The sequence below is a fragment of the Pseudomonas brassicacearum genome, assembly GCF_918698105.1.
Lineage (GTDB): Bacteria > Pseudomonadota > Gammaproteobacteria > Pseudomonadales > Pseudomonadaceae > Aquipseudomonas > Aquipseudomonas brassicacearum_F.
In genome coordinates this window covers 1-57345 of sequence record NZ_CAKKMI010000034.1, presented here as the reverse complement: position 1 = coordinate 57345, position 57345 = coordinate 1, and the positions used below count along the sequence as shown (strand labels likewise).

54 protein-coding genes and 1 pseudogene (1 of these 55 only partly in view) are annotated in these 57345 nt (G+C 61.5%); 20 read left to right on the top strand and 35 right to left on the bottom strand.

Annotated features, from left to right (window positions below; genetic code table 11):
* The 5 genes from LQ215_RS15465 to aqpZ form a co-directional block, all read left to right on the top strand.
* On the top strand, positions 1 to 75 hold the final stretch of the coding sequence (locus tag LQ215_RS15465; protein WP_014337088.1) for a LysR family transcriptional regulator. The gene continues 849 nt to the left of window position 1, outside the view; only the last 75 of its 924 coding nucleotides appear in the window; its start codon lies beyond the left edge, outside the window; its stop codon occupies positions 73 to 75.
* Positions 76 to 89: 14 nt separating this feature from the next.
* The gene (locus LQ215_RS15460; protein ID WP_230151117.1) at positions 90 to 893 is read left to right on the top strand and encodes an alpha/beta fold hydrolase; all 804 of its coding nucleotides are present in this window, start codon (positions 90 to 92) and stop codon (positions 891 to 893) included.
* A gap of 4 nt (positions 894 to 897) precedes the next feature.
* Positions 898 to 1461, top strand: a complete 564-nt coding sequence (locus tag LQ215_RS15455) for a peptidylprolyl isomerase (RefSeq protein ID WP_230151115.1) — start codon at positions 898 to 900, stop codon at positions 1459 to 1461.
* A gap of 85 nt (positions 1462 to 1546) precedes the next feature.
* A complete protein-coding gene (locus tag LQ215_RS15450) occupies positions 1547 to 3379 on the top strand; it encodes an ABC transporter ATP-binding protein (protein WP_230151113.1) in 1833 nt (610 codons plus the stop codon).
* 398 nt (positions 3380 to 3777) lie between these two features.
* The gene (gene aqpZ / locus LQ215_RS15445) at positions 3778 to 4467 is read left to right on the top strand and encodes an aquaporin Z (RefSeq protein WP_230151110.1); all 690 of its coding nucleotides are present in this window, start codon (positions 3778 to 3780) and stop codon (positions 4465 to 4467) included.
* A gap of 16 nt (positions 4468 to 4483) precedes the next feature.
* On the opposite strand, the gene LQ215_RS15440 is transcribed toward aqpZ, so the two are convergent.
* The 7 genes from LQ215_RS15440 to aceK all read right to left on the bottom strand — a co-directional run bounded on the left by LQ215_RS15440 (position 4484) and on the right by aceK (position 15776).
* A complete protein-coding gene (locus LQ215_RS15440) occupies positions 4484 to 5608 on the bottom strand; it encodes a GNAT family N-acetyltransferase (RefSeq protein WP_230151109.1) in 1125 nt (374 codons plus the stop codon).
* Between the two features lie 142 nt (positions 5609 to 5750).
* Positions 5751 to 7061 carry an OprO/OprP family phosphate-selective porin gene (locus LQ215_RS15435; RefSeq protein WP_230151107.1) on the bottom strand — a complete coding sequence of 437 codons (1311 nt, stop codon included), beginning with the start codon at positions 7059 to 7061 and terminating at the stop codon, positions 5751 to 5753.
* A 290-nt stretch (positions 7062 to 7351) separates the two neighbouring features.
* Entirely contained in the window at positions 7352 to 7588 is a 237-nt protein-coding gene (locus LQ215_RS15430; protein WP_230151106.1) for an anti-sigma factor family protein, read from the bottom strand.
* The gene (locus LQ215_RS15425; RefSeq protein WP_230151104.1) at positions 7582 to 8193 is read right to left on the bottom strand and encodes an RNA polymerase sigma factor; all 612 of its coding nucleotides are present in this window, start codon (positions 8191 to 8193) and stop codon (positions 7582 to 7584) included. Before LQ215_RS15425 ends, LQ215_RS15430 begins: the two co-directional genes overlap by 7 nt.
* A gap of 184 nt (positions 8194 to 8377) precedes the next feature.
* Entirely contained in the window at positions 8378 to 9499 is a 1122-nt protein-coding gene (locus tag LQ215_RS15420) for a beta-ketoacyl-ACP synthase III (protein WP_230151103.1), read from the bottom strand.
* Between the two features lie 337 nt (positions 9500 to 9836).
* Positions 9837 to 13748 (bottom strand): ATP-dependent RNA helicase HrpA, encoded by a 3912-nt coding sequence (gene hrpA, locus LQ215_RS15415; RefSeq protein WP_230151101.1) that lies wholly within the window; start codon positions 13746 to 13748, stop codon positions 9837 to 9839.
* Positions 13749 to 14054: 306 nt separating this feature from the next.
* On the bottom strand, positions 14055 to 15776 hold the full coding sequence (gene aceK / locus LQ215_RS15410) for a bifunctional isocitrate dehydrogenase kinase/phosphatase (protein ID WP_230151099.1): 1722 nt from the start codon (positions 15774 to 15776) through the stop codon (positions 14055 to 14057).
* A gap of 130 nt (positions 15777 to 15906) precedes the next feature.
* On the opposite strand from aceK, the gene LQ215_RS15405 reads away from it, so the two are divergent.
* Positions 15907 to 16815, top strand: a complete 909-nt coding sequence (locus LQ215_RS15405) for a DMT family transporter (RefSeq protein ID WP_230151096.1) — start codon at positions 15907 to 15909, stop codon at positions 16813 to 16815.
* 119 nt (positions 16816 to 16934) lie between these two features.
* Here LQ215_RS15405 and LQ215_RS15400 read toward each other — a convergent pair whose 3' ends face one another.
* From LQ215_RS15400 to cysK, 3 genes are all read right to left on the bottom strand, one after another.
* Positions 16935 to 17798, bottom strand: coding sequence for a DMT family transporter (locus LQ215_RS15400; RefSeq protein WP_230151093.1), 864 nt, complete (start codon positions 17796 to 17798; stop codon positions 16935 to 16937).
* A 340-nt stretch (positions 17799 to 18138) separates the two neighbouring features.
* Positions 18139 to 19077, bottom strand: coding sequence for an aspartyl/asparaginyl beta-hydroxylase domain-containing protein (locus LQ215_RS15395; protein ID WP_230151090.1), 939 nt, complete (start codon positions 19075 to 19077; stop codon positions 18139 to 18141).
* A 374-nt stretch (positions 19078 to 19451) separates the two neighbouring features.
* Complete coding sequence (cysK, locus tag LQ215_RS15390) at positions 19452 to 20426, bottom strand: cysteine synthase A (protein WP_230151088.1); 975 nt, start codon at positions 20424 to 20426, stop codon at positions 19452 to 19454.
* A 147-nt stretch (positions 20427 to 20573) separates the two neighbouring features.
* Between cysK and LQ215_RS15385 the strand changes: the two genes are divergently transcribed.
* From LQ215_RS15385 to LQ215_RS15375, 3 genes are all read left to right on the top strand, one after another.
* On the top strand, positions 20574 to 21650 hold the full coding sequence (locus LQ215_RS15385) for a DUF748 domain-containing protein (RefSeq protein WP_230151086.1): 1077 nt from the start codon (positions 20574 to 20576) through the stop codon (positions 21648 to 21650).
* A 291-nt stretch (positions 21651 to 21941) separates the two neighbouring features.
* On the top strand, positions 21942 to 22787 hold the full coding sequence (locus tag LQ215_RS15380; RefSeq protein WP_003184225.1) for an AAA family ATPase: 846 nt from the start codon (positions 21942 to 21944) through the stop codon (positions 22785 to 22787).
* A 34-nt stretch (positions 22788 to 22821) separates the two neighbouring features.
* Complete coding sequence (locus LQ215_RS15375) at positions 22822 to 24000, top strand: vWA domain-containing protein (protein WP_003198888.1); 1179 nt, start codon at positions 22822 to 22824, stop codon at positions 23998 to 24000.
* Positions 24001 to 24101: 101 nt separating this feature from the next.
* On the opposite strand, the gene LQ215_RS15370 is transcribed toward LQ215_RS15375, so the two are convergent.
* The 7 genes from LQ215_RS15370 to LQ215_RS15340 all read right to left on the bottom strand — a co-directional run bounded on the left by LQ215_RS15370 (position 24102) and on the right by LQ215_RS15340 (position 29997).
* Complete coding sequence (locus LQ215_RS15370; RefSeq protein WP_230151083.1) at positions 24102 to 25022, bottom strand: biotin-dependent carboxyltransferase family protein; 921 nt, start codon at positions 25020 to 25022, stop codon at positions 24102 to 24104.
* Positions 25019 to 25723: a 5-oxoprolinase subunit PxpB gene (gene pxpB, locus LQ215_RS15365; protein WP_230151080.1), complete on the bottom strand. Its 705-nt coding sequence runs from the start codon at positions 25721 to 25723 to the stop codon at positions 25019 to 25021. Before pxpB ends, LQ215_RS15370 begins: the two co-directional genes overlap by 4 nt.
* The gene (locus tag LQ215_RS15360; protein ID WP_230151079.1) at positions 25720 to 26472 is read right to left on the bottom strand and encodes a 5-oxoprolinase subunit PxpA; all 753 of its coding nucleotides are present in this window, start codon (positions 26470 to 26472) and stop codon (positions 25720 to 25722) included. The genes pxpB and LQ215_RS15360 overlap by 4 nt, the downstream gene beginning before the upstream one ends.
* 63 nt (positions 26473 to 26535) lie before the next feature.
* On the bottom strand, positions 26536 to 27822 hold the full coding sequence (locus LQ215_RS15355) for an MFS transporter (RefSeq protein WP_230151077.1): 1287 nt from the start codon (positions 27820 to 27822) through the stop codon (positions 26536 to 26538).
* A gap of 313 nt (positions 27823 to 28135) precedes the next feature.
* Positions 28136 to 28678, bottom strand: a complete 543-nt coding sequence (locus LQ215_RS15350) for a DUF2937 family protein (RefSeq protein ID WP_057449800.1) — start codon at positions 28676 to 28678, stop codon at positions 28136 to 28138.
* A gap of 12 nt (positions 28679 to 28690) precedes the next feature.
* Complete coding sequence (locus LQ215_RS15345; protein WP_230151075.1) at positions 28691 to 29467, bottom strand: class II glutamine amidotransferase; 777 nt, start codon at positions 29465 to 29467, stop codon at positions 28691 to 28693.
* Positions 29468 to 29499: 32 nt separating this feature from the next.
* The gene (locus LQ215_RS15340; protein ID WP_230151073.1) at positions 29500 to 29997 is read right to left on the bottom strand and encodes an MFS transporter; all 498 of its coding nucleotides are present in this window, start codon (positions 29995 to 29997) and stop codon (positions 29500 to 29502) included.
* A gap of 135 nt (positions 29998 to 30132) precedes the next feature.
* Between LQ215_RS15340 and LQ215_RS15335 the strand changes: the two genes are divergently transcribed.
* Both LQ215_RS15335 and LQ215_RS15330 read left to right on the top strand, forming a co-directional pair.
* Complete coding sequence (locus LQ215_RS15335) at positions 30133 to 32187, top strand: S9 family peptidase (protein ID WP_230151070.1); 2055 nt, start codon at positions 30133 to 30135, stop codon at positions 32185 to 32187.
* A gap of 242 nt (positions 32188 to 32429) precedes the next feature.
* Complete coding sequence (locus tag LQ215_RS15330) at positions 32430 to 32903, top strand: cyclic nucleotide-binding domain-containing protein (protein WP_003184242.1); 474 nt, start codon at positions 32430 to 32432, stop codon at positions 32901 to 32903.
* Between the two features lie 118 nt (positions 32904 to 33021).
* On the opposite strand, the gene LQ215_RS15325 is transcribed toward LQ215_RS15330, so the two are convergent.
* Entirely contained in the window at positions 33022 to 33309 is a 288-nt protein-coding gene (locus LQ215_RS15325; protein ID WP_230151068.1) for a hypothetical protein, read from the bottom strand.
* Positions 33310 to 33381: 72 nt separating this feature from the next.
* Here LQ215_RS15325 and LQ215_RS15320 point away from each other — a divergent pair, with 72 nt between their 5' ends.
* The 4 genes from LQ215_RS15320 (at position 33382) to LQ215_RS15305 (ending at position 35614) form a co-directional block, all read left to right on the top strand.
* On the top strand, positions 33382 to 34068 hold the full coding sequence (locus LQ215_RS15320) for a spermidine synthase (RefSeq protein ID WP_003184244.1): 687 nt from the start codon (positions 33382 to 33384) through the stop codon (positions 34066 to 34068).
* A 48-nt stretch (positions 34069 to 34116) separates the two neighbouring features.
* Positions 34117 to 34491: a YajD family HNH nuclease gene (locus LQ215_RS15315; protein ID WP_003184246.1), complete on the top strand. Its 375-nt coding sequence runs from the start codon at positions 34117 to 34119 to the stop codon at positions 34489 to 34491.
* 197 nt (positions 34492 to 34688) lie between these two features.
* Positions 34689 to 35159: an RNA methyltransferase gene (locus tag LQ215_RS15310; RefSeq protein ID WP_003198862.1), complete on the top strand. Its 471-nt coding sequence runs from the start codon at positions 34689 to 34691 to the stop codon at positions 35157 to 35159.
* 77 nt (positions 35160 to 35236) lie between these two features.
* The gene (locus LQ215_RS15305) at positions 35237 to 35614 is read left to right on the top strand and encodes a YgaP family membrane protein (protein ID WP_230151066.1); all 378 of its coding nucleotides are present in this window, start codon (positions 35237 to 35239) and stop codon (positions 35612 to 35614) included.
* A gap of 124 nt (positions 35615 to 35738) precedes the next feature.
* Here the strand turns inward: LQ215_RS15305 and LQ215_RS15300 are convergent, their stop codons facing one another.
* Both LQ215_RS15300 and LQ215_RS15295 read right to left on the bottom strand, forming a co-directional pair.
* On the bottom strand, positions 35739 to 36968 hold the full coding sequence (locus tag LQ215_RS15300; RefSeq protein ID WP_230151064.1) for a hypothetical protein: 1230 nt from the start codon (positions 36966 to 36968) through the stop codon (positions 35739 to 35741).
* A gap of 31 nt (positions 36969 to 36999) precedes the next feature.
* Complete coding sequence (locus LQ215_RS15295) at positions 37000 to 37449, bottom strand: YcgN family cysteine cluster protein (RefSeq protein ID WP_230151062.1); 450 nt, start codon at positions 37447 to 37449, stop codon at positions 37000 to 37002.
* 160 nt (positions 37450 to 37609) lie between these two features.
* Between LQ215_RS15295 and LQ215_RS15290 the strand changes: the two genes are divergently transcribed.
* Positions 37610 to 38203, top strand: a complete 594-nt coding sequence (locus LQ215_RS15290; RefSeq protein ID WP_230151059.1) for a nitroreductase family protein — start codon at positions 37610 to 37612, stop codon at positions 38201 to 38203.
* An 812-nt stretch (positions 38204 to 39015) separates the two neighbouring features.
* Here LQ215_RS15290 and LQ215_RS15285 read toward each other — a convergent pair.
* From LQ215_RS15285 to LQ215_RS15260, 6 genes are all read right to left on the bottom strand, one after another.
* Positions 39016 to 39948 carry a D-2-hydroxyacid dehydrogenase gene (locus LQ215_RS15285; RefSeq protein ID WP_230151056.1) on the bottom strand — a complete coding sequence of 311 codons (933 nt, stop codon included), beginning with the start codon at positions 39946 to 39948 and terminating at the stop codon, positions 39016 to 39018.
* 126 nt (positions 39949 to 40074) lie between these two features.
* Positions 40075 to 40368 (bottom strand): YcgL domain-containing protein, encoded by a 294-nt coding sequence (locus LQ215_RS15280; protein WP_003198853.1) that lies wholly within the window; start codon positions 40366 to 40368, stop codon positions 40075 to 40077.
* On the bottom strand, positions 40365 to 41498 hold the full coding sequence (rnd, locus tag LQ215_RS15275; RefSeq protein ID WP_003198851.1) for a ribonuclease D: 1134 nt from the start codon (positions 41496 to 41498) through the stop codon (positions 40365 to 40367). The genes LQ215_RS15280 and rnd overlap by 4 nt, the downstream gene beginning before the upstream one ends.
* A gap of 121 nt (positions 41499 to 41619) precedes the next feature.
* Positions 41620 to 42261, bottom strand: coding sequence for a class I SAM-dependent methyltransferase (locus LQ215_RS15270; RefSeq protein ID WP_230151054.1), 642 nt, complete (start codon positions 42259 to 42261; stop codon positions 41620 to 41622).
* A gap of 68 nt (positions 42262 to 42329) precedes the next feature.
* Positions 42330 to 43979: a phosphoethanolamine transferase gene (locus LQ215_RS15265; protein WP_230151053.1), complete on the bottom strand. Its 1650-nt coding sequence runs from the start codon at positions 43977 to 43979 to the stop codon at positions 42330 to 42332.
* A 166-nt stretch (positions 43980 to 44145) separates the two neighbouring features.
* Complete coding sequence (locus LQ215_RS15260; protein ID WP_230151129.1) at positions 44146 to 45513, bottom strand: glutamine synthetase family protein; 1368 nt, start codon at positions 45511 to 45513, stop codon at positions 44146 to 44148.
* A gap of 536 nt (positions 45514 to 46049) precedes the next feature.
* Here LQ215_RS15260 and LQ215_RS15255 point away from each other — a divergent pair.
* On the top strand, positions 46050 to 46982 hold the full coding sequence (locus LQ215_RS15255; RefSeq protein ID WP_230151051.1) for a LysR family transcriptional regulator: 933 nt from the start codon (positions 46050 to 46052) through the stop codon (positions 46980 to 46982).
* Positions 46983 to 46988: 6 nt separating this feature from the next.
* Here LQ215_RS15255 and LQ215_RS15250 read toward each other — a convergent pair whose 3' ends face one another.
* From LQ215_RS15250 to LQ215_RS15225, 6 genes are all read right to left on the bottom strand, one after another.
* Positions 46989 to 47351 (bottom strand): 5-carboxymethyl-2-hydroxymuconate Delta-isomerase, encoded by a 363-nt coding sequence (locus LQ215_RS15250; RefSeq protein WP_230151050.1) that lies wholly within the window; start codon positions 47349 to 47351, stop codon positions 46989 to 46991.
* Positions 47352 to 47453: 102 nt separating this feature from the next.
* Entirely contained in the window at positions 47454 to 48377 is a 924-nt protein-coding gene (locus tag LQ215_RS15245; RefSeq protein ID WP_230151047.1) for a LysR family transcriptional regulator, read from the bottom strand.
* 268 nt (positions 48378 to 48645) lie between these two features.
* Positions 48646 to 50730: a DUF6311 domain-containing protein gene (locus LQ215_RS15240; RefSeq protein WP_230151045.1), complete on the bottom strand. Its 2085-nt coding sequence runs from the start codon at positions 50728 to 50730 to the stop codon at positions 48646 to 48648.
* Complete coding sequence (locus LQ215_RS15235) at positions 50727 to 51110, bottom strand: GtrA family protein (protein ID WP_230151041.1); 384 nt, start codon at positions 51108 to 51110, stop codon at positions 50727 to 50729. The genes LQ215_RS15240 and LQ215_RS15235 overlap by 4 nt, the downstream gene beginning before the upstream one ends.
* Complete coding sequence (locus tag LQ215_RS15230) at positions 51107 to 51817, bottom strand: class I SAM-dependent methyltransferase (RefSeq protein ID WP_230151039.1); 711 nt, start codon at positions 51815 to 51817, stop codon at positions 51107 to 51109. The genes LQ215_RS15235 and LQ215_RS15230 overlap by 4 nt, the downstream gene beginning before the upstream one ends.
* Positions 51818 to 51819: 2 nt before the next feature.
* Entirely contained in the window at positions 51820 to 52788 is a 969-nt protein-coding gene (locus LQ215_RS15225) for a glycosyltransferase family 2 protein (RefSeq protein WP_230151036.1), read from the bottom strand.
* A gap of 303 nt (positions 52789 to 53091) precedes the next feature.
* On the opposite strand from LQ215_RS15225, the gene LQ215_RS15220 reads away from it, so the two are divergent.
* The 3 genes from LQ215_RS15220 to LQ215_RS15210 all read left to right on the top strand — a co-directional run bounded on the left by LQ215_RS15220 (position 53092) and on the right by LQ215_RS15210 (position 54814).
* A complete protein-coding gene (locus LQ215_RS15220) occupies positions 53092 to 53283 on the top strand; it encodes a YegP family protein (protein WP_230151033.1) in 192 nt (63 codons plus the stop codon).
* A gap of 252 nt (positions 53284 to 53535) precedes the next feature.
* Entirely contained in the window at positions 53536 to 54342 is an 807-nt protein-coding gene (locus LQ215_RS15215; protein ID WP_230151030.1) for an AraC family transcriptional regulator, read from the top strand.
* A 103-nt stretch (positions 54343 to 54445) separates the two neighbouring features.
* Positions 54446 to 54814, top strand: coding sequence for a cupin domain-containing protein (locus LQ215_RS15210; protein WP_230151027.1), 369 nt, complete (start codon positions 54446 to 54448; stop codon positions 54812 to 54814).
* Between the two features lie 11 nt (positions 54815 to 54825).
* Here the strand turns inward: LQ215_RS15210 and LQ215_RS15205 are convergent, their stop codons facing one another.
* The 3 genes and pseudogenes from LQ215_RS15205 to LQ215_RS29775 form a co-directional block, all read right to left on the bottom strand.
* Positions 54826 to 55572: a phytanoyl-CoA dioxygenase family protein gene (locus tag LQ215_RS15205; RefSeq protein WP_230151024.1), complete on the bottom strand. Its 747-nt coding sequence runs from the start codon at positions 55570 to 55572 to the stop codon at positions 54826 to 54828.
* A gap of 13 nt (positions 55573 to 55585) precedes the next feature.
* Complete coding sequence (locus LQ215_RS29780; RefSeq protein ID WP_436839581.1) at positions 55586 to 56365, bottom strand: methyl-accepting chemotaxis protein; 780 nt, start codon at positions 56363 to 56365, stop codon at positions 55586 to 55588.
* Between the two features lie 78 nt (positions 56366 to 56443).
* Positions 56444 to 57220 (bottom strand): annotated as a pseudogene (locus tag LQ215_RS29775) (MCP four helix bundle domain-containing protein); the annotation flags it as partial.
* Between the last annotated feature and the right edge of the window lie 125 nt (positions 57221 to 57345).

Here is a 57345-nt window from a genome sequence, read left to right as displayed (position 1 = left end):
ATCCTGGTCGAGTTGCTGCGCACCTTCGACACCGCGCCACTGGATGCGCCGTTCGCCGCCCCTGAACAAGCCTGACAAGGACTTCGCCGATGGCCTATTTCGAACACGAAGGTTGCAACCTGCACTACGAGGAATATGGCCGCGGTGCGCCCTTGCTGCTGGTCCACGGGCTGGGCTCCAGCACCCGGGACTGGGAAAAGCAGATCCCGGTGCTCTGCGCCCATTACCACCTGATCGTGGTGGATGTGCGCGGCCACGGTCGCTCCGACAAGCCGCGGGAGCGCTACAGCATCGAAGGTTTCAGCGCCGACCTGATCGCCTTGATCGAGCATCTGGGCCTGGGCCCGGTGCATCTGGTAGGTTGGTCCATGGGAGGCATGATCGCTTTTCAGCTAGCGGTGGATGAGCCCCACCGGGTCAGGAGCTTGTGCATCGTCAACAGTGCCCCGGAGGTCAAGGTCCGCACGCCTGACGATTGCTGGCAATGGTTCAAGCGCTGGAGCCTGATGCGCCTGCTCAGCCTGGAGACCATCGGCAAAGCCCTCGGCGCCAAGTTATTCCCCAGGCCCGAACAAACCGAGTTACGCCTGGAAATGGCCCGGCGCTGGGCAAAGAACGATAAACGTGCTTATCTCGCCAGCTTCGATGCGATCGTAGGCTGGGGCGTTCAGGAACGACTTTCGCAGGTTGCCTGTCCAACCCTCGTCATCTGCGCCGACCACGACTACACCCCCGTGGCGCTGAAACAAGCCTATGTCAAACTGCTGCCCGACGCACGGCTGGTGGTCATCGCCGACTCACGGCACGCGACCCCGCTGGATCAACCCGAACGCTTCAACCAAACCCTGCTCGACTTTTTGACCGCAACCGATTCCACCACTCAGGATCATTGACCCCATGCTGAAAAAAATCGCCCTTGCCGCCGGTACCGTACTGTTTGCCGCCAACCTGATGGCCGCGACACCCGCCAAGGCACCTCATGTATTGCTGGACACCACCAACGGCCAGATCGAAATCGAACTGGACCCGGTCAAGGCCCCTATCAGTACCAAGAACTTCCTTGAGTACGTGGACAGCGGCTTCTACAACAACACGATTTTTCACCGTGTGATCCCAGGCTTCATGGCCCAGGGCGGCGGCTTTACCCAGCAGATGGTGCAGAAAGACACCAAGGCGCCGATCAAGAACGAAGCCAGCAATGGCCTGCACAACGTTCGCGGCACCTTGTCGATGGCGCGTACCTCCAACCCGGACTCGGCCACCAGCCAGTTCTTCATCAACGTGGCCGACAACGCCTTCCTCGACCCGGGCCGTGACGCCGGTTACGCGGTGTTCGCCAAAGTGGTCAAGGGCATGGACGTAGTGGACGTCATCGTCAACTCCCAGACCGCCACCAAACAAGGCATGCAAAACGTGCCGATCGACCCTGTGATCATCAAGTCGGCCAAGCGCATCGACTGAAAGGGCACATGGCAAGCCTGAGCGACGTCGGTGATCCCGCGCCGCTCACAGCAAAAAGGAGAGCCCCTGCCAGGGCATTTACCCAATGGTTTTTCGCCGCTTCGAAACACTGATCGATATCTTCCGCGACGCCCCGAGCTCGGCCCCGCCGAACCGCGTCCTGCCCTTCTACACCTATTACCTGAAACAGGTCTGGCCCAGCTTCGCCGTGCTGCTGGTGGTCGGCCTGATCGGCGCGCTGATCGAAGTGGCGCTGTTCAGCTACCTGAGCCGCATCATCGACCTGACCCAGGGCACACCCAACGTGGACTTCTTCAAGGTCCATGGCCTGGAATTGGCCTGGATGGCCGTGGTGGCGCTGGTTTTCCGGCCGATCTTCGTGGCCCTGCATGACCTGCTGGTGCACCAGACCCTGAGTCCCAGCATGACCAGCTTGATTCGCTGGCAGAACCACAGCTACGTGCTCAAGCAGAGCCTGAATTTCTTCCAGAACGACTTCGCCGGGCGCATCGCCCAGCGCATCATGCAAACCGGCAATTCCTTGCGCGACTCGGCGGTCCAGGCGGTGGATGCCCTGTGGCATGTGCTGATCTATGCCGTCAGCTCGCTGGTGCTGTTCGCCGAAGCCGATTGGCGCCTGATGATCCCGCTGCTGATGTGGATTGCCGCCTACATCGGCGCACTCTGCTATTTCGTGCCACGGGTCAAGGAGCGCTCGGTGGTGTCATCCGATGCCCGCTCCAAACTCATGGGGCGGATCGTCGACGGCTACACGAACATCACCACCCTGAAGCTGTTCGCCCATACCAATTTCGAACAGCAATACGCCCGCGAAGCCATCCAGGAGCAGACCGAAAAAGCCCAGTTGGCTGGCCGCGTGGTGACCAGCATGGACCTGGTCATCACCAGCATGAACGGGCTGCTGATCGTCGGCACCACCGCGCTGGCGCTGTGGCTGTGGACCCAGTCGCTGATCAGCGTCGGCGCCATCGCATTGGCGACCGGGCTGGTGATCCGCATCGTCAACATGTCCGGCTGGATCATGTGGGTCGTCACCGGCATCTTCGAAAATATCGGCATGGTCCAGGATGGTTTGCAGACCATCTCCCAACCGGTCAGCGTCACCGACCGCGACCAGGCCAAGCCCTTGGCGGTGGCCCGGGGCGAGGTGCGCTTCGAGCATGTGGATTTCCACTACGGCAAGAAAAGCGGAGTGATCGGCGACCTCAACCTGACCATCAAGCCCGGCGAGAAAATCGGCCTGATCGGCCCGTCCGGCGCCGGTAAATCCACCTTGGTCAACCTGCTGCTGCGCCTCTATGACGTGCAGGGCGGGCGTATCCTCATCGACGGCCAGGACATTGCCCAAGTCGGCCAGGAAAGCCTGCGCGAGCGCATCGGCATGATCACCCAGGACACCTCGCTGCTGCATCGCTCGATTCGCGACAACTTGCTCTACGGCAAGCCCGACGCCACCGATGCGCAACTCTGGGAAGCCGTGCGCAAGGCCCGGGCCGATGAGTTCATCCCTCTGCTGTCGGACGCCGAAGGCCGCACCGGTTTCGATGCCCATGTGGGCGAGCGCGGGGTGAAACTGTCCGGCGGCCAGCGCCAGCGCATCGCTATCGCGCGGGTGCTGCTCAAGGACGCGCCGATCCTGATCATGGACGAAGCGACGTCAGCGCTGGACTCGGAAGTCGAGGCGGCGATCCAGGAAAGCCTCGAGACCTTGATGCAAGGCAAGACCGTGATCGCCATCGCCCACCGCCTCTCCACCATCGCCCGGATGGACCGGTTGGTGGTGCTGGAAAATGGCCGCATCGCCGAAACCGGCAGCCATGCCGAACTGCTGGCCCATGGCGGGTTGTATGCGCGGCTGTGGCAGCATCAGACGGGTGGGTTCGTGGGGATCGATTGATCTCTATCAGACACCGCCGACCCTGTGGCGAGGGAGCTTGCTCCCGCTGGGGTGCGAAGCGCCCCTAAAATCTGAGCGTCAATGCAATCAATAGATTGGACGCTCAGTCTTATTGGGCTGCTGCGCAGCCCAGCGGGAGCACGCTCCCTCGCCACAGGGATCCGGTTTGAATCAGCAATACTGAAAAAATCTTTCCAGGATCCACTTAGCCCACACCGCAACCACATACTCCACACCGTCCACGGCCAAAACCGCCACCGTCCAAGACGCTGGCGGTTTTTTTGTCGCTGGATTTGTCGCCGCACTCTGCTGTACTCAGCCCAGGTTCTGGAGATGAACCTGTCGTAATACTGCTGGATGCATAACCGATTATCACGACTGTTTCATCAAGGATACTTATGTCTCTACTCAAACGTTCAACGACTGAGTTGTTGGGTACGTTCTGGCTGGTTTTGGGCGGCTGCGGCAGCGCGGTATTGGCCGCCTCGGGGATTGGCGTGCTGGGGGTTGCCCTGGCGTTCGGCCTGACGGTGTTGACGATGGCGTTCGCCATTGGGCATATCTCGGGTTGCCATTTGAATCCCGCCGTTTCGTTGGGCTTGTACGTGGGCGGACGGTTTCCGGCCAGGGAGTTGCCTGCCTACATCATTGCCCAAGTCATAGGGGGCGTGTTGGCCGCCGCATTGATCTACTTCATCGCCAGCGGCAAGGAAGGCTTTGACCTGGCCGCGTCCGGCCTGGCAGCGAACGGTTATGGCGAGCATTCGCCTGGTGGGTATTCGATGGCGACCGGTTTTGTCACCGAGCTGGTCATGACGGCGATGTTCATCCTGATCATCCTCGGCGCCACCGATAAACGTGCGCCCGCCGGGCTGGCACCGATTGCCATCGGCCTGGCCCTGACGCTCATTCACCTGATCTCGATTCCGGTCACCAACACGTCCGTCAACCCGGCCCGCAGTACCGGTCCGGCGCTGATTGTCGGTGGCTGGGCCATCGAGCAACTGTGGCTGTTCTGGGTGGCGCCGCTGCTGGGCGCCGTCATCGGCGGTGTTTCGTACCGCTGGCTGGGCCAGGAAAACCGCTGAGTCACACCCGCGAAGATCAGCACTGCCGATAAGGCAGTGCTGTCTTCGCCTCTTCGGCATACGCCAGCACACCCTCCTGTTCCCGGGCGAGAAAATCTTCGACCGCCGCTTTCAAACCGGGGTGGCGCAGGTAATGCCATGAGCGGGTAATCACCGGCTCGAACCCGCGAATCAATTTGTGCTCACCCTGGGCGCCGGCGTCAAAGCGCTGCAAGCCATGGGCAATCGCGTAGTCCATGCCTTGGTAGAAACAGGTCTCGAAGTGCAGGCGGTCGAACTCCGCCAGGCAGCCCCAATAACGTCCGTAGAAACTGTCGCCGCCCACCAGGCTGAACGCCATCGCCACCGGCCGCGAACCTTGCTTGGCCAGCACCACGCGAATGGCTTCGGGCATGCGTTCGGCCAGCAGGCTGAAAAACGCTCGGGTCAGGTACGGCGCCTGCCGCCGCACGGCGTAGGTGTTGGCGTAACAGGCGTAGACAAAATCCCACTGCGCCTCGTCCAACTGATGACCTTCGAGCCATTCGAACGCGATGCCCTGCCCCGCCACTTGTTCGCGCTCCTTGCGCATCTGCTTGCGCTTGCGGGAACTGAGCGCGTCGAGAAAATCCTGGAAGTCGCGATAACCGCGATTTTGCCAGTGATACTGGCAGCCGATCCGCTGCAGCCAGCCTTCTTGCCCGGCAAGCGCCGCGTCGGTGAAGGCATCGGTGAAGTTGATGTGGGCACTGGAGAGCCCTTCGATTTCCAGGTATCCGGGTACGCTGCCCAGCAGCTCCAGGCCGTCCTCCACTCGCGCCGCCAACAGCCGAGGGCCACTGACCGGGCTGAACGGCACCGCCGTCAACAGCTTGGGGTAATAGTCGATGCCGGCGCGGGCGCAAGCGTCGGCCCAGCCGTGGTCGAACACGTATTCACCGTAGGAATGCCACTTGCGGTAACTGGGCAAGGCCGCCAGCAGTTGACCGTCTTCAATGTGCAGCAAATGCTCGGCTTGCCAACCGGAACTCGGTCCCAGGCTGGCGCTGTCTTCCAGGGTGCTCAGGAAGGCGTGGCGCAGGAACGGTTGATTGGCGGGCACCAGCGCGTCCCACTCGTGCGGCGCGATGGCGGACAGGCTGTCCAAGACGTGAAGCGGCATGCGGTTCCTCGATATCCAAACGATGGATGGGGCGAGTATCGCCGATCCTGACCGTGCGCACATAAAAAAACCCCGCCAGAGGCGGGGTTGAAAAAGGAGCTTTAACGGATGAAGAAAGAGCTCTGTATCAGGTCAGCGTGATTTAGAACACGTATTGGGCACGGACTACGAAACCGTCGCCATCGTCGTCGCCATTGGCGTTGGTGACTTTGTCGGTCTTGGCCTTGATGTAGGCACCGGTGATTTTCACCGCTTCGTTGGCGTACCAGTTCACGCCCAGGTTGTGCACCTTGGCTTCGGCATCGCCCACTTCACGAGTCGCCGAGGCCGTGGTGATGTTGTCGTCTTCAACGGTCATGCTGTCGAAGCGGTAGAACACTTCCCAAGCACCGATGGATTTGTTCTGAGGCTTGATCGCATCAAACTTGCCGACCTTATAACCGCGGGACTCACCGGTGAGGGTGTAGGCACCCTGAACGTAGAAGCCGTGGCCTTTGATATCTTCAAAGGCGTCGCTGTCAGCCTTGGTCTTGCGGGAGATGTATTCACCCTGGATCGACGCAGGACCCATGGCGAAAGCGGCTTCCAAGCCGAAGGCGGTGTCAGTGTCGTACGAGCCGGCCGGCGAGTTGTTGGCGCCGCCCAGGACCGGACGGTTGCCGTTAGGGCCGGCGTCGTTGCCGCCCAGGGTTTCAACGCCACGCATGCCCAGGCGGGAGCGGTAACGTGCGTCGAACGCGGTGTCGGAAACATCACGCGAGGCCACGTTCAAACCGAAGTGCAGCACGTTGCCGGAATCGTGCATCGGCGCGAATACGAAGCGACCGTTGACTTGTTTGACGCTGTCGCCGTCGGTGTCGTTGTTGTCCTTGGCGAATACGCCTGCGGAGGCATAGAACGAATCGGCGAAGGTGCTGGAAGCTTGCAGACCCAGACCGTTCTGGTGGCTGTTGGCCCAATCGATCAACTCGTAGGCGGCGTTACGCTCCGGAGCGGTAACCCACTTGGAGCTGGTGGCTTTTTCCAGGCCGAAATCCGGGTCGAAACGACCGAACTTGATCGAAACCGGCTTGAAGCCGTTGTAGGCCATGGACGCTTCGTCGAAGTAACCGTCGTCCGAGCTGCCGGCGTTGTGAGAGAAGTCGTAGTTGATGGTGTAGGCCCAATCCGTGTACAGCACGCCGGACAATTCCAGGAAGGCGCGACGGAAGTAAGCGGCATCGGCCGAATTACCGTTATCGGTGTAGATACCGTCGAACTGGCTGTAGTCAGCCTGCAAACGACCACCGAGCTTGAAGCTGAACTCTTTGTCAGTGGTAGCGACCTCAAGGCCGCCCTTGGTTTTGACCACGATATCGGCGCCGTCGGTGGTGACGGTGCCGGCGAAAGCCTGGGCGGTTACTGCCATTGCCAGTGCGCTGGCGGCAACACCTGCGAAGTGCTTGCGGATCATCGAAGAATTCCCCTGTTGGTAGTCTGTGCCGTTAGAAAACACGCGGAACTGGGCCCGCTGGTGTTGGGAGGGGATCTTGGCGATGGGTTGTGTCAGGCGAGTTGCTATCACATAAAGATTTTATGACAGCGGAACTTTTTACTTCGAATAGGAATAACAAATACAGACATGGAGAACCTGTGGGAGCGGGCTTGCTCGCGATAGCGGTGGTTCAGTCTGCATTGATGTCGACTGATACACCGCTATCGCGAGCAAGCTCGCTCCCACAGGGGTGGGTGGTGTTTTGAGGTTCAGCGGATATTTTTGTGGCGTTCGGCGGCGAGTTTTTCGGCGAGGTGATCCAGGTCAGGGACCGGCGGTTGCGGCAGTTTCCTGAGGGTCGCCTGCATCAGGCGCATCTGGCGGATAAAACGCCGGCAGTTGGGGCAGAACATCAGGTGATGACGCACCATCAGGCGTTCACGAAAACTTAACTGGCCGTCGAGATAATCGCTGGAGCGCGCCACTTGTTCCTTACAGGTCAGCATTCGCCGGTTTCCTCGAAATGTTCAACGGTCGCGAAGACTTTCAGCCGGGCGCGATGCAACAGCACTCGCACATTGGAGAGCGAAATATCCAGAAGATTACAGATTTCTTCCAGCTCCAGCCCCTGGCGTTCCCGCAGGTTCAGCACGCTGCCTTGCAGTTGCGACAGGCTGAGCAACGTGTGCTCCAGGCAATCGCGTAATTCGTCCATTGTGAGCAGCGCCTCAGGCGTGTCCTGGTGCCAGGCGAACGGCGCCAGCAGCCAATGACCATCGGCGGCGAAACGTTCATCGCCGAGGGTGCCATGGGGTGACGGCAGATCGTCGAGCAACACCTCCCGACGGTTCTGTTTGTAGCGCCCCTTGGCGGCGTTGGCGGTGATGGTCAGCAGCCAGGTCTTGAGGCTGGAACGCCCCTGGAAACCACTGAGATTGCGCACCACCGACAGCCATGCGTCCTGCACCACTTCATCGACATGGCGGCTGCCGACGATGGCATAGGCCACGGCGCGCATCGGGCTCTGGTAGGCGCTGACCAGTTCCCTGTAGGCCTGCTGCTCACCGGCCAGGAGACGTTGGAGCAGGAGGCTGTCATCGGTGACCGTCATTCAACGCCCCAAGATCAGGAAGACCGCGATGCTTTTTGTGGCGAGGGAGCTTGCTCCCGCTGGGCCGGTCCGACGCTTCGGGCGCAGCGGCCCCAAGATCTTGCGGTTGCTGCGCAACCGAGCGGGAGCAAGCTCCCTCGCCACAAAAGCACCCTTGTCCAAAAAAAATCTGGACCAGGCCAGATCAACGCTTGCGCAAAATCACGCTGCCAATCGAATAACCGGCGCCGAACGAACTGAGCACGGCAACCGAGCCGCTGGGCAGGTCATCCTGGTATTTGTGGAATGCAATCACCGAACCGGCCGAACTGGTGTTGGCGTAGCGGTCGAGGATCACCGGAGCTTCTTCTTCGGTGGCTTCGCGTCCCAGCAGTTTGCGCACGATCAGGTGGTTCATGCTCAGGTTGGCCTGGTGCAGCCAGAAGCGCTTCACCTCGCCTACGTTCAGCTGATTTTCTTCCAGGTGAGCACCGATCAGCTCGGCCACCATCGGGCAGACGTCGCGGAACACCTTGCGGCCTTCCTGGACGAATAGCTTGTCACGGCTGCCGACGCCCTCTTGCGCGGCGCGGTTGAGGAAGCCGAAGTTGTTGCGAATGTTGTTGGAAAACTTGGTCAGCAACTTGGTGCTGACCACGTCGAACTGGTACGGCGAGGTCGCCAGGTCCGCGCGCTCGATGATCACGGCGGTGGCCGCGTCGCCGAAGATGAAGTGGCTGTCGCGGTCGCGGAAGTTCAGGTGACCGGTGCACACTTCCGGGTTGACCATCAGGATCGCCCGGGCCTGGCCCAGTTGCACGCTGTTGGCCGCGGCCTGGATACCGAAAGTGGCCGAGGAACAAGCCACGTTCATGTCGAAACCGAAACCTTCGATGCCCAGGGCTTCCTGGACTTCGATGGCGATGGCCGGGTACGGACGCTGCAGGTTGGAACAGGCGACGATCACCCCGTCGATATCGGCGACGGTGCGGCCGGCGCGTTCCAGGGCCTGCTTGGCGGCACCAATGGCCATTTCGCACAACACCGACCACTCGTCGTTGGAACGCTCGGGCAGGCGTGGGGTCATGCGTTGTGGATCGAGAATGCCCTCCTTGTCCATGACAAAGCGGCTCTTGATGCCGGAGGCCTTTTCGATGAACGCGGCGTTGGATTCGGTCAAGGCCTCGACTTCGCCGCGCGCGATGGCGTCGGCGTTGTCGGCGTTGAATTGCGCGACATAGGTATTGAAAGATTGCACCAGCTCTTCGTTGGAGATGCTGTTGGCCGGGGTGTACAGGCCGGTGCCGCTGATGACGACGTTATGCATGGTCGTGTCTCTGATCTGTTCAGGCAGAAAGCATTGGCACCGACGTACCAATACACAAAGGGACTTTTCCCATCCGGGGGAAGCAGCCCTGGCATCGCTTTATTCCGATCCGCCCGGGGCATTGAAGCTCGAAACCACGGGACCGGCATTTATAGCCGCGAAGTTTGCCATAAACGCTGGGGTTTGGCCCATGCTCCCTTACATATGACTAGAACCCTGTGGGAGCGAGCCTGCTCGCGAAAGCGGTAGATCGGTCAGCATCTATGTCGACTGCCATAACGCTATCGCGAGCAGGCTCGCTCCCACAGGGGGTGTGGTGTTCATCTGGTCTGTGCCATCAACCCTCCACCACCCCCCACTGCTTGCCCAGGCGCTTGTCCGAGATCGGCACCTTGGTTCCCAGTTGCTGGGCGAACAGCGAGACCCGGTATTCCTCCAGCCACCAGCGGTACAGCTCCAGTTGCGGATCGCGCTTGCCTTCCTGGGCGTGTTTGCTGGCGCGGGCCTGGTACTGGGCCCAGAGGTTCGACAGCTCGCCGCTCCAGACCCGGTCTTTCTGCACCTGGCTACCGAGCTTCTCGAAACGTTGCTCGATGGCCTTGAGGTAGCGCGGCAGTTCCTTGAGCCATTGATGCGGGGTTTCGCGGACGAAGCCCGGGTACACCAAGTGGCTGAGTTGCTGCTTGATGTCGTTCAGCGCCACGGCCTGGGCCAGGTCGATCTTGCCCTTGAAGCGTTTTTGCAGGCCGTGCCAGAGCTTGAGGATGTCCAGGGTCAGCTTCGCCAGGCGTTCGGCGTGCTCGGTCCAGGCGCCGCGCTTGCGCTCGGCCAGGGAGGCCAGCGCGGCGCCGTCACGGGGCAGGCTCGCCTCGCCTTCGAGCACACAGCTGTCGAGGCTGGCCAGCAGGATGTCCTCCACCAGGCTATCGATGCGGCCCAGGTCGCGGTACAGCAGGCCCAGTTCCGTCAGCCCCGGCAGCTTGCCGCGCAGGAACTTGGCCGACTCGGCCAATTGCTGCATCAGCAAGCGCTGCAAGGCACGGCGATGCTGGAACTCGGCTTCGGCCGGCGTCGGGAAACGGCCTTCCTTGACCACGCCGCCCTCTTCCACCAACGCCGGGTAGACCGTCATCGACAGCCCGGCGATCTTCTGTTGGGTTTTCTCGGCCACCGGCGCGAAGACCTTCGCCTCCACCGGTGCCTGGCTTTTCGCCGTTTGCGGCACGGCCAGGGCGGCCTGGCTGGCTTCGGCAAAACGCGCCGTCAACTCGGCCAGGTCGCGGCCCTCGCCGAGGAACTTGCCTTGGCCGTCGACGATTTCCAGGTTCATGCGCAGGTGGCTTTCCACCTGCTGGGCCGCTTCGGCCCAGGCTTCGTCGCTGACCCGCGCCCCGGTCATGCGCAGCAGCTCACGGCCCAGGGACTGCGGCAACGAGCCCTCGGCGAAGGTAATGCGTTGCAATGCCGCCTTGACGAAATCCGGCACCGGCACGAAGTTCTTGCGCAAGGCCTTCGGCAAGTTGCGCACCAGGGCGATGCACTTGGCTTCGATCACCCCTGGTACCAGCCACTCCAGGCGTTCTGGCGGCAGCATCGGCAGCAGTGGCGCCGGCACTCGCAGGGTCACGCCATCGCGGGGATGGTTGGGCTCGAAGTGATAGCTCAGCGGCAAGGTCAGGTCACCGACGCGCAAGGTGTCCGGGTAGTGCGCGGCGGTGACTTCACTGGCTTCGCGGGCCAGCACGTCTTCTTCGCGCATGATCAGCAGTTGCGGGTCTTTCTGGCTGTTGATCCGGTACCAGCTGTCGAACGTCGCGGTCTGGTGGATCTCCGCCGGCAAGCGCGCATCGTAGAAGGCAAACAGGGTTTCCTCGTCCGCCAGGATGTCGCGGCGACGGGCCTTGGCTTCCAGCTCGTCGAGTTGTTCCAGCAGTTTGGTATTGGCGTCCAGGCACTTGGCCCTGGACTGGATCTCGCCGCGCACCAGCGCCTCGCGGATGAACAGTTCCCGCGACACCACCGGGTCCACCGGCCCGTAATGCACTGGCCGGCGACCGACGACGATGAGCCCGAACAGGGTGATTTGCTCATAGGCCACCACTTGCCCGCGCTTCTTCTCCCAATGGGGTTCGAAGTGGTTTTTCTTGATCAGGTGCCCGGCCAGCGGTTCGATCCAGTCCGGCTCGATCTTGGCCACCATGCGCGCGTACAACTTGGTGGTTTCCACCAGTTCGGCGGTCATCAGCCACTGCGGACGCTTCTTGCCCAGGCCCGACGAGGGGTGGACCCAGAACCGCCGCTGGCGAGCGCCCAGGTAGTCGCCGTCTTCGGTTTTCTGACCGATCTGGCTCAACAGGCCCGAAAGCACCGCCTTGTGCAATTTCGGGTAGTCGGCCGGGTCTTTGTTGAGGCTCAGCTGCATGTCGCGGCAGATCAGGCTCAACTGGCGATGGGAATCACGCCACTCGCGCAGGCGCAGGTAATTGAGGAAGTTCTTGCGGCACCAGTTGCGCAGTGGGCTGGCGGTCAGGGCCTGGCGCTGCTCTTCAAAACCGCGCCACAGGTTGACCAGCCCGGCGAAGTCCGAATCCGCGTCCTTCCACTGAGAGTGGGCCTGGTCCGCCGCCTGTTGACGCTCCGGCGGACGCTCGCGCGGGTCCTGGATCGACATGGCGCTGGCGACGATCAACACTTCCTGCAAACTGCCCAGCTTCGCCGCTTCCAACAGCATGCGGCCCATGCGCGGGTCCACCGGCAGGCGCGCCAACTGGCGACCGAGCGGGGTCAACTGGCTGTTGCGATCCACCGCCGACAACTCTTGCAGCAGGTTGAAACCGTCACTGATCGCCTTGCCATCCGGCGGCTCGATGAACGGGAAATCGGTGATCTCGCCAAGACGCAGGTGCAGCATCTGCAGGATCACCGCCGCGAGGTTGGTGCGCAGGATCTCCGGGTCGGTGAATTCCGGCCGTCCAAGAAAATCTTCTTCGCTGTACAACCGCACGCAGATGCCCGGCTCGACCCGCCCGCAGCGGCCCTTGCGCTGGTTGGCGCTGGCCTGGGAAATGGCTTCGATGGGCAGGCGCTGGACCTTGGCCCGATAGCTGTAGCGGCTGATGCGCGCGGTGCCGCTGTCGATCACGTAGCGAATGCCCGGCACGGTCAGCGAGGTTTCGGCGACGTTGGTCGCCAGCACCACGCGACGGCCCGGATGGGACTGGAAGATCCGCTGTTGCTCAGCCGGCGACAGGCGCGCATACAGCGGCAGAATCTCGGTGTGCTTGAGCTGGGCCTTGCGCAGCATCTCCGCGGCGTCGCGAATCTCCCGCTCGCCCGGCAGGAACACCAGCACATCCCCGGGGCTGCGCCGCTCGCTGCGCTCGTAGGCGGCGATTTCGTCGAGGGTGGCGAGGATCGCCTGGTCGACGGTCAAGTCGTCTTCGACCCGGTTGCCCTCCTCGTCCTGCTCCAGGGTCAGCGGGCGATACCAGGTTTCCACCGGGAAGGTGCGGCCGGAGACTTCCACAATCGGCGCGTCATCGAAATGCTTGGAAAAGCGCTCCAGGTCGATGGTCGCCGAGGTGATGATGACTTTCAGGTCCGGGCGGCGCGGCAGCAGGGTCTTGAGGTAGCCGAGCAGGAAGTCGATGTTCAGGCTGCGTTCGTGGGCTTCGTCGACGATGATCGTGTCGTAGCGCTCGAGGTAGCGGTCGTTCTGGGTCTCGGCCAGCAGGATGCCGTCGGTCATCAGCTTGATCAGGGTGTTGGCGTCGCTCTGGTCCTCGAACCGCACCTGATAACCCACCAGCGCGCCCAAGGGCGTGGCCAGTTCTTCGGCGACACGGCTTGCGACGCTGCGGGCGGCGATCCGGCGCGGTTGGGTATGGCCGATCAAGCCATGCTGGCCGCGACCGATTTCCAGGCAGATCTTCGGCAACTGCGTGGTTTTGCCCGAGCCGGTCTCGCCGGCAATGATCAGCACCTGGTGCTTGAGCAGTGCGTCCTTGATTTCGTCGCGTTTGGCGGCAATCGGCAAGTTGTCGTCGTAGCGAATCACCGGCAGGCTCGCCTTGCGCGCCAGCACCTGATCGCACGACGCCTGCATGCGCGTCACCCATTGGGCCAGCTTGGCCTCGTCGGGTTTCTTGCGCAACTCGAGCAACTGGCGCCGCAACCGGTGACGGTCGGCGAGCATGGCGTGATCGAGGTTTTTCAGCAGCTTGTCGATAGCGGGGGCTTGGTCAGTCATCAGGTACGCAAGGGTCGTCGGTTTGAGCAAGGGGGCGATTGTCGCAGATTTGCGGCTATTGCGCCGAACACGCAAAGCAGCCCCTTGTGGGAGCGAGCTTGCTCCCACAGGGGATCAGCCTCAAGGATGCTGTTGTGGGGAAGGAAGCTTTTGTGGCGAGGGAGCTTGCTCCCGCTGGACTGCGCAGCAGGCCCCTGCGTTCTGTCCGCCACATCGCGGTGCCAAATACAGCTGGGGGCTGCTTCGCACCCCAGCGGGAGCAAGCTCCCTCGCCACAAAAGCCAAAGGGTTTCGCTCGCCTGGCGGTTATTCGTTGTCCAGGTCCTTGCGCCGATACGGGAACACGTCGATCACCTTCCCCGCCCGAATCGCCTCTTGCAGGCCTTTCCAGTAGTCGGCGTTGTACAGCTCCCCGTGCAACTGGTCGAACAGCTTGCGCTGCCCGGCGTCGGCGAACAGGAACGGCGGGAATTCTTCGGGGAAGACGTCCAGCGGGCCGATGGAATACCAGGGCTCGGAGGCCATTTCGTCTTCCGGTGTGCGGGGCTGGGGGATGTGGCGGAAGTTGGCTTCGGTCAGGAAGCAGATTTCATCGTAGTCGTAGAACACCACGCGGCCGTGACGGGTCACGCCGAAGTTCTTGAGCAGCATGTCGCCGGGGAAGATATTGGCCGCCGCCAGTTGCTTGATGGCCAGGCCATAGTCTTCCAGCGCCTCGCGCACCTGGTCCTGGTTGGCGTTTTCCAGGTACAGGTTCAGCGGCGTCATGCGCCGTTCGGTCCAGCAGTGGCGAATCAGCACCGTATCGCCTTCCACCGACACCGTGGACGGCGCCACGTCCAGCAGTTCCTCCAGGCAGGCCGGTTCGAACTTGCTCAGGGGAAAGCGGAAATCGGCGAACTCCTGGGTATCGGCCATGCGCCCGACCCGGTCGACACTTTTCACCAGGCGGTACTTCTCGATCACCGTGGCCCGGTCGACGTTTTTCGATGGCGAGAAGCGGTCCTTGATGATCTTGAACACCGTGTTGAAGCCCGGCAGGGTGAACACGCTCATGACCATGCCGCGCACACCCGGGGCCATGATGAACTGGTCGTCGGTGTTCGCCAGGTGGTTGATCAACGCTCGGTAGAACTCGGACTTGCCGTGCTTGTAGAAACCGATGGAGGTGTACAACTCGGCGATGTGCTTGCCCGGCAGGATACGCTTGAGAAAGCCGATGAATTCCGCCGGCACCGGCACGTCCACCATGAAGTAGGAGCGGGTGAACGAGAAGATGATCGACACCTGCGCCTCGTCGGTGATCAGCGCATCGATCTGGATCCCCCGGCCCTCGCGGTGCAACAGCGGGATCACCAGCGGCCATTGGTCGTCGCGGGTGTAGATCCGGCCCACCAGGTAGGCGCCTTTGTTGCGGTAGAGCACCGAGGAAAACAACTCCACGGTCAGCTCAGGGTCCTTGCAGACCCAGTCCGGCAGGTTCTCGCGCAACTGCGCTTCGAGGCGCCGCAGGTCACCCGACAAGTCGGCGTAGTCTTCGCTGAAACGGTAATCGGCGAACACGCTCGCCAGCATCCGGTCCAACTGCCCCTGGGGTTTGTAGGTGCGGGTCTGGGCGGCGCGGGCCCGGCGCAGGCTGGGCCGGGTGGTGTGGATGAACATGGTGCCGTCGCTGATCAGGTCGTGGCTGAACAACCCACAGAAGATCGAGTTGTACCAGGTTTCCGACAGCTCATCGTCGAAGCGCAGGTCGATCAGGCTGATGTAGGCGCTCTTGACCAGCGGCCAGCAGCTCACGTCCATCAGCGTTTCGTCATTGAAGGCCTTGTGCAGCTTGGCGACCGTTTCGAAGACTTTTTCTTCATACAAATTGATGCGCGCCGCCGAAGCCGCTTGCGCCTCCAGCCACAGCGCCTGCTCGAACCGGGCGCGGGCACCGTCGGTGATCTGCCGGAAATGCTCACGATAATCGTCGAAGCCGTCGAGGATCGAACGGGCGATTTCGATAGCGGGCCATGGCTGCGGCATAGGGTAAACCTCGGCGGGTCATGCTTGTTATGGGCGACTGAGCTTAGAGGCCAATCACGCGGCAACGCAACCATTGCCATCGCTATGCAGGGCGGCGACACTTGCCGCCCAATCAAGGAAGGAATGACTCGTGAACCTCGTTGATATCCTGCGTTTACTGTCACTGGCCGCTATCTGGGGCGCCAGTTTCCTGTTCATGCGCATTATCGCCCCCGTCATTGGCACCATCCCCACGGCCTTTTTTCGCGTGTCCATCGCCTTCGTCGGGTTGCTGGTGATCCTGGCCCTGATGCGCATCGACTGGAATTTTCGCGGCAAGCTCAAAGTCGTCATGGTGCTGGGCCTGATCAACTCGGGCATTCCGGCCACGTTTTATTCGCTGGCGGCCCAGGTGCTGCCAGCGGGTTATTCGGCGATCTTCAACGCCACCACACCGTTGATGGGGGTGTTGATCGGCGGCTTGTTCTTCAGCGAAAAACTCACCCCAGCCAAGGTCAGCGGTGTCTGCCTGGGGCTGTTCGGCGTCGGCATCCTGACCCGCGCCGGCCCGGTGGCGTTCGACCTGCAATTGTTGATGGGCGCCCTCGCCTGCCTGCTGGCCACGACCTGCTATGGCTTTGCCGGTTTCCTCACCCGTCGCTGGCTCGATCAGCAAGGGGGCTTGGACAGCCGTCTTTCGGCCCTGGGCAGCATGTTCGGCGCCACGGTGTTCTTGCTGCCGCTGTTTGGCTACAGCGTCATCAACCAACCACCGGCCAGTTGGGGTGGCTGGAGCGTCTGGTTGTCACTGCTGGGGCTGGGCCTGGTGTGTACCGCGCTGGCGTACATCCTTTACTTCCGCCTGCTCAGTTCCATCGGCCCGGTCAAATCGATGACCGTGACTTTCCTGATTCCGCCGTTCGGCGTGCTGTGGGGGGCGTTGTTGCTGGATGAGCCGTTGGGGATGGCACATGTGTATGGCGGGGTGTTGATTGCAGCGGCGTTGTGGTTGGTGTTGAAGCCTTCAGTGGCGAAACCGGCTGAGGTGTCTGCCCGGTAGTTCATCGGCGCTGTTAAAAATGCCTTCGCGAGCAGGCTCGCTCCCACAAGAATTGCACATGACTTGTGGGAGCGAGCCTGCTCGCGAAAGCAGTGGTGCGGTCACTCTACATTTAAGGGCTAGCGACTTTTACGAAACACAAACACCAACCCCACGATGATCAGCACCATCCCCAGCAAGCTCAACAACGCCAACCGGTTGCCAAACACCAGGTAGTCCATGATCGCCGTCACCGCCGGCACCAGGTAGAACAGGCTGGTGACATTCACCAGGTTGCCGCGGGCGATCAGTCGGTACAGCAGCAATGTCGCCAGCACCGACACCACCAGCCCCATCCACAACACCGGCACAAAGAACCCTGTGCTGTACTCGAAATGGAACGGCTGGAACGGCACGAACACCGCGCACAGCACCAGTCCGGCCAGGTACTGCACCGGCAGCGTGCCCAGGGGGTTGTCGGTGATGCGCTTCTGCATGATCGAACCGGCCGTCATGCTCACCAGTGCCAGCAACCCGCAGAGCATCCCGCCCAGGGACATGCCGGCCAGGCCGATGCCCTGGTACACCACCATGACCAACCCGACCAACCCCAGCATCAGGCCGAACATCCGCGACCAGGAACGCTGCCGCTCCATGAGCACCACGGTCAGGATCGGTTGCACGCCCATCAGGGTCGCCATGACCCCCGGCGTGACACTCATTTGCAGCGCCAGCAGATAAAAAATCTGATAGGCGCCCAGCAGCACGAGCCCGGTGGTCGCCGCGTACAGCATCGGCTTGCCGGTCTTGGGCAGCTTGAACTTGAGCAACGGAATCAACAGCACCAGCGCCGACAGCGCAATGGCAAAACGGATCAGCAAAAAGGCGAAGGGGGAAGCGTGGGCCAGGCCCAGCTTGGAAAAGATCGCCCCACTGCTCCACAGCAAAACGAACAGGCTCGTGGAAGCCGCCGCCAACAAGGCGTTTTTGGAAAGGGAAAACATGGATACCACCTGTAGTCAGGCAAAAAGCCAACTCAGCCGAGGCTGAAGTCCAGTAGTTTTTTCAGGCGGGCACAGGGGATAGGCAACCGTTGCCGATCAGCCCTGAATGCCAACACCCGGCGGTGATACGACGGCGTACACCGATGAGCTACGGACAGGTGGAGGGTATTGACCGATCTGCGCAGGCTGCTGGCTCCCACACGGCACGACGCCAGCGTTGAACGCTGGAACCACGACCGCGATGACAGGGGATACAGGCATGAGCCGATCTCTTGAAGAGGTGGGTTCGAAAACCCGAAGAGCGCTGACTATAACCAGCGCCCGATGGACAACGCAATATTTAACCGAACAACCAATAGCCAAGCGCCGTCAGCACCACCACTGCCAACACGGGGCGCATCACCCGGTAGGCCTTGGGATGCTTGCGCTTGAATTGCTTGACCCGGCCACTGATGCCGTCGCTGAACGACTTGCTCCAGGCATAGGCCCGGTTGATGCCACCGACGTGTTCATCATCCAGGTTCTGTGGCGCGGTGGCGCGGCCGAGGAACGCGCTGATGGTGCGGTTGAGACGGGTCATCAACCGGCTTTTCAAGGGCCGCTCGACATCACAGAACAGGATCACGCGCGTCTGCGGGGTTTCGTTCTTGACCCAGTGCACATAGGTTTCATCGAACATGACGTCTTCGCCGTCGCGCCAGGCGTAGATCTGGCCGTCGACGAAAATCCGGCAGTCGTCGGAATTGGGGGTTGACAGCCCCAGGTGATAACGCAACGAACCGGCGAAGGGGTCCCGGTGCGGATTCAGATGGCTGTCACCCGGCAGCAGGGCAAACATGGCGCCCCGAACATTGGGGATCTGGCTGACCAGCGCGACCGTCCTGGGGCACAGCAGCTCAGCCGACGGCAGCGGTTTGTCGTACCACTTGAGGTAAAAACGCTTCCAGCCCTTCTTGAAGAACGAGCCGAAACCCGCGTCGTTGTTCTTCTCGGCAGCGCGAATGTAGCCCTCGTCGAACAGGTGCATGGCCTCGTCGCGGATGACTTGCCAGTTGTCTTTGAGCACATCCAGTTCGGGGAATTTGCTGCGGTCCAGGTACGGTTTCGAGGGCACGCCGGAGAACAGGTACATCAAGGTGTTATAGGGGGCGAACAGCGCCGAGTGGTTGACGAACTGGCGCAACACCGGCAGACGTGCCTTGCCACGCAAATGCACATAAAGCGTACTGCCCAAGAACAGCAGCAACACCGAGGCCTTGGCGACAAACGAAACGGTCATTTTTATAACTCCTTGTCCTAAACACTTGACGCAACGCCTACTGCCCGACGTAGCCGAAGGCCATGTTAATCCCTAATGGCCTGGGTAAAAAACCGTCTGACGCAACATTCTCTGTTGAGTGAAATGCAATAAACACTTTCTAACAGGCGTCACCTGAACCTTGGCTGACGCCTGTCAAACAACTCGTGCAAATGCAACCTGAGGCCTCTCGCGGCAGGCTCCCAAGGCAAGCTCCTGGGACAACCTTGTGTGGCGAGGGAGCTTGCTCCCGCTCGAGTGCGCAGCGCTCGCAGGCTTTTGGGGCCGCTTCGCAGCCCAGCGGGAGCAAGCTCCCTCGCCACACAAGCGTTCTCGCTACAACTGAGTATCCACCGTTACTGCTGGATCTCCTGCTCGGTAAACAGATCACTGAACAGCATGCTCGACAAGTACCGCTCGCCCGAATCCGGCAGGATCACGACGATGGTCTTGCCCTGCATCTCCGGTTTTTCCGCCAGGCGCACGGCCACGGCCATCGCCGCGCCACAAGAGATCCCGCAGAGGATGCCCTCCTCCTGCATCAAGCGCAGGGCCATGGCCTTGGACTCGTCGTCAGTGACCCGCTCGACCAGGTCAACGATCGACAGGTCCAGGTTCTTCGGCACGAACCCGGCGCCGATCCCCTGGATCTTGTGTGGGCTGGGCTTGATCTCCTGGCCCGCCATCGCCTGGGTAATCACCGGCGAAACCTCGGGCTCGACCGCCACCGACAGGATCGGTTTGCCACAGGTGTTCTTGATGTACCGCGAAACGCCGGTGATGGTGCCGCCGGTGCCCACGCCTGCCACCAGCACGTCCACCGCGCCGTCGGTGTCGTTCCAGATTTCCGGACCGGTGGTTTTTTCGTGGATCGCCGGGTTCGCCGGGTTATCGAATTGCTGCGGCATGAAGTATTTGGCTGGATCGCTGGCCATGATCTCGGCGGCTTTGTCGATGGCTCCCTTCATGCCCTTCGCCGGTTCGGTGAGCACCAGCTCCGCACCCAGGGCCTTGAGCACTTTGCGCCGCTCGATGCTCATGGAGGCGGGCATGGTCAGCATCAGCTTGTAGCCACGGGCGGCGGCGACGAACGCCAGGCCGATCCCGGTATTGCCCGACGTCGGTTCGACGATGGTCATGCCCGGCTTGAGTTTGCCCGAGCTTTCAGCGTCCCAGATCATGTTCGCACCGATCCGGCACTTGACCGAATACCCGGGGTTACGCCCCTCGATCTTGGCCAGGATGGTCACACCGCGCGGAGCAATGCGGTTGATCTGCACCAGCGGCGTATTACCGATGGAATGGGCGTTGTCAGCGAATATACGGCTCATGGCTGGGTCCTTGATGCAGCGGGAATGTAAGCCTTTAAAGGTATGCCTGTTGCCCATGGGCGTCCAGTTGCACCGAACGATCCTGTTGTTGCGACAGTCAATGGCATTAGAAGGCGCTCCCCCAACAAACGCTGGAGACTGACTGCCATGAAGCGTCGATACCGTTGGCCATTGTGGATTTTCGCCGCCATCGCCGCGGTGCTGGTGGCCCTGCATTTTGCCCTGCCTTACCTGGTACGCGACTACCTGAACGACAAACTGGCCGACATGGGCGATTATCGCGGCCAGATCACCGACGTGGACCTGGCCCTGTGGCGCGGTGCCTACCGGATCAACGGCCTGGAAATCGTCAAGGTCGACGGCAAGGTCCCGGTGCCGTTCGTCACCGCACCGCTGGTGGACCTGTCGGTGAGCTGGCATTCGCTGTGGTACGACCATGCGGTGGTGGCCGAGGTGGAATTCGCCCGCCCGGAAGTGAACTTCGTCGACGGTGGGGCCAACCGACAGAACTCCCAGACCGGCCGGGGCACCAACTGGCGCGAGCAACTGGAAAAACTGCTGCCCATCACCTTCAATGAAGTGCGCATCCGTGATGGCAAGGTCACCTTTCGCAATTTCAACTCCAAGCCACCGGTCAACCTGCGGGCCACCGACGTCAACGCCAGCTTCTACAACCTGACCAACGTGGTCGACACCGAAGGCAAGCGCGACGCCCGTTTCGAGGGCAAGGCCCTGGTGGCCGAACACGCGCCGTTGGAAATGCAGGCCACCTTCGACCCCTTGAGCAACTTCGAGGACTTCGACTTCCGCCTGCGGGCCAGGAACATCGAGCTCAAGCGCCTGAACGATTTCGCCGCGGCGTATGGCAAATTCGATTTCAATGCCGGCCACGGCGACGTAGTGATCGAGGCCGAAGCCGACAACGCCAAGCTCAGCGGCTACATCAAGCCATTGCTGCGCGATGTCGACGTGTTCGACTGGCAGCAGGACGTGGAAAACCAGAACAAGAACATCTTCCGCTCGGTCTGGGAAGCGCTGGTCGGCACAGGCGAAACGGCCCTCAAGAACCAGCGCAAGAACCAGTTCGCCACCCGGGTGGAACTCAGTGGCAATGTTCATCAGCAGGACATCAGCGCCTTCGAAGCCTTTCTGCAGATCCTGCGCAACGGTTTCGTCCAGGCCTTCAATGCCCGTTATGAACAGCCACCGCCGTCGGCCGATTAAGGTGTTTGCCGGCTTTTTTGTGGCGAGGGAGCTTGTTCCCGCTCAAGTGCGTAGCGATTGCAGGCTTTTTGGGGCCGCTTCGCAGCCCAGCGGGAGCAAGCTCCCTCGCCACTGGGTGATGATGACCCATCGGGTGATAGCCGAGACTGAGTCAACATGTGACGCCCCATTCAGAGACTGAATACAGCGTCTGCGTTCACAGTCGCCGGGGCGCCGCGTTATAGTCGGGCACGATATTTATTTCGCGCGCCCCGCCTCGCCGGGCCGGCGACACGTTCGAGGAAATTGCAGATGAAGTTCGAAGGCACCAGCGCCTACGTGGCCACCGATGACCTGAAACTGGCCGTGAACGCCGCCATCACCCTGGAGCGGCCATTGCTGGTCAAGGGCGAACCGGGCACCGGCAAGACCATGCTGGCCGAACAACTGGCCGAGTCCTTCGGCGCGCGCCTGATCACTTGGCACATCAAGTCCACCACCAAGGCCCACCAGGGCTTGTACGAGTACGATGCGGTCAGCCGCCTGCGAGACTCGCAGTTGGGCGTGGACAAGGTCCACGACGTGCGCAACTACCTGAAGAAAGGCAAGCTCTGGGAAGCGTTCGAGTCCGAGGAACGGGTGATCCTGCTGATCGACGAAATCGACAAGGCCGACATCGAGTTCCCCAACGACCTGCTGCAGGAACTCGACAAGATGGAGTTCTACGTCTACGAGACCGACGAAACCATCAAGGCCAAGCAACGGCCGATCATCATCATTACCTCCAACAACGAAAAGGAATTGCCGGACGCGTTTCTGCGCCGCTGCTTCTTTCACTACATCGCCTTCCCCGACCGCGTCACCCTGCAGAAGATCGTCGATGTGCATTACCCGGACATCAAGAAGGACTTGGTCAGCGAAGCGCTGGACGTGTTCTTCGACGTGCGCAAGGTGCCGGGCCTGAAGAAAAAGCCTTCCACGTCCGAACTGGTGGACTGGCTCAAGCTGCTGATGGCCGACAACATCGGCGAAGCGGTGCTGCGCGAGCGCGATCCAACCAAGGCCATCCCGCCGCTGGCTGGCGCCCTGGTCAAGAACGAACAGGACGTGCAATTGCTCGAGCGCCTGGCGTTCATGAGCCGTCGCGGCACTCGCTGAGCCTCTTTGTCCAACAAGAGCGAGGGCGATTGCCATGCTGCTTAACCTGTTCAACGAGATGCGCGCCGCCAAGGTGCCCGTGTCGGTGCGTGAACTGCTGGACCTGATCAACGCGCTGAAACAGCGGGTGATCTTCGCCGACATGGACGAGTTCTATTACCTGTCCCGGGCGATCCTGGTGAAGGACGAACGGCATTTCGACAAGTTCGACCGAGCCTTCGCCGCCTACTTCAACGGCCTGGAGAAACTCGACGACCACCTCCAGGCGCTGATTCCCGAAGACTGGTTGCGCAAGGAATTTGAGCGTTCGCTGACCGACGAAGAGCGGGCGCAGATCCAGTCCCTGGGTGGCCTGGACAAGCTGATCGAAGAATTCAAGAAGCGCCTGGAAGAACAGAAGGAACGCCATGCCGGCGGCAACAAGTGGATCGGCACCGGCGGCACCAGCCCGTTCGGCTCCGGCGGCTTCAACCCCGAGGGCATTCGGGTCGGCGACGCCGGCAAGCGCCAGGGCAAGGCCGTGAAGGTCTGGGACCAGCGCGAGTACAAGAACCTCGACGACCAGGTGGAACTGGGCACCCGCAACATCAAGATCGCCCTGCGCCGCCTGCGCAAGTTCGCCCGCCAGGGTGCGGCCGAAGAGCTGGACATCGATGGCACCATCGACCACACCGCCCGCGATGCCGGCCTTTTGAACATCCAGATGCGCCCGGAACGACGCAACACCGTGAAGCTGTTGCTGCTGTTCGACATCGGTGGCTCGATGGATGCCCACGTGAAGATCTGCGAAGAACTGTTCTCGGCCTGCAAGACCGAGTTCAAGCACCTGGAGTATTTCTACTTCCACAACTTCGTCTACGAATCGGTGTGGAAGAACAACCTGCGCCGCACCTCGGAGCGCACCTCGACCCAGGACCTGCTGCACAAATACGGCGCCGACTACAAAGTGATCTTCATCGGCGATGCCGCCATGGCGCCTTATGAAATCACCCAGGCCGGCGGCAGCGTCGAACACTGGAACGAAGAAGCCGGTTATGTGTGGATGCAGCGCTTCATGGAGAAGTATAAGAAGCTCATCTGGATCAATCCGTACCCCAAGGACACCTGGGGCTATACCGCCTCGACCAACATCGTGCGCGAGTTGGTGGAAGACCGGATGTATCCGCTGACCTTGCGGGGGTTGGAGGAAGGGATGCGGTTTCTTTCCAAGTGATCTTTGGTGCCCTTTAGGGCCTCATCGCGAGCAAGCTCGCTCCCACACTGGATCTTTGTCGCTAGCAGATCCCTGTGGGAGCGAGCTTGCTCGCGTTGCTTTTAGCGGTTTAACAGCGCCCGCAAACACTCAACCTGCTGCCGATGCGCAACCGCCTGCACCACCGGCCGCAACCGCACCTGCGCCCCCGGCAGGCATTGCGCCAACCGGGCCAGGGCCAGCGGGCTCAAGGCGCCCAGCCGTGGATAGCCACCGATGGTTTGCCGGTCGTTGAGCAATACAATTGGCTGGCCGTCCGGCGGCACCTGCACGGCACCAAGCGGGATGCCTTCGGAAATCATCGCCGGCCCCTGATATTCCAGGGCCGTGCCCAGCAACCGCATGCCCATGCGATCGGCGCGACTGTCCAGGGTCCAAGCCGTATTGAACGCGTCGTACAGGCTCTGCCCACTGAACGCACCGTTCTGCGCCCCCAGGATCAAATCCAGCGGCTGCGTTTGCTGGAAATCCGGAATCAGCGTGTGCGGCATGGGCCGAGGCGTCGGCGTGCCTGAATAGCTCAGGTGCTCGCCGCGATTCAACGCCCGCCCTCTCCCATCCAGGCCGCCGAGTTCCTCACGCACCACCGTCGCCCGGCTGCCCAGCACCGCAGGCGCATTGAAACCGCCCGGAGCTGCCAGGTAGGCCCGGGCACCGAGCACAGGCTGGGTGAGCGCCAGCACCTGGCCCTTGCGCAAACTGAAGAAGCGCCACGACGCCACCCCCTGGCCGTCTATCCGCGCGCCCAGGTCCGCCCCGGCCAGCGCCAGCACGCAATCGTCTTCGGCCACCACGGTGAAACCGCCGAGGGTGATCTCCACCACCGCCGCGCCCAGGGCATTGCCGAGCATCCAGTTGGCCCAGGCCATCGACAACCAGTCCGCCGCGCCACCCTGGGTCACGCCCAAATGCCTCACGCCGAAACGGCCGGCGTCCTGCAACAGGCACAGCGGGGTGCTGGCCTCGATCAACAACCGGCTCATGCCTGGGCCTCCAACGGTGTGTCGTCGCCACCCAGCGCGATGAATTCGGCATGATCCACAGGGGCAAATCGCACCGTGTCCCCCGGCTGCATCAGGCTGTAGCCATCACGCTGGCGATCGAACAGTTTGGTCGGGGTGCGACCGATCAGGTTCCAGCCACCGGGCGACACCACCGGATACGCCGCGGTCTGGCGCTCGGCGATACCCACGCTGCCCGCCGCCACGCGTTTGCGCGGCGTGTCGAGGCGTGGTGCGGCCAGTTCCTCGTTCACCAGCCCCATGAAGGCGAAGCCAGGAGCAAAGCCCAAGGCAAACACCTGGTACTCGCGTTCGCTGTGGCGGCCGATCACCTGGGCGACCGTCAGCCCGCTGCGGCTCGCCAGCAGTTCCAGCTCCGGACCGACACCGAGGTCGTACCACACCGGCAGCACGTGGCATTGGCCGGCGGTCCGGGCATCCGGTGAAAGGTTATTCAACGCCTCGTCGATCAATTCGCGAGCTTGCATCGGGTTCAGGGCAAGCAAATCGTAGTGCACCATTAACGTGGTGTAGGACGGCACCAGGTCGATCAGATGTTCGGCAAACACCGCTCGCAGGCGTTCGCTGGCGGCAAGCATCCAGGGCATGTTGGCCTCGGCGATCTCATCGAACAGACGCACCATCAGGCAGTCCACCGCCACCACTTCCACGCGTGGTCTCATGGCGCACTCTGCCCATCCAGGGCTTCGCGGATGCGTTGCACGGCCGCCACGGAGCTGGCGTTGTCGCCGTGTACGCACAAGGTGTTGGCCATAAGGTGCAAGGCACTGCCGTCGCTGGCGGTCAACGCGTCGCCGCGGGCGATGGTCAGGGCCTGCCCGATAATCACCTCGGGATCGTGGTGCACCGCGCCCGGTGCTTGCCGCGAAACCAGGCGACCGGCACTGTCATAGGCGCGGTCGGCAAAGGCTTCGAACCACAGGGTCAGGCCGTACTCGTCGCCCAGGGCCTGGGCGGCGCTGTTGTCCCGGGTCGCCATGAGCATCAGCGGCAGTTGCCGATCATAGGCCGCGACGGCCTGAATCACCGCGCGCAGTTGCGCCGGGTTGGCCATCATGTCGTTGTACATCGCGCCGTGGGGCTTGACGTAGCTAACCCGTCCGCCTTGCGCCCGGCAGATGCCGTCGAGGGCGCCGATCTGGTAGTGCAGCAAGTCCTGCAATTCCTGGGCACCGTAGGCCATGGAGCGGCGGCCGAAGCCTGCCAGGTCCTGATAGGCCGGGTGCGCGCCGATTCGCACGCCGTGGCTCAGGGCCAGGCTGACGGTCTTGCGCATGATGCTCGGGTCGCCGGCATGGAAGCCGCAGGCGATGTTGGCGCAATCGATGAAGGGCATCACCTCGGCGTCCAGACCCATGGTCCAGCTGCCGAAGCTTTCGCCAATGTCGCAGTTCAATAGCAGGCGGCTCACGGTGAACGCTCCTGTAGGTTCTTTCTTCGTTTAACTGTGGGACATGTGCCCGCAGGTTATCAGTTACTCAGCTTCCAACTGCTTGCCTTGGGTTTCCGGCAGGCTCAGGGCCGCGAGGATCACCACGCCATAGGACACCGCCGCGAACGCCCCTATACCCACGCTCAGTGGCACCTTCTGGCTCAAAATACCGATCAACAGCGGAAACAATGCCGCCACCGCCCGGCCAATGTTGTAGCAGAAGCCTTGGCCCGAACCCCGAATGCGCGTAGGAAACAGTTCGGTGAGGAACGAGCCCATGCCGCTGAACATCCCCGAAGCGAAGAAGCCCAAGGGGAAGCCCAGCCAGAGCATCACGGTATTGCTCACCGGCACCTGCGTGTAGAGCAACACGATGGTGAACGAGCCGACGGCGAACAGGACGAAGTTTTTCTTGCGGCCGAGAATGTCACTCAGGTACGCGCTGATGACATAACCCACATAGGAACCGACGATGACCATCGCCAGGTAGCCGCCGGTGCTCAGTACGCTCAAGCCGCGCTCGTTCTTCAGGAAAGTCGGCAGCCAGGATGTGATCGCGTAGTAACCGCCCAACGCGCCGGTGGTCAGAAGCGAAGCCCGGATGGTGGTGGAGAGGATGCCGGGGGCAAAAATCTCATAGAACTTCGCTGGATTTTCCGGCGTCAGCCGGGCCTTGGTCTGGTTATAGACCTCCGGGTCCTTGACCAGGCGCCGGACGAATATCACGAATATCGCCGGGACAATGCCCAGGATAAACAACGCGCGCCAGGCGTCTTCCGGCGGAAGCACCGAGAACAGCAGCGCATACAGGATCGCCGTCATGCCCCAGCCCAGGGCCCAACCCGACTGAACCATGCCCACCGCCTTGCCGCGGTCCTTGGCGCGGATCACCTCGCCCATCAACACCGCGCCGGCAGTCCACTCGCCGCCGAAGCCAAAGCCCATCAGTGTGCGAGCGATCAACAGTTGTTCGTAATTCTGGGCAAAGCCGCACAGAAAGGTGAAGAAGGCGAACCACAGCACCGTCAGTTGCAGGGTGCGCACCCGACCAATGCGGTCCGAGAGAATGCCCGCCACCCAGCCGCCAATGGCCGAAGCGATCAAGGTGCTGGTGTGAATCAGGCCTGCCTGCCCGGTGGTAATGCCCCACATCGCGATCAGGGTCGGCACCACGAAGCTGAGCATTTGCGTGTCCATGCCGTCCAGGGCGTAGCCGATCTTGCAGCTCCAGAAGGTGCGACGTTCCTGCTGGTTGATGTTGCGATACCAATCGAATGGGCCGGAACGGGCCTGGGGTTGGGGGACGCCGAGCGTGTCGGGTGCACTCATGGTGGTTCTCCACGGTTTTATTGTTTTGAGTCTCGACGACGCTGACGTGGAGACCGTTGCCCCGATTCTTGAACGCACGGCCGATCCCGTCCAACGAATAAAACCTTGGCTGGGTCATAAGAAAAACTTGATTGGGCAGAACATCGCCAGCAAAGGCGGACCGCTTTTGTGGCGAGGGAGCTTGCTCCCGCTGGGGCGCGCAGCGGCCCCAAACCAGACGTTGCACAGTGTCAGGTGTAAGGTGCCGGACCGTTTTGGGTCTGCTTCGCAGACCAGCGGGAGCAAGCTCCCTCGCCACAAAAGCCCTGCGGTGTCAGAGTCCGCGCAGGTCGCGCTCTTCAATCGGCCGGCCCTGGCGCAGGCGCTTGCCGCCCAGCACCACCCAGTCGATCAGGCGGAACAGGCATTCCAGGCCGAACGACAGCAACAACGCACCGCTGATGCCCCAGATCATGGCCTCGGGGGTCAACAGGATCTGGTAGCTGTAGCCGTTCCAGGTTTCCTTGCGGATGTCCGGATCGGCGGCCAGCGCCACTTGCAGCAAGCGGATGTACCACGGGCCTTGCATCGCCTGGAATTGCTTGTCCAGGGCCTGCTGGCGCACGAGCAAGGTGTTCAGGCTGTCGGCGTCGCTGCGAAAGATCGGGTCTTCGCTGGCGCGGTAATGGGCCACCAGGGCTTGCATGTCGCCCTTGAAGAACTGGTTGGCGGTGCCCTGGAACCCTTGCAGGCCGGTCTGCGCCTCGATCAGGTGCGCCTCGACCCGCTTGGCGTAATCATTGATGAAGCCCGGCACCTGGACTCCAACCAACAGGCCCACCGCGAACAACACCAGCCGTAGATAACTGAGCAACATAACGTGACGTCCTTATTCGGTCCGGCCTTGGCTGACGCATTCGCCGCGTCGCCACAGGCTCCATTGGCCCGGTTCGTAGCGGGTCCAGGTTTCATTTTCGGTCAAGGGCTCGGTGGCGATCACCGTGACCACGTCGTTGGGCGTGGTTTCCGCCTGGAAATCGACAATCACATCCACATCCTTGAGGCGCGCCGGGCCGAACGGCGCACGACGGGTGATCTGCGCCAGTTTGGTCGAGCAATAGCAGAACAGCCAGTCGCCATCACTGAGCAGGCAGTTGAACACGCCTTTGCTGCGGTACGCGGCGCAGGCTTCGATCAACGACGGTAGCAATTGCTCCACCTCCACCGGCTCGGGGAAAGCCTGGCGCACGCGGTTGAGCAGATCGCAGAAAGCCGCTTCGCTGTCGGTATCGCCCACCGGGCGGTAGAAGCTCACGCCCGGATGGAAATCGGCGAGCTGGCCGTTGTGGGCAAAACACCAGTTGCGGCCCCACAACTCACGCACGAACGGGTGCGTATTGGACAGGCAGACCTTGCCGACGTTGGCCTGGCGAATGTGCCCGATCACCACTTCGCTCTTGATCGGATAGCGCTGCACCAGGTTCGCCACTTCCGATTCGCTGCTGGCGGCCGGGTCCTGGAACAAGCGCAGGCCTCGGCCCTCATAGAAGGCGATGCCCCAGCCGTCCCGATGCGGCCCGGTCTTGCCGCCGCGCTGCATCAGCCCGGTGAAGCTGAACACGATGTCGGTCGGCACATTGGCGCTCATGCCCAATAACTCACACATGCTCGAACTCTCGCTTCAAGGGGCAGGCCCGGTTACAGGCGCGGTTCGATACGCGAACGCTGGGGGTTGCTCGGCACGGGCGGGCGACCGTAACGGTCGTCACCGGCCACGCCGAACGGCGGCTCGTCCTCCGGTTCATCGGCGGCAGCGGCGGCTTTTGCGGCGGCGGCCCGCTCCTTGCGAGCGTTGGCGGCGCGCTCGATGGGGAAGCGGATCAGCACGAAAACCAAGTAGAGGCCGAAGGCGATCATGCCGTACATGAGCAGATCGGAAGCCGCTCGCCAGACGTTGTTGCCGACTTTGAACAGCACGTCCAGGGCAACAATGGCCAGGGCCGGGGCGAACTTGTCCTTCACCGGATCCACGATGGTCGGGCAAAACAGCAACACCGCCATCAGCAACCGCAGCGGTTCGCGCAACCAGCGCCACATCCAGCGGGTCATGCGCATCCACACCAGCAGGCAGCCCAGGGCGGCGAAGGCGTAGAGGCCCCAGGCGATCAGATAGTCATTCTCGGTCATGGTGTCCATGGCAAGGCAGGCAAAGAGACGCTTATAGTAACGGCTTTTCGCTCGTCAGGCTGCCCCGGCGTCTGGCGAATGGCCTGTGTGGTTGGTTCTGTCCAGGCCATGTGTCCCTTTTCGTACAACGTTCGAGAGCCTTTCATGTCCCTATCTGCCCACGTTCCCAACGCCCCGATTGCCCGCAAGGACGCCGGTGTTGACCCATACGCCTGGCTGCAGGAACGCGACACCGACGCCGTGCTCGACTACCTCAAGGCGGAAAACAGCTACCAGGAGGCGCAACTCGCCGACCAGGCCGAGCTGCGCGAAACCCTGTTCCAGGAGATCAAGGGCCGGATTCTCGAGACCGACCTGTCGCTGCCCTCGCCCTGGGGCCCGTACCTGTATTACACCCGTACCACCGCCGGTGACGAATACCCGCGCCACTACCGCTGCCCGCGGCCGGCCGATGACAGCCTGAGAGTGGATGAAAGCCGTGAACAACTGCTGCTGGACCCGAACGTGCTGGCCGGCGGAGGCTTCTTTTCCCTGGGCGCGTTCAGCATCAGCCCTGACCACCAGCGTCTGGCCTACAGCCTGGACACCACGGGCGACGAGATCTACACCCTGTTCGTGAAGGAATTGTCCAACGACAAGGTCAGCGAACTGTCCTTCGCCAATTGCGACGGCAGCATGACCTGGGCCAACGACAGCCTGACGCTGTTTTTCGGCGAGTTGGACGACACTCATCGCCCCCACAAACTCTGGCGCTATCGCTTGGACGGCACGGCCGCCGAGCAAGTGTTCCATGAGCCGGACGGGCGTTTCTTCCTGCACTGCTATCGTTCGAGCTCGGAAAAGCAGTTGATCCTGTCCCTGGGCAGCAAGACCACCAGCGAAGTCTGGGTGCTGGACGCCGCACAACCGCAGCGCCCCTTTACCTGCCTGGCGCCCCGCGTGGAAAACCATGAATACGACGTCGACCACGGCCTGCTCGATGGCCAATGGACCTGGTTGATCCGCAGCAACCGCGACGGAATCAACTTCGCGTTGTACCAGGCCGCTGACACGGGCGTAGCGCCGACCGAGGCCGACTGGCAGAACCTGATCCCCCACAGCGACACGGTGATGATCGACGGCCTGAGCCTGAACGCCGGGGCCATGACCTTGAGCCTGCGTGAGGGCGGCTTGCCGATCATCGAAGTTCACCCGCAAGGCTTTCCGGCGTATCGGGTGCAACTGCCGGATGCGGCCTACAGCCTGCATGTGCAGAACAGCCTGGAATTCGTCAGCGATCGCATCCGCCTGCGCTACGAGGCCCTGAATCGTCCGGCGCAGATCCGTCAGTTGGACCTGGCCAGCGGCGCACAGGTCGTGCTCAAGCAAACCCCGGTACTGGGCCCGTTCGACGCCGATGCCTACGTCAGCCAGCGGCTTTGGGCTACAGCACCAGACGGCACCCAGGTGCCCATCAGCCTGGTGATCAAGCGCGAAGCCCTTGGCCGGCCGGTACCGCTGTACCTGTACGGCTACGGTGCTTATGGCGAAAGCCTCGACCCGTGGTTTTCCCATTCGCGGCTGAGCCTGCTTGACCGCGGCGTAGCGTTTGCCATCGCCCATGTGCGCGGCGGCGGCGAGCTGGGGGAAGCCTGGTATCGCGCCGGCAAGCAGGAACACAAACACAACACGTTCAGCGACTTCATCGCCTGCGCCGAACATCTGATCAGCAACGGCTTCACCAGCGCCGAGCAACTGGCAATCAGCGGCGGCAGCGCCGGTGGCCTGCTGATCGGCGCGGTGCTCAATCAACGCCCGGAGCTGTTCAAGGTGGCGATTGCCGAGGTGCCATTCGTCGACGTGCTCAACACCATGCTCGACCCGGACTTGCCATTGACCGTCACCGAATACGACGAATGGGGCAATCCAGAGGAACCGGAGGTTTATGATCGGATCCGGGCCTACGCCCCGTATGAAAACGTCCGCGCCCAAGCGTACCCGGCGCTGCTGGTGATCGCCGGTTACAACGACAGCCGTGTGCAGTACTGGGAAGCGGCCAAGTGGGTGGCGAAATTGCGGGCCACCAAGACCGACGACAACCCGCTGCTGCTCAAGACCGAACTGGGCGCCGGCCATGGCGGAATGAGCGGGCGCTACCAGGGATTGCGTGACGTAGCGCTCGAATATGCATTTGTGTTGAAGGTTTTGGGGCTGGTCTGAGGAACTCTGTGGGATGGCCGGGTCTTAGCTGCATGCGCAAGGCCTTGCTGTAACCCAGCCCAATGTGGGAAGGGCTTTGTGGGAGCAAGGCTTGCCCGCGATACAGGCGACTCAGTTCTGTCTGTCAGATCAAGTTGAGGCCATCGCGGGCAAGCCTTGCTCCCACAAGAGTCTGTTCCAGAGGTCTGCTTACACCCGGGCCAAACTGAACCTGCAACAAACAAGAAAAAGACCGTGCCAACATGTCAGAACCGACCTTACTGAACAAAGAAATCCGCGACTGGTTGATGGACTGCGGTCTGTTCGACCAGTTGCTGCCTGTCGACTTCGCCGCCGCGTCGGGCTATTTCAGCATCAGCGCCATTGCCGAGGGCGAGGCGATTTTCCGCGAGGGCGATGCCGGCAGCTTCATGTGCATCATCCACACCGGCCAGGTGGCTGTGCAGAAAACCGGCCCCGACGGCCAACCCGTGACCATCGCCACGCTGCGCAGTGGCCGGGCATTCGGCGAAATGGCCGTGCTCGACGGCGAACGACGCTCGGCCAGTTGCATCGCCGCAAGCAATTGCCAGTTGCTGAACCTGGGCAAGGACTCCCTGGAAAAAATGCTCAACGACGCCCCCAAGATCGCCGCCAAGATCATCCGCGCCCTCGCCGTCTCCCTGTCCAAGCGCCTGCGCATGGCCGATGGACAGTTGTTGTCGCAGCAGGTCTGACAGCCAGACCACAATACCTGTGGGAGCGAGCTTGCTCGCGATAGCGTCGGGTCAGTTGGTATCAATGTTGACTGATACACCGCCATCGCGAGCAAGCTCGCTCCCACAGGCTCTCGATCTATCCCCCCGGCGACTTGGCCTTCACCGGCTTGGGCTCCATGCCCGGTATCGGCTGGTCCTTGGGCGGCTTGGGCATTTCGATGGGTGGCAGCAAGGGCGGCCCGCCACTTCCGCTGCCGGCCTTGGGCACACCGCTGGGCGTGACCGGCGGGTACGGCATCGGGGTCGCGGTGCCAGGCGACCCGGGGATGCTGGGCGGGTTGACCGGAATCGTCGGTTGTTGAGCCTGGGCGCAACTTATTGAGAGCGCCGCCAGGGCAATGGCCGTTAGAATGATGCACTTCATCAATGGCTCCGTGGCTATTGTCTGTTTTAAGGCTAGTCGTTACCGCGCGGTTTGCCCTCCTACGAGATTTCCATGAAACGTTTCGTTCTGCTCGACACCACGCCCATCCCTGATAACGGCGGTGCCCTGTGCCTGTTCGAGTACGGCGAAGACTTCGTCATCAAGATCCAGGGCGGTGACGGCGGGCAGTTGATGAACACCCGCATGCACGGTTCCGAAGACGCCCTGGCAGAGATTCCTTGCCGCAAGGTCGCCGGTCGTCCTGGCTCGCGCGTGCTGATCGGCGGCCTGGGCATGGGGTTCACCCTCGCCTCGGCCCTCAAGCACCTGGGCAAGACCGCCGAAGTGGTGGTGGCCGAACTGGTGCCCGGCGTGGTGGAGTGGAACCGTGGCCCCCTGGGTGAAAAAGCCGGGCGGCCGCTGTCGGACCCGCGCACAGTGATCCGCATGGAAGACGTGGCCAAGGTGCTGCAAGCCGAACCCCAGGGTTTCGACGCGATCATGCTCGATGTCGACAATGGCCCGGAAGGCCTGACCCAGAAAGCCAACAGTTGGCTGTATTCGGCGGGAGGCCTGGCCGCCTGCGCCAAGGCCCTGCGGCCCAAGGGCGTGCTCGCGGTGTGGTCGGCCAGCGCTGACCGGCAGTTTTCCGACAAGCTGAAGAAGGCCGGCTTCAAGGCCGAAGAGGTGCAAGTGTTCGCCCATGGCAACAAAGGCACCCGCCACACCATCTGGATTGCCGAGAAGCTCAAGGGCTGAGCTAAACTCTGTCCAACCGTCATCCGTCTTGTCTACAAAGGTGAACCCATGAGTTCGTCAACGCCACCGTCCAACACCGCCAAGCTGGACCGCATCCTCGCCGATGCCCAGCGCGACCGGGAGATGGGCTACCGCGACAAAGCCCTGAAAATGTACCCCCATGTCTGTGGCCGCTGCGCCCGTGAGTTTTCCGGCAAGCGCCTGAGCGAGCTGACCGTTCACCACCGCGACCACAACCACGACAACAACCCGCAGGACGGTTCCAACTGGGAACTGCTGTGCCTGTACTGCCACGACAACGAGCACTCGCGTTATACCGACCAGCAATATTTTGGCGACGGCTCCCTGAGCACCCCGAAAATCGCCAAGGCAACCCACAACCCCTTCGCCGCGCTGGCCGGGTTGATGAAGAAGGACGAATAATCCAGCCATAGGGCGAGCCCCGTTTTGTGGGAGCAAGGCTTGCCCGCGATGAAGCCGATGCGGTCTCTCAGACACCGAGGGGCCGGTTCGCGAGCAAGCTTTGCTCCCACAGACTTGTGTGAACCACACATCTCGAACCTGACCACCCTCCCCCATTCCCCGTATAATCGCGCCTTTTCCCCAAAGGCACCCCGCCCGTGGCCAACAAACGCTATAGCTGCATCGGTCTGTTCAACCCCAAGTCACCGGAAAACGTCGGCTCGGTCATGCGTGCCGCCGGCTGCTACGGCGTGGCGTCGGTGTTCTACACCGGCAAGCGCTATGAGCGTGCCGCCGACTTCGTCACCGACACCAAGAAAGTCCACTACGACATCCCGCTGATCGGTATCGACGACCTGAAGAAAATCCTGCCCCTGGGCTGTGTGCCGGTGGCCGTGGAACTGGTGGAGGGCGCTCGCCCACTGCCCGAATACACCCACCCGGACCGGGCGCTGTACATTTTTGGCCCGGAAGACGGCTCGCTGGACAAGGACATCCGCGACTGGTGCGAAGACGTGGTGTACATCCCCACCACCGGCTGCATGAACCTGGCCGCCACCGTCAACGTCGTGCTGTATGACCGCATGGCCAAAGGCAACAACACCCGTTCGGGGCCGCAATTCCGCTGATCGGTGCAACATTCGATTGAACAAGGCAATCGCTCGGGCAGTCAGTTTTATACCAATCCCCACACTGGAGACAGATCATGAGCGATAACAATCCGTTCGAGCCGATTGAGACCACCCCTTTCCAATCCCATCCGCCACAAAACGTGCATGGCTGGGAACGCATTGGCTCACTGGCCGGCGGTGTGCTGATGATGGGCAAGGGCTTGCGCCGTGGCGGTGTGCTCGGCCTGGCTCAACTGGCGATCGGCGGCATGGCGCTGGCGCGGGGGATCACCGGGCATTGTTCGGCCAAGGCCTTGTTGGAAAAGAACCGGCAGAACCTCAGCAACGCCCGCGCCCGCATCGAACAGGCCGGCGATGAGCTGAGCCGCCTGAAGGCCAATGCCGAGGCGGCGACTGGCACGGCTACGGTGACGGGGAATGATTCGTTGAATTCGCCCAAAGTAGGGCTTTGATTTTTTGCGGTGGGGCTGATGGCCTCATCGCGAGCAAGCTCGCTCCCACACTGGATCTTCAGTGGACACACCCTTTGTGTACGACTTGATCAATGTGGGAGCGAGCTTGCTCGCGATGGCGGTGTCACTGAAGCAACCGGGTATCCAGCACAGTGGAGGCCCCACCCAGGACGCTCTCACTGAGCTGGACAAACTCCTTGGTATCCACTGTCTCCAGCCGCATCGCCCCCTGCAGCACATCATCCAGCGAACGCTTGTTGTGGGTTTTGAGGCGAATCTCGCGGTCCAGTTCCTGCAACAGCAACACCGCCTTGGCCACTGCCGCGGGGCTGATCTGTTCGCCGCGCAGGGTGGTGATGCCCTTGCTGTCGCGGGCGAGCCGGTCATTGAGGGTCTGATAGCGCTCATCACTCAGGCCGCCGGCGCGGCGCAGCAGCTCGATGGCGTAGTACTCGGTCAGTCCCTCGCTGATCCAGTCGCTGCGTTCATGATCATTGACCCGGGCCAGCGCCTGCACCAACTCGCGCAACAACGGGCTACTGCCCCGCTCGCTGACCAGCGGCGGACGGCTGTGCAGGTAGATCGAGTCGTGACCGGCCTGGGCGCCACGCCACAACGGATCACCGGCGCCGACAATCAGCAACTTGGAAGGATGACGCGGCACCAGCGCCTGTACCTGCGGCCAGACGAATGTCAGCAGCGTCAGCACATCCATCCGGCGCATGCCCTGGCCCTGGGGCGAGGCCACCGTCACTTCAGTTTCGCCCAGGCGGGTGCGGCGGCTGCCCAGTTTGCCGGCGAGCATCCAGCCTGTCGGGCGGTCGAACAGGCGCGAGGGGTTGTCGATGCGAAAGCGTTGCTTGCCGATACGCGGCCAGGGCGTCTCGATGCTTTTCCAGCCATTGGGCAATTCAACCTCAAGACGGGCCACCAGTTCGACGCCGTCCTGCTGGTCGAGCTTGGCCGACGGCACCAGGTCGTCGCCGCGCAGCAAGGCCCAGGTCGGGGTCATGCGGGTTTCAAAAGTGGCGTTCTTGCGCGCATGGCTGATGCGCACGCGGTAGCTCAGGCTGGCCTTGTCGGCTGCCGGCCGCCAGACACCGCGCGCCTCTTTGCCGGGGGTGAGTTGCCATTGGCCGTCGGCCTTGAAATCGCTGTAGCGACTGCCGTCGCCGAGGTCAAAATCCAGGCTGCGCACCGCCGAACCCCGGGCCAGGGTCAGGCGCACTTCGGCCTGATCGCTCTGGGGCAACAGGTGCACGTGATAATCCAGATCGACTTTCTGCGCCGCCCACAGCGGCCCGCACATCGCCAGCAGCCCGGCGGCCAGCGTCCGTTTCAATCCTGCAGCCATGGGTTCTCCCTGGAGCGCGCCGCCCGACGGCTCAGCCGGCGCGGAAAATCAGATGATCTTCCCAATCGTCTTCCGGCACGCTGCCTTCGGCCAGCATGCGCCCGGACTGGGAAATGCGTTCGTGGTGCACGGCATCGTGATCACCGCAGACCAGGTGGTGCCACAACGGCAAGTCCTTACCCTCGCTGACCAGCCGGTAACCGCAGGTCGGCGGCAGCCATTTGAACTCATCGGCCTTGCCCGGTGTGAGCTGGATGCAGTCGGGGACAAAGTCGCGGCGGTTGGGATAGTCGGTGCACTGGCAGGTTTTCAGGTCCAGCAGTTTGCAGGCGATGCGCGTGTAGTAGACGCTGTTGTCGTCTTCGTCTTCGAGCTTTTGCAGGCAGCACAGGCCACAGCCGTCGCACAGCGATTCCCATTCCTGCAGATCGAGCTGATCGAGGGTTTTGCGTTTCCAGAACGGTTCGACTTTGGCGGCCATGGCTCAAGCATCAACATCAGGTGGTGAAAAGGCCGACAGTCTAGTGCCCGGGCCTCTTCAGGCCAAGCATTGGCGACTGTCGGTAAGCCGGGGCTTGTCAGGCCGGGCGGCGGGACGTAGGTTGCTGCATTGTCTTCCCAAACCCCTGCCAGGTAAGCCCATGAGCGCCAATCCCCGCATTGCCGACTACGCGATACACCCTCAATTCATCGAACGCTGGTCGCCCCGCGCCTTTACCGGCGAGACCATTGCCGAAGAAACCCTGCTGGGCTTCTTCGAAGCTGCGCGCTGGGCGCCGTCGGCGTACAACTCCCAGCCGTGGCGTTTCCTGTATGCGCGCCGCGACACGCCGAATTGGGAGCGTTTTTTGGGCCTGCTCAATGAATTCAACCGCAGTTGGGCGCAACACGCTTCGGCACTGGTGATCATTGTGTCGAAAACCACCTTCGCCGTGCCCGGCGCCACCGAAGAAACCCCAGCGCAGTCCCACACCTTCGACACGGGCGCGGCCTGGGGCCACCTGGCGCTGCAAGCCAGCCTCAGCGGCTGGCACACCCACGGCATGGCCGGTTTCGACCAGGAACTGACCCGCAAGGAACTGAAGATCCCGCAAGGCTACGCCCTGCACGCCGCCGTGGCGATTGGCAAGCTGGGGGACAAGTCGACACTGGCCGAGTACCTCCAGGCCCGCGAAGTCCCAAGCCCACGCCGGCCGTTGAGCGAACTGGTGGCAGAAGGCGACTTCAGCCTGTAACCCCATTTTGTGACCGCTGAAAAACCACTGTGGGAGCGAGCCTGCTCGCGATCGCGTCAGATCAGCCACTTTGATGTTGACTGACACTCCGCTTTCGCGAGCAGGCTCGCTCCCACAATTGGTTCTGTGGCTAACGCATTTCCTGTGCCCACTGAAGACCCGCTGTGGGAGCGAGCTTGCTCGCGATCGCGTCAGATCAGCCACTTTGATGTTGACTGACACTCCGCTTTCGCGAGCAGGCTCGCTCCCACAATTGGTTCTGTGGCTAACGCATTTCCTGTGCCCACTGAAGACCCGCTGTGGGAGCGAGCTTGCTCGCGATCGCGTCAGATCAGCCACTTTGATGTTGACTGACACTCCGCTTTCGCGAGCAGGCTCGCTCCCACAATTGGTTCTGTGGCTAACGCATTTCCTGTGCCCACTGAAGACCCGCTGTGGGAGCGAGCTTGCTCGCGATCGCGTCAGGTCAGCCAACATTGATGTCGACTGATGCACCGCTATCGCGAGCAAGCTCGCTCCCACAATTGGTTCTGTGGCTAACGCATTTCCTGTGCCCACTGAAGACCCACTGTGGGAGCGAGCTTGCTCGCGATCGCGTCAGATCAGCCACTTTGATGTTGACTGACACTCCGCTTTCGCGAGCAAGCTCGCTCCCACAATTGGTTCTGGGGTTAACGCATTTCTTGTGGCCACTGAAGACCCACTGTGGGAGCGAGCTTGCTCGCGATGGCGTCAGGTCAGCCAACATTGATGTCGACTGATGCACCGCTATCGCGAGCAAGCTCGCTCCCACGGTTTGATAGGGGTTAGCTTCAGTAGCCCCGGCTGAAATCCACTTCCCCGCGCAGCGCTTCGCCCGCCTGGTAAGCCCGCAGGTTTTCCAGGAACAACTGCACCATCATCGGTGGCGAGGTCGGTGCCGAGCTGTGGCCGGTCAGCAGCAGGCCCCAGGCGGTCCAGAAGGGGTGACGCTGCGGCAGCGGCTCCTGGCGGCAGACGTCGATCACCGCACCGGCCAGGTGCCCTTCCTTCAGGGCTTGCACCAGGTCCGCATCCACCACCGCCACGCCGCGGCCGACGTTGATGAACAACCCGGTCGGCTTGAATTGCTTGAACAGCGCTGCGTCGTACACATCATGGGTATCGGGTGTGTTGGGCAGCAGGTTGATCACGTAATCCGCCTCGCCCACCAGGCGCGGCAGATCCTTCAGCGCCCCGACCTCGATGAACGGTGCCATCGCCCGGGCTTCGCGGGCGACGCCATACAACTGCACACCGAACGGCACGAGGAACTGCGCCACACGCTGGCCGATGTCCCCCGTGCCGACGATCAGCACCTTGCGCCCGGCCAGGCCTTGCCCCTGGCGGTTGTCCCACTTGCGCTCGACCTGGCTGACCAGCCGCGCCAGCACCTCGCGTTCATGGCCGAGCATGTAGGTGAGCACGTACTCGGCCATCACCTGGCCGAAAATGCCCACCGCACGGGTCAGGCGGTAATTGCGCGTCAAGCCCTCGGCCAGCAACGGCGTGATACCCGCCCAGGTCGATTGCAGCCAGCTGGGTCTATGGCCCTGACGCAACAGGGTGGCCAGCAGATCAGGCTGGCCGAGCCAGACCGGGCAATCGGTGGCCAGTCGCGACAATTCGGCGGAGTCACCGCTGGTCAGGACCTCAATATCGGGGGCCGCCTGACGCAGAAGCTGGGCGTACACCGGGTGATCGTGTTCGGCAATCAGAACGCGCATGAATCCAACCTTTCAAAAACAGTGCAGACAACCGCCGACAGAGTGTCGCTCCATCCCTGCGATCGTCGTCAATAAACCATTCCAGTGTTGTTCCGCAGGCACCCAGAACAGGTGCCTCAGAGACCGTCAGACCGGGTCGTTGCGGCGCAACAACTCTTCGGGCAAATGCTCGATGTACTCGTCTTCGGCCGGCGGCATTTGCAAGTGATAGCCCTGGGTGTCGAGGTTTTCCAGCACCTTGTTGATGTCCTCCCGAGACAGCGCCCGCTCGGGGCTCAGCACCAGGTCGAAGGCATGGATCGCCTTGCCAAAGGCGGCCATCAGCGGTTCAGGTACTCGCTCCAAGGCATCGCTCTTGAGCACATACAGGTACATCTCGTTTTTCTTCGAGCTTCGGTAGATGGAGCAGATACGTTTCAAGGCTGTTCTCCGGCAGTGGCCAGGCTGTCGAGCAGCGCCTGGCCCATCAATTCGCGGCGCCAGCCACGCAGCGAATCAGGCAATTGGTAAGGGCCCTCGGGAAAGCCGCTCTTGATCAGCGCTTCGAGGGTTTTCTTGCGCAGCATCAGCTCCGGGGCAATTTCCAGGCGCTCGGCTTCAGCCTGCCCCAGCGCCCGCAGACGCTTGACCAGGGCCGAGGCCTCGATGGGCAATGGCTCGGCCACGGCCGGCGGCCACTGCTCGGGCGGCACGCTGGCGGCGCGCTGGATCAGGTCCAGCAGAAACTGGCCGTCCTGGCGCACGGTGCGCGGGTGCATGTCTTCGATCTTCGCCAACGCGCCGAGGTTGTCCGGCTGGGTGCGGGCCAGGGGCCACAGCGAATGCTCGCGAATGATGCGATTGCGCGGCAGGTCACGGGCCCGCGCCTCGCGTTCGCGCCAGGCGCACAGCTCGCGCAGCACGGCCAATTGGGCGCGGGACAGTTTCCAGGCCAGCTTGGCCTCGCGGTAGACCTCGTACGGGTCGACTTCGCGACGCAGGTTGGCCACCAGTTCGGCACCGTCCTCCAGGACCCAACGGTATTTTTCGTCAGAAAGCTTCGGGCGCAACAGTACGAAAACTTCTGCCAGGTGCACGGCATCCTCTGCCGCGTAGCTGATCTGCGTCTCGGACAGGGGCCGTTGCAGCCAGTCGGAACGGGTCTCGCCCTTGGGCAACTCGATACCCAGCACTTCCTGCACCAGCCGCGAATAGCCCATGGAGAAACCCAGGTTCAGGTAGGCGGCGGCCAGTTGAGTATCAAACAGCGGCGCAGGCAGGCTGCCGGTCAAGCGCAGCAGCACTTCAAGGTCTTCGCTGCAGGCGTGCAACACCTTGAGCACCGCCGGGTTTTCCAGCAGCGCGGCCAAGGGTTGCCAATTGTCGATGGTCAAGGGGTCGATCAGGTAGGCACGCTTGCCGTCGCCGATCTGCAATAAACCGGCAATCGGGTAAAAGGTGTCGACCCGCATGAATTCGGTGTCGAGGGCGACGAATGGCAACTGCTGCCACTCGGCGCAAAACTGACCGAGGCTATCGTTGTCGCGAATCCAGTGAATATCGATGGCCACACGGCTCTCCCTTGAAGAATGGCGCGCAGTATATATCGCCGCTGGCGATTGCGAGCATCCATAGAGCAGCAGCCTAAGAGAAATCGCCTGCGAAAAAGCAAGAATAGTCCTACATCAGGACTTATCCGGTCTTACGCAATACATAAACACGCGTCAGCGCGAAACCGGGCAGGAAATCCTGATACCAGAGCACGCTAAACCCGGCCTGGCGAAACTCGGCTTCGAGATCGGCCTTGTCGGCCAGGCTCCGTTGCGGCGCCTGGCCGATCTTGAGGCGTCCTTCGATTTGCACCGAAACGATCACCGTGTCGCGACTGACTCGATGAAATTCGCGCAACAGCGCCAGGCGATGCTCGCTGGCGCTGACGTGGCGAAACAGTTGCAGACAACAAATACAATCCACCGCGTTGGCCGACAGCCCGATGGTGAACGCCGAACTCGGGAAGGTCTTGACCCGTTGGAGCAACGCGCCGCCATGGTGGGTGAGCGCATGTTCGAGTGTGTCCGGCGACGGGTCCGCCGCCAGGATCACCCGGTTGGCGTGCTCGGCCAGCACCGGCCAGAACCGCCCCGCGCCACAGGCCACATCCAGCACCAACCCGGGCTCGCCCGCCACTTTCAGGGCGTTGCGTACCATGTGTTCGTCACGCCAGAACGCCAGGCGCAATCGTCGAGGCGCTGGCCGACAGCAGACCTGCGCATGTTCCTGGTCATGCTGCCTGGCAAACTCAAGCTCGACGGTGGAAGGGGGTAGCCCGGACATACGAACGGCTCTTGGAATTGGATGGATGACAGGTTAAACAACGCTGCGTGAAAAAAAAGTCCAGGCCATCACTCCCGCGCCAGGACACCGTCAATCACTGCACCGCGACAGCTGGCAAACAGGTCCAGGTCCCGGTTGTAGACCTGGCTGTTGACTTCCAGCAGCCCGAGCATCGAGTGAAACAGGTTGTCCTGGCTCAAGGGCTTTTGCCGACTCAGTTGCAGGCAATGGGTGTCGACCGAGAAAGACTTCTGATAGCTGTCGGAAAACCAGGCAAGCATCGCCACATGTTTCTGTTGCTCCGGGGCGAGCATGTAGGGCGTGCCATGGAGAAACAGGTTGTATTCGCCCAGGGATTCACCATGGTCCGACAGGTAGAGCATGGCCGTGTCGACCTTGTCCTGGTTGGCCCGCAGCAGATCGATCAGGGTCGAGAGCACATGATCGGTGTACACCAGGGTGTTGTCGTAGCCATTGACGATGCTCTCGCGGCTGCAATTGTCCAGCGCGTTGCTTTCGCACACTGGAGTGAAATGCTCGTACTCCTTGGGATAGCGCTTGAAGTATTCCGGCCCGTGGCTGCCCATCTGGTGCAGCACCAGCACGGTGTCCTTGTCGAGGGTGTCGATGAAATGCTGCAAACCCTGGAGCAGGATCTCGTCGCGGCACTCACTGTTGGCGCACAGGGTCGGGTCCTTGAGATTGCTCACATCCTGCACGGTGACCCGGTCGCAGGTGCCCTTGCAGCCGGACTGGTTGTCGCGCCAGATCACCTGCAGCCCGGCGCGCTTGAGCACATCCAGCAAACCCTCTTCATTCTTGGCGATACTGGCGTCGTAGTTCTTGCGCCCCATGTTGGAAAACATGCAGGGCACCGACACGGCGGTTTCAGTGCCGCAGGACTGCACGTCGGTGAAGGCGATCAGGCCGGCCTCTTTGTCCAGTGTCGGTGTGGTATCGCGGTTATAGCCGAGGATGCCGAAATTCTCGGCCCGGGCACTCTCGCCCACCACCAGCACGGTCAGGGATTTGCGGCCATGGGTTTGCCAGGCGGGGTTGCGGCTCGCGTCCTGGCCCAGGGCGATGAATGGCTGCTTGGCCGACGCGACCTGCTCACGCAAGTAGCCGAACGAAGCACCGATGTAATTGCTCGGCACAACCATCAAGCGCAACTCGTGGTGGTTGCGAAACAACGAAGACAGGCCTTGGTAGTTGACCAGGGCGACCGCGCCGATCACTGCGGCCGAGGCCACGCCGACCAGCAACTTACTTAATAATTCTTTGGGCCAGCGACGGTAGTTGATCGGTGTCTTGAACAATAACCAGCAAGGCAATATCCCCAATAACCCGATATAAACAAACAACTTCAACGACAACAGATCACGAACTTCCGAGGCATTGGTTTCAGCAAAGTTGCGCAACATGCCAGCGTCGATCAACACGCCGTATTGGGCCATGAAATACGCCACGCCAGCGCTGATCAGGAACAACAGCATCAGCACGGGCTTGAGCAGCGGACGAAAGGCCACGAGCGTCAACACCAGGTTGAACGCGCTGAAAATCATCAGGCCAAATGCCAGGCACATCAGCAGGCCACGCGCATCAGCCGTAGTGATCGCCAGCAAGTGTTGCCAGAGCACGATGTTGAAGCCCACTAATAAAAAGGCACTGGCGACCAGTGTCACCCACTCGGGGCGCACGGCTTTAATGGTCAGCATGATGGTTGACGGTTTCCTGAAAGTTGCTCTTTGAAAAAGAAGTGCCGCAGGAAAATGTGAAAATTTCATTTCCTACGGCAACGCAAACTTTAGGTAGCCCACCATCAATTTTTCGTGAAAAACTTGCTACTAAATAATTATTTAAAAAACCGCTGGCCAGCCGGTTTCAGGCCTGATTCAGATACCAGCGCCAGTCCTGCTCCCCGACTTCCCCCATGAATTGACGGTATTCGGCGCGCTTGACCGCCAGATAAACACCAAGAAACTCATCGCCAAACGCCTCCCGCGCCCAGGCCGATGTCTCAAGGGCTCGCAGGGTAGTGAGCCAGTCAGTGGGTAGCAGCGCAGTCGCCTGGGCGTAACCGTTGCCTTCGACAGGTTTCCCGGGATCGCACTGTTCGCGCAGGCCACGATGAATGCCAGCCAATATCGCCGCCGCAGCCAGGTAAGGGTTGGCATCGGCGCCGCAGATACGATGCTCGATGTGCCGTGAGAACGCCGGGCCGCCCGGCACCCTCAGGCTCACGGTGCGGTTGTCCACGCCCCAGGTCGCCGCCAGCGGTGCGTAGCTGTTGCTTTGGAATCGCCGGTAGGAGTTGGCGTTCGGACAAAACAGCAACAGCGAATCGAGCAAGGTGTCGAGCATCCCACCCACGGCCTGGCGCAACAGTGGCGTGCCGTCGGCGGCATCACTGGCAAACAAATTATGGCCATCGCGGTCCGCCAGGCTGACATGCATGTGCATGCCGGAGCCCGCCAAGTGTTCGAACGGCTTGGCCATGAAACAGGCCTGCATGCCGTGCTTGTGGGCCACGCCCTTGACCAGACGCTTGTAGCGCACCGCTTCATCCATGGCTTGCAAGGCATCGCGGCGGTGTTCGAGGGTGATCTCCACTTGTCCCGGTGCGTATTCGGAAATGGCGGTCCGGGCCGCAATGCCTTGCAGCTTGCACGCAGCGTAGAGGTCGGCCAGGAACGGCTCGATCTGCTCCAGCTCGCGCAAGCCGTAGACCTGGGTAGCACGCGGTCGGCCACCGTCGGCGTCCCGCGCCGGTTGTGGCCGGCCTTGGCTGTCGCGTTGCGCGTCCAGCAAATAGAACTCCAGCTCCGCGGCCATCACCGGGTAATAACCGTCGGCCTGCAAGGCCTCGATCACCTGGCTGAGCAGATAACGTGGATCGGCGACGGTCGCCGGCAGGCCTTCCTGGGGATGCATGCTGACCTGCACGGCGGCGGTGGGAATCAATCGCCAGGGCATGCGCTGCAAGCTGCCGCTGAGGGGATAGGCGCGGCAATCGATGTCACCGACGTCCCACACCAGTCCGGAATTTTCCACATCATCACCACTGATGGTCAGCCCGAGAATCGTACTGGGCAGTGGCCGGCCACTTTCGAAGACCGCCAGCAACTCGTCCCGATGCAACAACTTGCCCCGGGGCACGCCGTTGTTGTCGAGGATGAACAGCTCGAACAGTTCGATATCAGGGTTCTGCGCAAGAAACGCCTGGGCGTGTTGCACGGGTGCGAAAGAAATCTTGGCAAGGCTCATGAGAAGGCTCGTATTTCCGTGTCGGACGGGCGACAAGGCACCGTCTGTCTGCGCTCGCCAGTGAGCGAGCACCGTGAATGATCAACAGGAAATGCGCGTATCTGGAGGACGGGCGTGACGGCAGTGCCAGAGCGCCCAAAAGGCCAGCTCGGAGGGCAACGCACTGAGGGTGGGGGCCATGGCAGGAGTGAACCGGCCGACCGGATCGACCGCGGCAGATGAAGGGTAATGGAATGCCAGGGGCCAACTGTCCATGAGCACATCACAAGAAATATATCGGGCAAGCGTCCCACGGCGTCCTGGGCGGTTAAACCTGGATTTGATGGAGCTTGGATCGCGGCGAGCTAAACATAGGCAAACCAAACAGTCGTTGATCGACACGTCGTGTTCGCTACATTATCTGTCCCGTTCCCGACCATGAAAGCGCCTGCCTGGCATTCTCCTGGCACGATCGTTCCGCTAGGATCGTCAGCCTGGTTTGCGCAAAATCCGCGCAAGGAGCACAGCGAGAGACAGAACGGATGCTGAACAGTAACTCCCTCAGAAAGCTCGACATGCAAGACCTCATGGTGTTTAGCGCCGTGTACGAGCAAAGCAGTGTCACCGGCGTGTCCGAGGCATTGTGCGTCAGTCAGTCAACCGTCAGTTATTGCCTCAAGAAACTGCGAACCTGTTTCGAAGACGAGCTATTCATCAACACCCGCACCGGCATGCGCCCCACCTACAAGGCCGAGGGCATGTACGACCATGTGCGCGCCATTTTGCAAAGCATCAACCTGTGCCATGCCGGCACACCCACCTTCGATCCGACCCGGCAAGCCATTACCTTCAATATTTGCGCGCCGGAATATTTCGAACAACTGATCCTGCCGCAACTGCTGCAAGGCTTCGATTACGCCAATCTGCCGGTGGTGGTAAACGTGCACAAGCTCGAAGCCGACATCCCCGCCGAAGAATTGCGCGACGGCAGCCTGGACCTGGTGATCTGCTTCGGTCCGAACTTCCACAGCAACCATGCCGATTTCAAATCCCGGCAGTTGCTGGAAGAGGACCTGGTTTGTGTCGTGGATAAACGGGCGACGCCCCTTGAGCCGCAACTGAGCCTTCAGTCTTTCGTACGGCGCCGACATGTATTTCCGACGCCCTGGTCGTCAACGACCAACATGGTGGACGGCTGGCTGTCGCAGCAGGCGCATCAACGCCAGATTGCCGCCCGCGCCAACAGCTACAGCGCTGCATTGAAGATGATCACCGGCACCGACTTCATCCTGACCCTGCCCCGCCGGATCCAGAAATTGCTGGCCAACGAGGCGATCTTCAATCATCACGAAGCGCCCCAGGGTTTGCCGGGGTTCACCCTGAACATGCAGTGGAGCTTGGCCGCCGATCAGGACAGTGCCAACGCCTGGCTGCGCGAACAGATCATCAAGGCCTGCGCCGCCCGCCACACCTGATCGTCATCAACCGATCAAGGCCTTGGCATACGGACCTCGATCGATGTCGAGGATTTCCACGCACAGTTGCACGCTAACGCCGGCCGGCCAGGGCCCCAGTTCCTGGATCACGGCCAACAGGCTATCGGCCAGCTGTTTCTTGACTTCCGGCGAGCGACCGCTCAGCAAAGCCAGCTTCACGTGCACAAAACCACGCTCGCCCAGCCCCGTGCCCACCCGGAAAGTCTCGAGCTTCACGGCCCGGCTCTTGATGTCCAGCTCGGCGGCAAATTGGCCAGAGGCCACCAGCGCGTTGTTCAGGCGCAGCAATACGACATCGGCCTTCAGCTCAGGCAGGTTGGCGGTGTACTCCATGTGCAGGTGAGGCATGTGTTCGACTCCGATTCGAAATATGACGAGGGGATTTCAGCCGTCACAACCTTACCTCGACTTTAAACGTTGGGGCAGGTTTTGTTTCGCTGCGAGCCGCTGTCAGGGTCGCGCCAAGACTCCACGCTCGCCCATGAAGGCTTCCAATCGCGACCGCAACCAGCGCTCGGCCGGGTCACTGTCGACATGGCTCAGCCAGACCATGGACAAATCCAGGGTCGGGGTCTTGAAAGGAAAGGGTTCGTTGAACAGTTGCCCTGAAGCCGCCATGGCGGCGGCGGTATAGTCCGGCAGGCTGGCGATCAGGTCCGTGCCAGCCAGCAACGCCGGCAATGCGCTGTATTGTGGCACCGACAGCACGACCTGGCGCGTGCGTCCGATCTCGGCCAGCCACTCATCGGCAAACCCGGCGACGTTCGCGGTATGGGAGACCAGCACATGAGGCCGCGAGCAGTATTCGTCCAGGGTCAGCGGCGTGTCCGACGCATCGGCGCGCAACACGCGGGGCTGGATGTGTCGCAACAGTTTGCGCTTGGCATTGGCCGGCAGACCGCGCGTCTGGCTGATGCCCACCGTGATGTCGCCCGATGCGAGCAAATCGGGGATGCGCCAGTAATCGACGTGCTGGACCACAAACACGATTTGCGGCGCCTCTTGCCGCAGGCTGCTCAACAGGGGCGGCAACAAGCCGAACTCGACGTCGTCCGACAGGCCGATGCGAAACGTCATGGTGCTGTGGGTGGGATCGAAATCGTGGGTCAGGCTCAAGGCCACCGACAGCGAATCGAGCGCCGGGGAAAGATGCCGGATGATTTCTTCAGCCCGGGCCGTCGGCTCCATGCGGTGGCCGACGCGAATGAACAACGGGTCGTTGAACATTTTGCGCAAACGATTGAGGGCCGAGCTGATGGTCGGTTGGCCCAGGAACAGTTTTTCCGCCACCCGTGTCACGTTGCGCTCGAGCATCAACGTTTCGAAAACCACCATGAGGTTGATGTCGGCCTTGCGCAATTCGTTGCGGTTCATCCACTGCCCTCGATTCCCTGATTGGATGCAGTGTAGAAACGCCGGGGGTGTGCGTCTATGCGCAAAAAGTCCGGGCGCCTATGTAGGTGGCGAGGGAGCTTACTCCCGCTTGGCTCTGTAGGAGCTGGCGAAGCCTGCGATCTTTTGATCTTTCGCTTGAGACTCAAGTGTTTGGGGAAAGATCGCAGCCTCGTTGCCCTCGACAGCTCCTACACAGCGTCTACGGGCGCAGCCCAGTGGAGCAATCGCTGGCCCAAGTGGGAAAGACTTACCTCACGGTCAGCGATTTCAGCCCCAGCGCCATGACGCGTTCATCCCCCCCCAACCCCAGCGCCTTGGGACTGATGGCATCGGGTAAATGGAAATGCACGCGCAACCGCCCATCCACGCCCATCGCCTCACGAATGGCCGGTGTCAGGGGCAGTTCGAAGGTGTTGTCCTGCAGGCGCGTGAACTGCGTCGACAGCGCCGCCACACCGTTGATCGACACGTCCACTCGCTGGCGCGCGTGCTGGGGCTGCACGAACGCTGCCGCTTCGATCGAGAGGACGCGCGCCTCTGGCGGTATGCGCAAGGCAATCTCAGCCTCGGGCCCTTCCGACCAGGTGCCCCAATCCTCGACACGTCCCCAGCCACTGGCCAACATCGCGTTGATTCGGCTGAACATCTGGCGCTCGCCGATTTTCACCCGCACGTCCAACGTCTCATCGGCAAACGGTGGGCATTGGGCACATGATTTCCAACCCGGCGCCAACACCACGAGGCCATCGATACGGGTCAACAGGTCGGTCTGGCGGTTGACGGTCTTCGCCGCCTGGAGCGCGGCGCCAGGGTCGAGGATGTACAGCGAATCCGCCGCATACTCGCCACTGGCAAGCATCTGCGCGGCGCGGCGCTGGGCTTGTTCGATCTCCCGGGTGCCCATGCGTCCCAGGTACACACCATCGGTTGCCAGGCCATGCGTCAGGGCGTATTGACTGGTCAGCAGCCAGTTGTCCGGCTGGTTCTGCGGCAGCAGCGTCCGGACTTTCGAATAATGACCGGCCGCACTGGCCCAGAACGGATCATTCATGGACGTGGGCCAACTGGAGGCGGCCGGCATCATCCGGCTCTGGCGCAGGCCTGCCCATCCAGCGCGGGTATCGAGGACTTGCACCAGCAGGGCGATGGCCAGCAGACACACCGCCGCCCGTGGCTTGTTGCCGCGGATCACCAGGAAAATGACGACAAATACGATAGCGTAGAACACCGGCCAGAACATCCGGCCGGCCGCGCGAAAGACGTTCGCCAGAAGCTCAAGGGGCCTGGGCAGCCAGTAATGCAGATTCAGCATGCCGATGCCGAGGTGGTTGGTCAGCGAAAACAGCGTCAGCCCGAACAATGCCAACAGCAACAGTCGCCTGTGGCGTACGGCATTCGCCAAACCGGTGTTGCCTTGCAGCAACGCCACGCCGGCGCAGATTGCCAGCATGAGGACGCCCAATCCCAGGTAATTGAAACCCTCGTAGTCCCCGGGGCCCTGGGGCATGTCGCGCAAGGTGTGTGACCAGCCGCTGGGGTTGACCAGCGACATCACGTTCAGGCGATACAACCCATAACCGCCCGCCACAGTCCCGCCACCCACGCTGAAATAACCCGCCTGCCAGCAGCAGAACGCAACCAGCACAAACAAACCGCCCAGCTCGATCAAGGCATCGCGCCGGGACAACCGGCCCTTGATGGCCTGGCTGGCAAGGTCAGCCAGCCAGATCAGCGCCACCATGGCCAACAGGTAGGCATGCACCAACGCCGTCGCGGCCAACAGCACACCCCAGGCCAGCCGTCGCTTCTGCAAACCAGGCATCAGCGCCAGGTACAAGGCCGCCAGGATCAGGAAATGCCCGGATAGCGACAGATGCCCGCCCATGCGCAGAAACATCGGCGGCGAAAACACAAACAACCCGGCGCCCAACAGCTTGATCCACAGTGACGGTGTCAGCAGACCGACCAATTTCCAGGCGAACCAGGCTTGCAGGATGAAACAGGCCAGCAACCACAGGCCAAAATACTGGAACGTCTCGGGCAGCCAGGCACTGAAGGGCTTGAACAGGAACGCCAGCAGCGGGTTGGAATCGGAAAAAATGATGCCGTTGCCCAACTCCAGACCATAGGAAGGGTTCATGCCCAACGGAAAGGTCCAGGGTGAATTGCGGAAAAACGCCCAGCCCATGTAGTGGGTCGCCGCATCGCCCTCCCCCAACCAGCCGATGTTCGTCGGATCCAGCACCCGCGGGCCGATCACCAGCAGAAACGCCAGCGCCCCCAACAGGATGGGCAACAAGCAAACCCAATAACGCTCACTACGAACGGTCATCGATACGTCCAGAAATTATGCAGGATGAAGGTGAACACCGGGATAATCAGCGCCACGGCCGCGATGCCCGCCAGGTAATCCAGGCCGACGCTTTGGGCCACCCAGGCCACCAGCATCGCCAACCAGAACCCACCGATCGAGACCACCACGAAACGGCCGAGGGTGCGGCCATGCAAGCGGCTGGAAAAGCTCCAGAGGGTGTTGACCAGGTACGACACCACGGTCGCCACGACAAAGGCGAAACCATTGGCCAGTGGCGGGTTTGCCAGGATCAGGTGCACGAACAGCACGGCAGCCAGCACATGCACCGCGGTCACGACCAGGCCGGTGACGGCAAAGCGCAGGGCACGGCGCAGCAATGGCGAGTGCGTCCAGGTCACGGCTTCTGCGCCAGGCAGAACACCGTCAGGCCGGCCATACGATTGGCGCCCATGAACGGACGCTCCAGGCTGCACAGAGACCACAACACGCCATTGACCAACGGATGATGCCGCGCCAGCTGTGATTTGGCCGGGGCGCCGGACGCCTTGCGCTGCAGCAGGCGCAGGCCGGCAGCAATGGGAAATACCAGGCCGAAGTAATACGCACCTTGCTGGACCTGCAGACCGGCCTGCGCCACGACACTTTCCAGCTGTTTGAGGGTATAGCGGCGCTTGTGCTCGAGAAAATCATCATGCCCGCTCCAGAGAAACTGGAACGCCGGCACGGTGATCAGGAAACGGCTGCCGGAGGGTACTTTGTCGACGTAGGCCTTGAGCAGCCCCACGTCATCGTCCACATGCTCCAGCACGTCCATCAGCAACACCAGGTCAGCGTCGAGCGTGTCGATGGCACGGCGGTAGCGGACCGGCTTACCGGCGGTGCTGGCGTCGGAGTCGGCCGGGTAACTGATGTCCACGCACCAGGCCTGGGCCGTTGCGGTATGGGTCAGCAGGTGATGGGAAAAAAAGCCCGACCCGGCGCCCACGTCCAGCAGCGTACTGGCCGAGAAACCCTTGAGCATGTGCAGCATGGCGCGTGCTTTCGACCGGTAGTACCAATGCTGCTCGATATCGGGCCCGAGGATATCGGTTTCCTTGAGGTCCATGGTCAGTCCTTGGCGTCATAGATGCGCCGCACCAGGAAAACCGGTCGGCGCTTGGATTCGATGTAGGTACGGCCCAGGTATTCCCCCAGCACGCCGATGCCGATCAGTTGCAACCCGCCCAGGAACGTGACCGCCACCATCAGCGAGGCATAACCCGGCAGGTCCACCCCGGAAATCAGGGTCCGCAGCACGATGAAGATGGCGAATGCAAAGGACACCAGCGAGACACAAAGCCCCAGGTACGTCCAGATACGCAGCGGTTCGGTGCTGAAGCTGGTGATGCCTTCAAGGGCAAAATTCCACAGGCGCCAGCCATTGAACTTGCTTTCACCGGCGGCCCGTTCAGGTCTGACGTAGTCCACGTAGGTGGTGCGAAATCCTACCCAGGCAAACAGCCCTTTCATGAAGCGGCGCGATTCAGGCAGGGTTTGCAGGGCATCGACCACGCAGCGATCCATCAAGCGAAAATCGCCGACATTCTCCGGCAGCTTGTGGTCGGCGATTTTATTGTGCAGCCGGTAGAAGCCGTTGGCGGAAACCTGCTTGGCCCAGGAGTCGGAGTCGCGGTTAATCCGATGGCCCAGCACCACTTCGGCACCGTTGCGCCAATGGGCGATCATTTCCAGGATCACTTCGGGAGGGTCCTGCAAATCGACATCGATCGGCACCACCGCCTGGCCACGGGCGGCTTGCAGGCCGGCACTCAACGCCGCCTCCTTGCCGAAGTTGCGACTCAGGTCGACGACTCGGAGGCGCGGGTCGGTCTTCTGCCGTTCCAGCAGCAGCGCCAATGTGTCGTCCACGCTGCCGTCGTTGACGAACACCAGCTCCAGGCTCACCAACGTTTCATGGGCAAAGACCTGATCGATCCTGGCCATGAACACATCAATGGACTGGACTTCGTTGTAGACCGGAATGACAAGCGAAAGCGCTAGACGACCTTGCAGATCCGTTCCTGGATATTCAGTCACTTGATGGCTCTTTTTCTTATAGTGTTTGCAGTCCCATCGGGCTTCCCGCCCTGGGCGTCGAAACGTATTAAGCAGGACCGAGCAGGGCAACGCAAGGATCAGACCTGAACTTCTGGCAGACCACATGTTCGCAACATGACTTTTTTTATCCAGATGGTCGAATACCCGATCCGGCCTCATATCCAGCAATATTTCATAACCAATGGAAACGAATTTCCCATAGCCAAAACCACCCACTTGGCTAGGCTGGCAGCCACATGTCCAACGCATGTCATGACTGAATGAATCGCAGGGAGCGAACCGATGTATTTTGAAATCTATCGACAGACCCGAGGCACCCCGAACACCGGAAAAGGCCAATGGCGCTGGCGCTTGAGAGCCGGCAACCACGAAACGATCGCCAGTGGCGAATCCTATGTGAACAAGAGTGACTGCCTTCACGCCATCGGGCTGATCAAGAATGTCCTGGATGAAACGCCGGTAAAAGAGATCTGAACAGCCCTGTGTGATATTGGCCTGAACTCAATCTCACTGGCTTGTTTGAATCATTGTGGCGAGGGAGCTTGCTCCCGCTGGGCTGCGAAGCGGCCCTATGATTTTGCGGTCGCTGCGCAACCGAGCGGGAGCAAGCTCCCTCGCCACAGGTTATTCGCCTCAAGTAACCAGTGTTGCAGCCTGAGCTTTTTTACTGTGACGAAGGTCATCCGGCAGGTAGGGTATACGGACAAAAGCAGGAGGCCTGGTGCAATGACTCGATCCATCCACAACCACGACTGGCTGGTGCGGGCGCCCGAATCGAGAAGAATGGAGCGCATCGAGGCTTATTTCAGCGGGCATGGCTACACCACCCATCGCCATGACACCTACGCCATCGGGATCACGCTTTCCGGCGTGCAGAGCTTCAACTATCGCCACAGCAAACGCCATAGCCAGCCCGGCGGCACCATCGTCCTGCACCCGGACGAGGTGCACGATGGCGAAGCCGGGACGAGCGAGGGTTTTCGCTACAGGATGTTCTACATAGAACCGTCGGTGATCCAGCAGGTGCTGGGAGGCAAGCCATTGCCCTTCATCGAAGGCGGATTGTCCAGCGACCCGCGCCTCAACATCGCGACCCGTCGACTCTTGAACGGCCTGGATCATCCCCTCGATCCGCTGGAGGAAGAGGACGCCATCTACGACGTGGCCCAGGCACTCGACCTGGCCGCGGGCAGTCGACGCGGACGGCGGCTGATCGACTACCCGGCGGCGGAGCGTGCCCGCCTGTTCATCCATGATGCCCTCGACCAGGCAATCACCCTGGATGACCTGGTGCAGGCCAGCGGCCGGGACCGATGGAGCCTGTCCCGGGATTTCCGGGCGCTGTACGGCACCAGTCCCTATCGCTACATCACCCAGCGTCGCTTGAACGAAGCCCGGCGCCAGGTATTGCATGGCATGCCATTGAGCGAAGCGGCTGTGGCCTGTGGTTTTTTCGATCAGAGCCACATGACCCGGCTGCACACCCAGGCCTTCGGTATTTCACCGGCACGCTGGCTGAAAATGCTGCGCTGAAGGCAGAGGCTGCGCTCGGCTAAAAAGCTGCACGATCATCCAATACGCCCCCGGGCTCCGACAGTAAGGTACGACTCACCACCCACCTGAGGAGCATGCCTCGATGACCCACTACGTCCCCATCAACTTCGCTCAGAAATACGCACTGTTCCACGAACAATGGGCACCAAAAGTCGTGGCCGAAATGAATGACTACCAATTCAAGATCGCTCGGCTCGAAGGCGAATTCATCTGGCACACCCATGCCGACACCGATGAAACCTTCATCGTGCTGGAGGGCGAGTTGCGCATCGATTTTCGCGACGGTGCGGTGACTATAGGGCCGGGCGAAATGTACGTGGTCAAGAAAGGTGTCGAGCACAAGCCCAGCGCCGCTCACGAAGTGAAACTGCTGTTGATCGAGCCTCGCGGCGTCCTCAATACCGGCGAACAAACCAATGAGCGAACCGCAGTCAATGATGTGTGGATCTGACTGAGCCAGGCTCAATCGTATTCAGCTTCCTGGTGATCGCCCAACAACCGCCGCTGACGAGGTGTCGCGGCGGCCAAGACCACAGGGTTGAACTGCCAGTGCAGATAAGGTGAGAACTTCTGCGCGACCATCCGCCGGCCGTAGTGCACCTGGAGCATGTAGCGCGTGTGGTCGGCGGTCCGGTTATCGCTGCCTGCGTGCCATAACTCACTGCGCAATACCAGTACATCGCCCGCCCGGCACAACACCGGCTGCGCAGAGCGCCCTTGCCACTGCGTTTCGCCCTTCACCGGCGCGCGGCCGGCCTTGTGGCTGCCCGCAATGACCTGGGTCGGGCTCAAGTCGGCGTCGATGTCATCCAGGTAAAACTGCGCGGTAAAAACCTGCATCGGCAGTTCAAAGGCAGGGTCGGCTAACAGCCCTGGCGGCATTTGCATCGCTAGATAATCCAGGTGCAACGGCGCCCCGGTAAAACCGGGATGACAGCGCCAGGCCGTTTGGCCGATGACATGGCAATCATCGCCCAGGGCCGCCTCGGCCAGTTCGATCACCCCGGCCACCTCCAGGAACGGCAGCCAGAACGGATCGCGATTGAACACGCATTTGTAATGATCGATGACGCCGCTGTAGTCCCAATGCTGGGGCTTCAACTGATCGATGGCGTGGCGCAGGTCGGCGATCTGCCGGGCATCCAACACACCGGGCATCAGGACGAAACCGTCCTGATGCAGGGCTTGCAGTTGCTCGTCAGTGGACACGACACCCCCTGCTTCAGGTGCGGAAGCGGCCGGTCAGTTCTGCCAGGTTTCTCGACAGGCTGGACAGCTGTTGGCTGGCCTGCATGCTCTGGGCAGAGTTCGCGGCCGCTTCGTTGGACAAGTCACGAATGTCGGAGATGTTACGGGCGATTTCTTCGGTGACGCTGCTCTGCTCCTCACAGGCGTTGGCGATCTGCGCGGCCATGTCGTTGATCCGCTGGATCGAGCCACTGGTGCCACTGAGCACCTGATCGACACCTGCCGCACGTTCGACACTGTCACGGGCCTTGCTACTGCCGACCTGCATGGCTTGCACGGCCTTGGCGACACCGCTTTGCAGCCGCTCGATACGCACCTGAATGTCCTTGGTCGAATCCTGGGTGCGCGCCGCCAGGGCCCTGACTTCATCGGCCACGACAGCAAAACCGCGGCCTTGCTCGCCAGCCCGGGCCGCCTCGATGGCAGCGTTGAGCGCGAGCAGGTTGGTCTGTTCGGCAATGCCCCGGATCACTTCGAGCACGGCGCCAATACTGGAGGTTTCCTGGGCCAATGCCTCAATGGTGCCCGAAGCGCTCTCCACTTCCTGGGCCAACTGACGGATCGATTCGATGGTGCTGTTGACAACCGCAGTGCCGTCGCGAGACTGACTGCTGGCTTGCTGGGCGGCGTCCGAAGCGTTCACAGCATTGTGCGCCACCTCATGCACCGCGGCGCTCATCTGGGTCGCAGCGGTACTGACCTGGTCAAGCGCCGCGTGTTCGCTGCTGATCAACTTGTCATTGGTCGCGGCCATATTGGCCATGGCCCGCGCGGCGGCGTCCACCTCTCCGGTCACGCGGCCCACTTCGGCAATCAACGGCTGCAGCTTATCGAGGAAACGGTTGAACGCACTGCCAAGCTGGCCCAACTCGTCGGCCGAACGTACCTCCAGACGGCCCTTCAGATCGCCACCGCCCTCGGCGATCTGTTCGACACGGTGCAACAGTCGACGCATTGGACGCAGCACGACCATTGGCAAGGCCACAATCAGCAGGATGCAACCCAGCAGCCCCACCAACAAGATACCGCCCTGCTGCACTCCAACCGCCTGGCCATGGTCAATCGCCGCTTGCCCCTCGCGCAGCGACGCTTCGTCTTCCAGCTCGCCCAGCTTGTCGATGGCATCGCGCATGGTGTCGAACTTACTTTCACCGTCACCAAAACTCAGCGCACTGGCCGCCTGGGGATTGCTCGCGGCCTGCTCGACCACCTGCCGCGAAACCTGCGACCACTGTGTAAAACGGTCATTGAACTGACTGACCAGCGCCAACGCCTCGGCACTTGGCTGCATCGCGGCATATTTCTGCACACGGTCATAAGCTTGCTTCAGATTGTCCCGATGACTGGCACGCAGCGCCTCGGAATGACTGCCCGCATTGCCCCCAAGCAAGCTGCGCTCGGCAACAAAGGCCTGGTAGAGATCACGATCGGCGTTGAGCAACAGGCTGATGGCCGGCAGGTAGCGCTTGGTCAACTGCGTGCTGGACTCCGTCACCTGACCGATGCCACGCATGCCCGACCACCCCATCAGCACCAACAACAGCGCCAGGAACGCAATGGGCAGGGTGATTTTCCAGCGAAAGCCCAGATCGGCAAAAAACCGCGGCATGGGGTGACACTCCTTTCATGGGGATTAACTGACCTATCGGCAGCCATGCCTTGAGCTATAGACCATTAGTCCAATTGTTACAAAGCTTTGGGTGTTTGGAACGCTGTGGTTATGCGGGTTATGGG

Coding starts and splice junctions, on each gene's coding strand:
- LQ215_RS15460 (WP_230151117.1), top strand. CDS start 90: ATGGCCTATTTCGAACACGAAGGTTGCAACCTGCACTACGAGGAATAT.
- LQ215_RS15455 (WP_230151115.1), top strand. CDS start 898: ATGCTGAAAAAAATCGCCCTTGCCGCCGGTACCGTACTGTTTGCCGCC.
- LQ215_RS15450 (WP_230151113.1), top strand. CDS start 1,547: ATGGTTTTTCGCCGCTTCGAAACACTGATCGATATCTTCCGCGACGCC.
- aqpZ (WP_230151110.1), top strand. CDS start 3,778: ATGTCTCTACTCAAACGTTCAACGACTGAGTTGTTGGGTACGTTCTGG.
- LQ215_RS15440 (WP_230151109.1), bottom strand. CDS start 5,608: ATGCCGCTTCACGTCTTGGACAGCCTGTCCGCCATCGCGCCGCACGAG.
- LQ215_RS15435 (WP_230151107.1), bottom strand. CDS start 7,061: ATGATCCGCAAGCACTTCGCAGGTGTTGCCGCCAGCGCACTGGCAATG.
- LQ215_RS15430 (WP_230151106.1), bottom strand. CDS start 7,588: ATGCTGACCTGTAAGGAACAAGTGGCGCGCTCCAGCGATTATCTCGAC.
- LQ215_RS15425 (WP_230151104.1), bottom strand. CDS start 8,193: ATGACGGTCACCGATGACAGCCTCCTGCTCCAACGTCTCCTGGCCGGT.
- LQ215_RS15420 (WP_230151103.1), bottom strand. CDS start 9,499: ATGCATAACGTCGTCATCAGCGGCACCGGCCTGTACACCCCGGCCAAC.
- hrpA (WP_230151101.1), bottom strand. CDS start 13,748: ATGACTGACCAAGCCCCCGCTATCGACAAGCTGCTGAAAAACCTCGAT.
- aceK (WP_230151099.1), bottom strand. CDS start 15,776: ATGCCGCAGCCATGGCCCGCTATCGAAATCGCCCGTTCGATCCTCGAC.
- LQ215_RS15400 (WP_230151093.1), bottom strand. CDS start 17,798: ATGTTTTCCCTTTCCAAAAACGCCTTGTTGGCGGCGGCTTCCACGAGC.
- LQ215_RS15395 (WP_230151090.1), bottom strand. CDS start 19,077: ATGACCGTTTCGTTTGTCGCCAAGGCCTCGGTGTTGCTGCTGTTCTTG.
- cysK (WP_230151088.1), bottom strand. CDS start 20,426: ATGAGCCGTATATTCGCTGACAACGCCCATTCCATCGGTAATACGCCG.
- LQ215_RS15385 (WP_230151086.1), top strand. CDS start 20,574: ATGAAGCGTCGATACCGTTGGCCATTGTGGATTTTCGCCGCCATCGCC.
- LQ215_RS15380 (WP_003184225.1), top strand. CDS start 21,942: ATGAAGTTCGAAGGCACCAGCGCCTACGTGGCCACCGATGACCTGAAA.
- LQ215_RS15375 (WP_003198888.1), top strand. CDS start 22,822: ATGCTGCTTAACCTGTTCAACGAGATGCGCGCCGCCAAGGTGCCCGTG.
- LQ215_RS15370 (WP_230151083.1), bottom strand. CDS start 25,022: ATGAGCCGGTTGTTGATCGAGGCCAGCACCCCGCTGTGCCTGTTGCAG.
- pxpB (WP_230151080.1), bottom strand. CDS start 25,723: ATGAGACCACGCGTGGAAGTGGTGGCGGTGGACTGCCTGATGGTGCGT.
- LQ215_RS15355 (WP_230151077.1), bottom strand. CDS start 27,822: ATGAGTGCACCCGACACGCTCGGCGTCCCCCAACCCCAGGCCCGTTCC.
- LQ215_RS15350 (WP_057449800.1), bottom strand. CDS start 28,678: ATGTTGCTCAGTTATCTACGGCTGGTGTTGTTCGCGGTGGGCCTGTTG.
- LQ215_RS15345 (WP_230151075.1), bottom strand. CDS start 29,467: ATGTGTGAGTTATTGGGCATGAGCGCCAATGTGCCGACCGACATCGTG.
- LQ215_RS15340 (WP_230151073.1), bottom strand. CDS start 29,997: ATGGACACCATGACCGAGAATGACTATCTGATCGCCTGGGGCCTCTAC.
- LQ215_RS15335 (WP_230151070.1), top strand. CDS start 30,133: ATGTCCCTATCTGCCCACGTTCCCAACGCCCCGATTGCCCGCAAGGAC.
- LQ215_RS15330 (WP_003184242.1), top strand. CDS start 32,430: ATGTCAGAACCGACCTTACTGAACAAAGAAATCCGCGACTGGTTGATG.
- LQ215_RS15325 (WP_230151068.1), bottom strand. CDS start 33,309: ATGAAGTGCATCATTCTAACGGCCATTGCCCTGGCGGCGCTCTCAATA.
- LQ215_RS15320 (WP_003184244.1), top strand. CDS start 33,382: ATGAAACGTTTCGTTCTGCTCGACACCACGCCCATCCCTGATAACGGC.
- LQ215_RS15315 (WP_003184246.1), top strand. CDS start 34,117: ATGAGTTCGTCAACGCCACCGTCCAACACCGCCAAGCTGGACCGCATC.
- LQ215_RS15305 (WP_230151066.1), top strand. CDS start 35,237: ATGAGCGATAACAATCCGTTCGAGCCGATTGAGACCACCCCTTTCCAA.
- LQ215_RS15300 (WP_230151064.1), bottom strand. CDS start 36,968: ATGGCTGCAGGATTGAAACGGACGCTGGCCGCCGGGCTGCTGGCGATG.
- LQ215_RS15295 (WP_230151062.1), bottom strand. CDS start 37,449: ATGGCCGCCAAAGTCGAACCGTTCTGGAAACGCAAAACCCTCGATCAG.
- LQ215_RS15290 (WP_230151059.1), top strand. CDS start 37,610: ATGAGCGCCAATCCCCGCATTGCCGACTACGCGATACACCCTCAATTC.
- LQ215_RS15285 (WP_230151056.1), bottom strand. CDS start 39,948: ATGCGCGTTCTGATTGCCGAACACGATCACCCGGTGTACGCCCAGCTT.
- LQ215_RS15270 (WP_230151054.1), bottom strand. CDS start 42,261: ATGTCCGGGCTACCCCCTTCCACCGTCGAGCTTGAGTTTGCCAGGCAG.
- LQ215_RS15265 (WP_230151053.1), bottom strand. CDS start 43,979: ATGCTGACCATTAAAGCCGTGCGCCCCGAGTGGGTGACACTGGTCGCC.
- LQ215_RS15255 (WP_230151051.1), top strand. CDS start 46,050: ATGCTGAACAGTAACTCCCTCAGAAAGCTCGACATGCAAGACCTCATG.
- LQ215_RS15250 (WP_230151050.1), bottom strand. CDS start 47,351: ATGCCTCACCTGCACATGGAGTACACCGCCAACCTGCCTGAGCTGAAG.
- LQ215_RS15245 (WP_230151047.1), bottom strand. CDS start 48,377: ATGAACCGCAACGAATTGCGCAAGGCCGACATCAACCTCATGGTGGTT.
- LQ215_RS15240 (WP_230151045.1), bottom strand. CDS start 50,730: ATGACCGTTCGTAGTGAGCGTTATTGGGTTTGCTTGTTGCCCATCCTG.
- LQ215_RS15230 (WP_230151039.1), bottom strand. CDS start 51,817: ATGGACCTCAAGGAAACCGATATCCTCGGGCCCGATATCGAGCAGCAT.
- LQ215_RS15220 (WP_230151033.1), top strand. CDS start 53,092: ATGTATTTTGAAATCTATCGACAGACCCGAGGCACCCCGAACACCGGA.
- LQ215_RS15215 (WP_230151030.1), top strand. CDS start 53,536: ATGACTCGATCCATCCACAACCACGACTGGCTGGTGCGGGCGCCCGAA.
- LQ215_RS15210 (WP_230151027.1), top strand. CDS start 54,446: ATGACCCACTACGTCCCCATCAACTTCGCTCAGAAATACGCACTGTTC.
- LQ215_RS29780 (WP_436839581.1), bottom strand. CDS start 56,365: ATGGCCGCGACCAATGACAAGTTGATCAGCAGCGAACACGCGGCGCTT.